The 57,671-nt window shown below is 33.9% G+C and carries 45 protein-coding genes, 1 tRNA gene and 1 riboswitch (1 of these 47 running past the window's edge); of the genes, 37 read left to right on the top strand and 9 right to left on the bottom strand.

Going from position 1 to position 57,671, the window contains the following annotated elements; all coding sequences use genetic code 11:
* Window positions 1-210: 210 nt before the first annotated feature.
* Complete coding sequence (locus tag LC076_RS20075; RefSeq protein ID WP_226670872.1) at window positions 211-534, top strand: hypothetical protein; 324 nt, start codon at window positions 211-213, stop codon at window positions 532-534.
* Window positions 535-1,109: 575 nt separating this feature from the next.
* Here LC076_RS20075 and LC076_RS20080 read toward each other — a convergent pair.
* Both LC076_RS20080 and LC076_RS20085 read right to left on the bottom strand, forming a co-directional pair.
* Window positions 1,110-1,667, bottom strand: coding sequence for a hypothetical protein (locus tag LC076_RS20080; protein ID WP_226670873.1), 558 nt, complete (start codon window positions 1,665-1,667; stop codon window positions 1,110-1,112).
* Window positions 1,603-2,058 (bottom strand): hypothetical protein, encoded by a 456-nt coding sequence (locus LC076_RS20085; protein WP_226670874.1) that lies wholly within the window; start codon window positions 2,056-2,058, stop codon window positions 1,603-1,605. The genes LC076_RS20080 and LC076_RS20085 overlap by 65 nt, the downstream gene beginning before the upstream one ends.
* A 431-nt stretch (window positions 2,059-2,489) precedes the next feature.
* On the opposite strand from LC076_RS20085, the gene LC076_RS20090 reads away from it, so the two are divergent.
* The 5 genes from LC076_RS20090 to LC076_RS20110 all read left to right on the top strand — a co-directional run bounded on the left by LC076_RS20090 (window position 2,490) and on the right by LC076_RS20110 (window position 7,888).
* Window positions 2,490-2,591 (top strand): helix-turn-helix transcriptional regulator, encoded by a 102-nt coding sequence (locus LC076_RS20090; protein WP_226670875.1) that lies wholly within the window; start codon window positions 2,490-2,492, stop codon window positions 2,589-2,591.
* A 12-nt stretch (window positions 2,592-2,603) separates the two neighbouring features.
* Window positions 2,604-2,930, top strand: a complete 327-nt coding sequence (locus LC076_RS20095) for an AbrB/MazE/SpoVT family DNA-binding domain-containing protein (RefSeq protein WP_226670876.1) — start codon at window positions 2,604-2,606, stop codon at window positions 2,928-2,930.
* A complete protein-coding gene (locus LC076_RS20100; protein ID WP_226670877.1) occupies window positions 2,927-4,102 on the top strand; it encodes a macrolide family glycosyltransferase in 1,176 nt (391 codons plus the stop codon). Before LC076_RS20095 ends, LC076_RS20100 begins: the two co-directional genes overlap by 4 nt.
* A 171-nt stretch (window positions 4,103-4,273) precedes the next feature.
* Window positions 4,274-4,353, top strand: a riboswitch (cyclic di-GMP riboswitch).
* 78 nt (window positions 4,354-4,431) lie between these two features.
* On the top strand, window positions 4,432-5,943 hold the full coding sequence (locus LC076_RS20105) for a sensor domain-containing diguanylate cyclase (RefSeq protein ID WP_226670878.1): 1,512 nt from the start codon (window positions 4,432-4,434) through the stop codon (window positions 5,941-5,943).
* Between the two features lie 346 nt (window positions 5,944-6,289).
* Window positions 6,290-7,888: a xylulokinase gene (locus LC076_RS20110; RefSeq protein WP_226670879.1), complete on the top strand. Its 1,599-nt coding sequence runs from the start codon at window positions 6,290-6,292 to the stop codon at window positions 7,886-7,888.
* 435 nt (window positions 7,889-8,323) lie between these two features.
* On the opposite strand, the gene LC076_RS20115 is transcribed toward LC076_RS20110, so the two are convergent.
* Window positions 8,324-9,484 (bottom strand): ROK family protein, encoded by a 1,161-nt coding sequence (locus tag LC076_RS20115; RefSeq protein ID WP_226670880.1) that lies wholly within the window; start codon window positions 9,482-9,484, stop codon window positions 8,324-8,326.
* A gap of 287 nt (window positions 9,485-9,771) precedes the next feature.
* Here LC076_RS20115 and LC076_RS20120 point away from each other — a divergent pair, with 287 nt between their 5' ends.
* The 18 genes from LC076_RS20120 to LC076_RS20205 all read left to right on the top strand — a co-directional run bounded on the left by LC076_RS20120 (window position 9,772) and on the right by LC076_RS20205 (window position 33,457).
* Window positions 9,772-11,886, top strand: a complete 2,115-nt coding sequence (locus LC076_RS20120) for a glycoside hydrolase family 52 protein (protein WP_226670881.1) — start codon at window positions 9,772-9,774, stop codon at window positions 11,884-11,886.
* Window positions 11,887-12,178: 292 nt separating this feature from the next.
* Window positions 12,179-13,510: a xylose isomerase gene (gene xylA / locus LC076_RS20125; protein WP_226670882.1), complete on the top strand. Its 1,332-nt coding sequence runs from the start codon at window positions 12,179-12,181 to the stop codon at window positions 13,508-13,510.
* Between the two features lie 243 nt (window positions 13,511-13,753).
* Window positions 13,754-15,253: a xylulokinase gene (gene xylB, locus LC076_RS20130; protein WP_226670883.1), complete on the top strand. Its 1,500-nt coding sequence runs from the start codon at window positions 13,754-13,756 to the stop codon at window positions 15,251-15,253.
* Window positions 15,254-15,289: 36 nt separating this feature from the next.
* On the top strand, window positions 15,290-16,444 hold the full coding sequence (locus LC076_RS20135) for a glycosyl hydrolase family 8 (RefSeq protein ID WP_226670884.1): 1,155 nt from the start codon (window positions 15,290-15,292) through the stop codon (window positions 16,442-16,444).
* Window positions 16,445-16,531: 87 nt separating this feature from the next.
* Window positions 16,532-17,185 (top strand): SGNH/GDSL hydrolase family protein, encoded by a 654-nt coding sequence (locus LC076_RS20140; protein WP_226670885.1) that lies wholly within the window; start codon window positions 16,532-16,534, stop codon window positions 17,183-17,185.
* Window positions 17,186-17,235: 50 nt separating this feature from the next.
* A complete protein-coding gene (locus tag LC076_RS20145; protein WP_226670946.1) occupies window positions 17,236-17,841 on the top strand; it encodes a polysaccharide deacetylase family protein in 606 nt (201 codons plus the stop codon).
* Between the two features lie 481 nt (window positions 17,842-18,322).
* A complete protein-coding gene (locus LC076_RS20150) occupies window positions 18,323-20,104 on the top strand; it encodes a sensor histidine kinase (RefSeq protein WP_226670886.1) in 1,782 nt (593 codons plus the stop codon).
* On the top strand, window positions 20,076-20,861 hold the full coding sequence (locus LC076_RS20155; protein WP_226670948.1) for a response regulator transcription factor: 786 nt from the start codon (window positions 20,076-20,078) through the stop codon (window positions 20,859-20,861). Before LC076_RS20150 ends, LC076_RS20155 begins: the two co-directional genes overlap by 29 nt.
* Before the next feature lie 137 nt (window positions 20,862-20,998).
* Complete coding sequence (locus LC076_RS20160; RefSeq protein ID WP_226670949.1) at window positions 20,999-22,288, top strand: extracellular solute-binding protein; 1,290 nt, start codon at window positions 20,999-21,001, stop codon at window positions 22,286-22,288.
* Window positions 22,289-22,431: 143 nt separating this feature from the next.
* Window positions 22,432-23,310: a carbohydrate ABC transporter permease gene (locus LC076_RS20165; protein WP_226670887.1), complete on the top strand. Its 879-nt coding sequence runs from the start codon at window positions 22,432-22,434 to the stop codon at window positions 23,308-23,310.
* Window positions 23,311-23,409: 99 nt separating this feature from the next.
* Entirely contained in the window at window positions 23,410-24,225 is an 816-nt protein-coding gene (locus LC076_RS20170; RefSeq protein WP_226670951.1) for a carbohydrate ABC transporter permease, read from the top strand.
* A 268-nt stretch (window positions 24,226-24,493) separates the two neighbouring features.
* Complete coding sequence (locus LC076_RS20175; protein ID WP_226670888.1) at window positions 24,494-25,165, top strand: hypothetical protein; 672 nt, start codon at window positions 24,494-24,496, stop codon at window positions 25,163-25,165.
* 137 nt (window positions 25,166-25,302) lie between these two features.
* A complete protein-coding gene (locus tag LC076_RS20180; RefSeq protein WP_226670889.1) occupies window positions 25,303-26,142 on the top strand; it encodes an STAS domain-containing protein in 840 nt (279 codons plus the stop codon).
* Window positions 26,143-26,689: 547 nt separating this feature from the next.
* A complete protein-coding gene (locus LC076_RS20185) occupies window positions 26,690-27,586 on the top strand; it encodes a carbohydrate ABC transporter permease (RefSeq protein WP_226670953.1) in 897 nt (298 codons plus the stop codon).
* Entirely contained in the window at window positions 27,586-28,413 is an 828-nt protein-coding gene (locus LC076_RS20190; RefSeq protein ID WP_226670890.1) for a carbohydrate ABC transporter permease, read from the top strand. Before LC076_RS20185 ends, LC076_RS20190 begins: the two co-directional genes overlap by 1 nt.
* Window positions 28,414-28,516: 103 nt before the next feature.
* Window positions 28,517-29,803 carry an ABC transporter substrate-binding protein gene (locus LC076_RS20195; protein ID WP_226670891.1) on the top strand — a complete coding sequence of 429 codons (1,287 nt, stop codon included), beginning with the start codon at window positions 28,517-28,519 and terminating at the stop codon, window positions 29,801-29,803.
* 272 nt (window positions 29,804-30,075) lie between these two features.
* On the top strand, window positions 30,076-31,893 hold the full coding sequence (locus LC076_RS20200; protein WP_226670892.1) for a sensor histidine kinase: 1,818 nt from the start codon (window positions 30,076-30,078) through the stop codon (window positions 31,891-31,893).
* Entirely contained in the window at window positions 31,865-33,457 is a 1,593-nt protein-coding gene (locus tag LC076_RS20205; protein ID WP_226670893.1) for a response regulator transcription factor, read from the top strand. The genes LC076_RS20200 and LC076_RS20205 overlap by 29 nt, the downstream gene beginning before the upstream one ends.
* Window positions 33,458-33,667: 210 nt before the next feature.
* Here LC076_RS20205 and LC076_RS20210 read toward each other — a convergent pair whose 3' ends face one another.
* Window positions 33,668-35,269: an MDR family MFS transporter gene (locus LC076_RS20210; protein ID WP_226670894.1), complete on the bottom strand. Its 1,602-nt coding sequence runs from the start codon at window positions 35,267-35,269 to the stop codon at window positions 33,668-33,670.
* A 3-nt stretch (window positions 35,270-35,272) separates the two neighbouring features.
* On the bottom strand, window positions 35,273-36,154 hold the full coding sequence (locus LC076_RS20215) for a TetR/AcrR family transcriptional regulator (RefSeq protein WP_226670895.1): 882 nt from the start codon (window positions 36,152-36,154) through the stop codon (window positions 35,273-35,275).
* A gap of 311 nt (window positions 36,155-36,465) precedes the next feature.
* Here LC076_RS20215 and LC076_RS20220 point away from each other — a divergent pair, with 311 nt between their 5' ends.
* Window positions 36,466-36,744, top strand: a complete 279-nt coding sequence (locus tag LC076_RS20220; RefSeq protein ID WP_226670896.1) for a hypothetical protein — start codon at window positions 36,466-36,468, stop codon at window positions 36,742-36,744.
* Window positions 36,745-37,107: 363 nt separating this feature from the next.
* Here the strand turns inward: LC076_RS20220 and LC076_RS20225 are convergent, their stop codons facing one another.
* Window positions 37,108-37,473, bottom strand: coding sequence for a hypothetical protein (locus LC076_RS20225; protein WP_226670897.1), 366 nt, complete (start codon window positions 37,471-37,473; stop codon window positions 37,108-37,110).
* A 422-nt stretch (window positions 37,474-37,895) separates the two neighbouring features.
* Between LC076_RS20225 and LC076_RS20230 the strand changes: the two genes are divergently transcribed.
* Window positions 37,896-37,969, top strand: a tRNA-Gly gene (locus LC076_RS20230).
* A gap of 152 nt (window positions 37,970-38,121) precedes the next feature.
* Here the strand turns inward: LC076_RS20230 and LC076_RS20235 are convergent.
* Window positions 38,122-38,790, bottom strand: coding sequence for a B3/4 domain-containing protein (locus tag LC076_RS20235; protein WP_226670898.1), 669 nt, complete (start codon window positions 38,788-38,790; stop codon window positions 38,122-38,124).
* Between the two features lie 102 nt (window positions 38,791-38,892).
* Here LC076_RS20235 and queG point away from each other — a divergent pair, with 102 nt between their 5' ends.
* The 4 genes from queG (at window position 38,893) to LC076_RS20255 (ending at window position 44,139) form a co-directional block, all read left to right on the top strand.
* A complete protein-coding gene (queG, locus tag LC076_RS20240) occupies window positions 38,893-40,035 on the top strand; it encodes a tRNA epoxyqueuosine(34) reductase QueG (RefSeq protein ID WP_226670899.1) in 1,143 nt (380 codons plus the stop codon).
* A gap of 177 nt (window positions 40,036-40,212) precedes the next feature.
* Window positions 40,213-41,124 (top strand): amidase domain-containing protein, encoded by a 912-nt coding sequence (locus tag LC076_RS20245; RefSeq protein WP_226670900.1) that lies wholly within the window; start codon window positions 40,213-40,215, stop codon window positions 41,122-41,124.
* A 90-nt stretch (window positions 41,125-41,214) separates the two neighbouring features.
* A complete protein-coding gene (gene trmL / locus LC076_RS20250) occupies window positions 41,215-41,697 on the top strand; it encodes a tRNA (uridine(34)/cytosine(34)/5-carboxymethylaminomethyluridine(34)-2'-O)-methyltransferase TrmL (RefSeq protein WP_226670901.1) in 483 nt (160 codons plus the stop codon).
* A 546-nt stretch (window positions 41,698-42,243) separates the two neighbouring features.
* Complete coding sequence (locus LC076_RS20255; protein ID WP_226670902.1) at window positions 42,244-44,139, top strand: PrkA family serine protein kinase; 1,896 nt, start codon at window positions 42,244-42,246, stop codon at window positions 44,137-44,139.
* Window positions 44,140-44,478: 339 nt separating this feature from the next.
* On the opposite strand, the gene yhbH is transcribed toward LC076_RS20255, so the two are convergent.
* Window positions 44,479-45,654 (bottom strand): sporulation protein YhbH, encoded by a 1,176-nt coding sequence (yhbH, locus tag LC076_RS20260; protein WP_226670903.1) that lies wholly within the window; start codon window positions 45,652-45,654, stop codon window positions 44,479-44,481.
* A 483-nt stretch (window positions 45,655-46,137) separates the two neighbouring features.
* Window positions 46,138-46,284, bottom strand: coding sequence for a hypothetical protein (locus tag LC076_RS20265; protein WP_226670904.1), 147 nt, complete (start codon window positions 46,282-46,284; stop codon window positions 46,138-46,140).
* 565 nt (window positions 46,285-46,849) lie between these two features.
* On the opposite strand from LC076_RS20265, the gene LC076_RS20270 reads away from it, so the two are divergent.
* From LC076_RS20270 to LC076_RS20300, 7 genes are all read left to right on the top strand, one after another.
* A complete protein-coding gene (locus tag LC076_RS20270) occupies window positions 46,850-48,397 on the top strand; it encodes a response regulator transcription factor (protein ID WP_226670905.1) in 1,548 nt (515 codons plus the stop codon).
* 15 nt (window positions 48,398-48,412) lie between these two features.
* Window positions 48,413-50,185 carry a sensor histidine kinase gene (locus tag LC076_RS20275; protein WP_226670906.1) on the top strand — a complete coding sequence of 591 codons (1,773 nt, stop codon included), beginning with the start codon at window positions 48,413-48,415 and terminating at the stop codon, window positions 50,183-50,185.
* Between the two features lie 306 nt (window positions 50,186-50,491).
* A complete protein-coding gene (locus tag LC076_RS20280; RefSeq protein ID WP_226670907.1) occupies window positions 50,492-51,790 on the top strand; it encodes an ABC transporter substrate-binding protein in 1,299 nt (432 codons plus the stop codon).
* Between the two features lie 219 nt (window positions 51,791-52,009).
* The gene (locus tag LC076_RS20285) at window positions 52,010-52,906 is read left to right on the top strand and encodes a carbohydrate ABC transporter permease (protein ID WP_226670954.1); all 897 of its coding nucleotides are present in this window, start codon (window positions 52,010-52,012) and stop codon (window positions 52,904-52,906) included.
* Complete coding sequence (locus LC076_RS20290) at window positions 52,899-53,723, top strand: carbohydrate ABC transporter permease (protein WP_226670908.1); 825 nt, start codon at window positions 52,899-52,901, stop codon at window positions 53,721-53,723. Before LC076_RS20285 ends, LC076_RS20290 begins: the two co-directional genes overlap by 8 nt.
* 551 nt (window positions 53,724-54,274) lie before the next feature.
* Window positions 54,275-57,322 (top strand): glycoside hydrolase family 2 TIM barrel-domain containing protein, encoded by a 3,048-nt coding sequence (locus tag LC076_RS20295; protein WP_226670957.1) that lies wholly within the window; start codon window positions 54,275-54,277, stop codon window positions 57,320-57,322.
* 110 nt (window positions 57,323-57,432) lie between these two features.
* Window positions 57,433-57,671, top strand: partial view of an alpha-galactosidase gene (locus LC076_RS20300; protein WP_226670909.1) — the start only. It continues 1,987 nt past the right edge of the window; only the first 239 of its 2,226 coding nucleotides appear in the window; the start codon lies at window positions 57,433-57,435; its stop codon lies off the right edge, out of view.

A 57,671-nucleotide genomic window follows, 5' to 3' on the forward strand; every position in this document is an offset into this window, starting at 1 on the left:
CCTGTGTATGCGGAGTCCATCATCAAAGAGATATTAACGCAGGACAAAATCTTAAAAATGAAGCGATAAGACTTCTAACCGCAGGGACTGCGGGTGTAGCCTAACCATAACTGGCGGGTACGCTGGTGTTCTTAGGAATCCCCCACTTCAAACAGCTCGAAAGAGCAGTTAAGTGGCGGGTAGTTCAAAATCATGAAAAAGGTGATCATAATGAATAGACAAACAGTAAAAACGTTAAAGTGGATATCTGGTGGACTTGAAGCTTTCCTTGGTATACCAATTATAGGAGGAAGTGTTGTATTAGGCTTTGGGTGGACGCCATTAATCATAATGTTAGCATCTCATATCCTAGTGGTGGTATTCTCGAAAAAAGTTGGAGTGAGAGCAACAGGTAATATACTCGGAATTATAACGTCAGTTATCGGATGGATTCCTATTGTCGGTATGTTTATGCATATTATATCAGCAATATTTATTCTTTTGGATGCAGCAAGTAAGGATAAAAATCCTGACATTATCGAAATGTCTAAATAAAGAAGAACACTTATTTAAAGGAAGAGCTGTATAAACCGGGAATAAGGCTGATACCCTGAATATGGAACATAGCTTAAAAAAGGAGCTTCAATTTGTCCTTAATTTAACTATAAGGAGTTTAAGCTATTGCTGACAGTATTAGTGACGCAGTGATTCAAGAATAATGGTATTTGGTGGAGTATGGAAAGTATAATTTAAATCCAATTGTATTTTCACCTAGTTAAAGACCTTATCGTTTTAATCGATAAGGTCTTTTTTAAAGGATGTTTGCTGATAGCTTGTAGCTTAATTTACTAAAATCTGTTTGGCATAAAAGCATGTCTTGAATTATTAGATTGGTTCAGCTGCTGTATTAGAGTTTGTTGTTTATTTGTCGATAAATCCTTCAACCAACGTGAATCTATATCGACGGATCAAGACAATTAATCTCAATGGTTCTCGGTGTTAGAGAGATTGGCGGTAGTTTTTCATTTTGTACTTATCAAGTACATAAAAAGTACATGCGATAACGCTTATCTTTTATGATCAAGAAAAAGAACGACCACTTTTTAAAGGATCGTTCATTTGTTACAGTATTATTCAAAATCAAAAACACCTTTTGCTTCTTGCTTCTCTTTAGCAGAAATAACATGTGGAATAAAGTAAATAGTGCCATCATCATTATATTCCTTTATTTCCATTGTGCCATTTCTAAGGAATTTTTTGATCGTTCGGTTACTCCTCCATCTTGAAAGAGGTGGCACATGAAAATCATCTTCTTTTACTATCCCTTTATTTTGAAATGCTCGTTTTAGCACAACACCCTCTAACAAACTGTCATGTTTTCGAGAATTTTTTCTTGTATAATGTGTCACGATCGTTATACTAATAGCTTCCAAAATCAATCCAATGATAAAAAGTGTTACATCAAAGGGTTCACTTGGAGAAAAGAAGCTTTCTATTGACATGGCGAGAGGAATTAGGGCAATAGTCATAGAGAAACTAATAGATAAAAATATGATAAAAAATGATTTGTAGGAGTAAGATTGACCAGCTCCAGCTTTCACAACATGTTGCTGTTGTTGTGCTTTAAAATTCTGATACGCCTTTTGCGGTTTGTTTTTCTTGTTCTGTTGTAATTCCTGTGAAGTCATATATTAATGCACCGCCTTCACTGACTTTTATGGTTACATACCCTTGGAGTGCCCATTTTTCAAGCAATGCTTTTGCTTCATCTAATGTCAGGTCTGTGTCCATTGCCAGTTCGATGGGAGTTAAGCGACCTCCTCTGTTTTCAGCTACTTTTAAAATAGTATTCTCTAATACTTCGTATTTTCTACGTTTATTTTTTCCTGCTTGAATTGCCCACTTGCATAGAAAAAAGCCTCCTAAACCTGGCATGATACATGCAAAAATATATAATAGGATATTGACCCATAAGGCTTCACTGCTTAAATCGACAGTAATCCCAATGAAAGCAAAAAAACTAAACAGACACAGTGCTATGCCTGATACTAATGCAAGCAATCTAACAACTATTTTCATATAAACCACTCCATACCTATGTAATTGTGTATTCTAATTAAGTAAACATGTTCCTCTTTTTTTATTTTATACAAATAAGTTGAAGTATATGTCGTCACGAATGCTTCAAAATACACCCTTTTTGTACTAACAATCATTTGGACAAAAGTATTTACATACTACATTTTCCATAACGTCTTGTTGAAATTATTATAAAACAAGTTGTACAAATTAAGGAAGACTTTATGGTCATTATTTGAGTTAAAGCTTTCTTTCACCTATTGAATTGTTACTATTACCTACGTTTCTTTTCATAGTATGGTTTCTAGTTAATAACTCCTATTTATGGGTTCTAATAAAATGCCACAATTCTTAACATAAAATGTACAAAAATGTTGATAGACTATATCTAATACCTTATATATATTAATTTTATAGGAGTTGATGAAGATATGATTGGCATGAATATACGTGTTTTACGGAAAAGGAATAAAATGAGTCAGGAAGTCGTTGCTGAAAAGTTAAATGTATCACGACAAACTGTAGCAAAATAGGAAAATGATGAGGTGTTGCCTGATATTCATAAATGTAAAGTGTTGGCAGGTATCTTCGAGGTGACATTAGATCAATTATCAGGGAATTTGAGTGAAGCTGAAATAGAGCGGATTGCTCCAAAAGGTAAGCAGTTTTTTGGTGTTGTAAAGGTAGGCGAGCGAGGTCAAATTGTTATTCCAAAACAGGCACGAGAAATGTATCAAATTCAAGCTGGTGATAAGCTAGTTGTTTTGGGGGAAGATGCAACAAAAGGAATGGCCATTTTAAAAAGTGATAGTTTTTTAGAGTTTGCCGATATGATTCGTAGGGCGGAACTGGCAGAAGAGGAATCAGAATGAGTAAAATTGTCTTTTTTTCAATTCCAGCACATGGTCATACAAATCCGACTCTTCCGGTGGTAGCAGAATTAGTAAGGAAAGGCCATGAAGTATGGTATTACTCCTTTAATGAGTTTCAAGAGAAAATAGAAAACATCGGTGCCAAATTTATTTCTTGTGATGAATTTCTACCGCCAATTTCACAAGAGGAATTAAATCGCAAAGTAGGAAAGGACTTTGCGGCATTGATTGAGATGATTGTGGATACAACTATTTCTTTAGATGAAAAGGTATGTAAAGAATTAAAAGAATTTAAGCCTGATTGCATCGTATCTGATTCTTTATGCTTTTGGGGGAAGTTATTTGCTAGTAAGCTAGGAATCCGCTACATTTGTTCAACAACGACTTTTGCATTTAATAAGCATACTGCAAAGCTGATGAAACGTGGGTTAAAAGAAATGGTGAAAATGATCACTGGTATGCCACGCATTAATAAAAAAATGCAGCTACTACGATCACAGGGGTATGAAGTGGATAGTTTTATCTCGATTGTTCAAAATGATAATGATACAGACACGATTGTTTATACATCAAAACAATTTCAACCAATGGCTGATACCTTTTCTGATCGCTATGCTTTTGTTGGTCCATCGATCCGTCAATCTTGTGATGGAGATAAGAAAGAAAATCTTAAAAAGCTTATTTACATTTCGTTAGGAACTGTACTTAATCAAAATCATGATTTTTACAAAAATTGCATAAAGGCTTTCTCGAACAGTGATTATATAATTATCATGTCGGTTGGTGAAAAAACAGTGATTGACAACCTTGGCCTCATACCTGAAAATTTTACAATTAAACACCATGTGGATCAGGTTGAAATATTAAAGAAAGCAGATGTATTTATTACTCATTGCGGGATGAATAGTGTGAATGAAAGCTTGTATTATAAAGTGCCTATGGTTTTATTTCCACAGCATAGTGAGCAAAGGGTAGTAGCTGATCGAGTTGAAGAGCTTGGTGCAGGAATAAAACTAAAAGGAAACAAACCAAAACATTTAGCCAAAGCAGTAGAAAGTATCTTAAGTGATAAAATATATTCTAAAAATGCACAGAAGCTTTCCGAACAATTTAAAAATGCAGGCGGTGCTGTAAAAGCAGTGAATGTTATACTGACAAAAATTTCTGAATAATTAGTGAAGTGAGACCACTGATTATCTTTCTGGTGATATTTAACACATTTCTCAAACGAAATTCTGATGTATAATAAATTATTATTTCTATTTAGTTGCATTACATACAAGAAAAGCTAGATAACAAAAGTTGTTTAAAAACTAGTAAAAATGAACTATACTAATGATAACTAAATAGTTTGGCAAACTATGTGAAAGCATAGGACGCAAAGCCACGGGTCTAAACACAGTATGACAGCCGGGTTACCTATAAATTAGTGAAAACTGCTGTGATAAGCAGTTTTTTTATTATTGTTTGATCATGAATACATAGTTGGAAGGTGAGTTTTTTGAATTTATTATTTTATTGCATCTTGTACCTGATTCCAGCGTGTATCTTTATTTATATGGCGGGGATGGTTTATAGCCGAAATCGTCATAGTGCAAAGCATATTACATGCAGTTTATTGTATGTATTCACATCAATGTGGTTTTTAGGTGTTTTTACTATTTTGATTACATATCCGAAGTATTTTGATTTACTTACAATTTATTGGGTGAACGGAGCGATCTCTATTGCCTCTTTACTCTCGCTACATCTTTGGTTAATGAATGCTAATATGTACGCTAGGAAGAATGGAAAATACCTTAAATTATTATTTGTTCCTGGTGTTGTTATGTTATTAACGTTTCCTATTGATTCATGGATGTTGAGAAGTGATAGAAATCTTTTAGATCCAACCTTCATTCCAGGACCTGGCTTATATTTGTTATGGATCGTTGATTTCGCTTATCTTACGTTTAACCTTATTTTAACTGTAATTGAAATGAAAAAGGGAAATAATGCAGCTAAATTATGGTATAAAGGGATATTATTATATTTTGTTTGGACGTTCTCTATGTTAGTAGCATCTCTAATCTTTCAAAATACTAATTTATATTTCGTTTTTTATTTTATCCCTCATGGATCTCTATTTTGGGCAGTTGCAATATTCCTTAGTATGTCAAGATTCGATTATTTATCATCCTATGAGAAGCGGTATAACATTCTATTTCAACGCTCTCCACTAGGAATACTGATTATGGATATTGAAGCGAAAGTTCTTGAGGCTAGTCCGCAAATCGCTCAATACTTGGGTGTGAAAAAAGAAGAACTTATTAACAAATCTATTATTCCGTTTTTAGGCGGGATAGACAAAGAGATGTTTATCACAAAGCACCAAAAGGTATTTATGGAAGAAACAAAAGTCGAAAACTTAGAGTTAACATTTGTTAATAAATTAATCGAAAGAAAAACTTTATTGGTTGATTATGAATTTATTTTGGTAGAAGGAAAAACACTTCAGTTTGTGATGTTAAAAGATATTACCGAAGCTAAAACAAAAGAAGAGAGAGTCCGGTATTTAGCTTATCACGATATATTAACAGGGTTATCAAATCGTGCTGCATTCGAAAAACAGATTACAGAGCTTTTGAATAAAAAAGAGAAGTTTAATCTGCTATTGATGGATTTAAATAAATTAAAGAGGATTAATGATACATTTGGCCATCAAGCTGGAGATTATGCGATAAAACATATCGCAAATATCTTACAAGAATTTGCGTCAGAGAACGATCATGCAGCACGATTAGGTGGAGATGAATTTGTTATGTTACTTAGTGCTGATGAAACAGAGAACATCATCAAAAAAATTCAGCTGCAGCTTTCGACACCGTTAACGTTATCAGATCAAAATCAACTACATCTATCTGCTAGTATTGGTGTTAGTTCTTACCCTGCCGATGGTGTAACGATGGATCAGCTGTATAGTGTAGCAGACAAACGTATGTATGCAGAGAAGCATAAAGGGAAGAACTCATAATCTCAAAAACACTTAATATCTTATTACTTGGGACTCCATTTAAAGTGTGGTAGTCTTTTTTTGTTTTTATAGAGAATAACTTAGCGCAGTTAAAGAGAGAAAATAACTAAACACGACCTTGATTGTACGTACAAATTGAAGTATTATATAGTTACAACAAGATACGTGCGTACAAATTATAAAGGTAATAGATGAGTAGTTAAATAGTTACGTACAAACGTTTCATAAGGGAGTACATAAAGTTAAGGTTCGTGAGACAGGATGTATTCATGTAATCTATACTTTTAAATCCATTATTATATTTGTAAACGGTTACGATTATTATGTTATCAGGGGGGAAAACCAAATGAGTTATGATGTAAAACATATGATTGAAAATGGTAAAACAGCACTTGGTATTGAACTTGGTTCAACTAGAATAAAAGCAGTTCTTGTTGGTGAAGATAATTCGCCTATCGCATCTGGTAGTCATGATTGGGAAAATAGCTATGAAAACAATGTATGGACATATAGTGTTGAAGATATTTGGAGAGGACTACAAGATAGTTATCAAAAAATGTCTAGTGATGTCAAACAGCAATATGATGTTACATTGAAAACAGTAGGATCAATCGGTTTTAGTGCCATGATGCATGGATATATGGCATTTGATCAAAATGGTGAGCTTCTTGTACCTTTCCGTACTTGGAGAAATAATATCACTGAACAATCTTCAAAAACTTTAACAGAGCTATTTAATTATAATATTCCACAAAGGTGGAGTATTGCTCACTTATATCAAGCAATTTTGAATCAAGAAGAACATGTTGCAAACATCCATTTTCAAACAACATTAGCTGGTTATATACATTGGAAATTAACAGGTGAAAAAGTTCTTGGAGTTGGAGAAGCATCTGGTGTATTTCCGATTGATTTAAAAACGAAGAATTATAATCAAGAAATGATAAACCAATTTAATGAGTTGGTTGAAGCTGATAAGTTACCATGGAAGCTAGAAGATATTCTTCCTCAAGTCTTAGTAGCTGGAGAAAAAGCTGGTGTTCTTACAGAAGAAGGGGCAAAGCTTCTTGATGTGTCAGGACAGCTTCAGGCTGGTATCGCACTATGTCCACCTGAGGGTGATGCAGGAACTGGTATGGTTGCAACAAATAGTGTAGCAAAACGTACTGGAAATGTATCTGCAGGTACTTCTGCATTTGCGATGGTTGTGATGGAGAAAGATTTGTCGAAAGTATATCCAGAAATTGATCTTGTTACAACTCCAACAGGTAATCTTGTTGCAATGGCACATTCTAATAATTGTTCTTCTGACTTAAATGCATGGGTAGGATTATTTGAAGAATTCACTACAGCATTGGGAATAGAAGTAGATAAAAATAAGTTGTTTGAAACGTTATTTAAGAAAGCCCTTGAAGGTGATGCTGATGCTGGCGGTCTGTTATCATATGGCTATCTTTCTGGAGAGCATATGACTCACTTTGAAGAAGGTCGTCCATTGTTTGCTCGTTCTTCAGGAAGTAATTTTAATCTAGCTAACTTCATGCGTACTCATTTATTTACGGCATTTGGTGCAATGAAGATCGGGATGGATATTCTTATTAAAGAAGAAAAAGTAGAACTAGATGAAATTCTAGGTCATGGTGGAATTTTTAAAACGGAAGGTGTAGGACAAAGCATTTTAGCTGCAGCTTTCAATACTCCTGTTTCTGTTATGACAACAGCAGGAGAAGGTGGGGCATGGGGAATTGCACTACTTGCATCGTATATGAATAACAAAGAAGATAATCAAACATTAGAAGAATACTTAAACGAAAAAGTATTCGCAGGTCAAGAAGGAAAGACTATGTCTCCTAATCCTAAGGATGTTGAAGGCTTCGAGAGATTTATGGAACGTTACAAAAAAGGACTTTCGATTGAAAGAGCGGCAGTTGAAAATCTTAACTAATGTATAGAACGCGTAATGAAAATGAGGTTGGGACATAAATATTTAAGCTCAAGATAAACCCGAAGTATTAGGTGATATGTTTATTTTACATTCGCCAAATACTTCGGGTTTTTATTTACAGTCTTCAATAGTTTTTTTGATTTTTGTAACCTATTTTTAAGAACTAGTGGAATGGAGTGGAAGACATTTGACTCCTGCGGGTGCAGAGGAAAGGCTTAGACCCCACAGGCGCTTGCGCCGAGGAGGCTTAGCTTCCTCCCCGCGGAAAGCAAATGTCTGCAGCGCAATGGAACGATCTTGTTACTTTAAACTTAACTGAATTTATTCGTCTTTTTGTATGACTGCTTTAATTATGTCCAGCTTCATTATTGCATGTCTGCATAAAAACCCCCCTGCTATTCATGAAAGCAAGGGTTTCTCTAGTACAGAACTTTGTTATATATTTTTTGCTTCTCCTTTAATAAAACTTTCAACAACAAACGCAGATACACCTAATGCAGTTGAATATTTTCCAAGCTTTGAGAAATGTAGCTGAAGTTCTTTTTGATGATGTGATAATGTATGATTTTTAATCGTTGTGATAACTGGTTGCTCTATCCAGTTTTTTGCTAATGCCAATCTGTTACCAATAATCACTTGGTCAGGATTAAACGTGTTAATGATGTTATTAATTCCGAAGCCTAAGTATTGACCGATTTTTTCAAATAGCTCTTCTGCATTTTTGTTTTGATTTTCTGCTAAATGTATTAACGACTCTAGTGAATCTGACGTATCACCAGACATCTCTAATAAAGCATTTTCTGATGCATAGGCTTCCCAGCATCCTTTACTGCCACAGTTGCAGAGCTTTCCGTTCACATCAATAATCATATGACCCATTTCACCTGAAAAGCCATCTTTGCCTTGGTATAGTTCTTTGTTTAAGATAATTCCAACACCAATTCCGATTCCAGCACTGATGTAAATAATGTTTTCAAAATCTTGACCTGCTCCAAACTGTTGTTCACCAAAGGCCCCGGCATTTGCTTCATTTTCGATGATTACTGGTACTTGAAATAAATCCTCAAGATCGTTTTTCAACAGGATGTTTTTCCAGCCTAAGTTAGGTGCAAGAAGGACTGCACCTTCTTTGTTTACAATTCCAGGAACACCAATTCCGATACCAACAATTCCATACTTGCTACTAGGCATTTCATTAATGAGAGAAGAAATCATGTTCTGAACGATAGTAATAATAGCAGGGTAAGGAGTTTCTTTCACCACTTGATTCTTCTCGATGATGATATTGCCTTTCAAATCTGTTAATACACATAATACATAATTCACTCCGATATCTATACCAACAGAATAGCCACAAGCTTTATTAAAATGGAGAATAACAGGGCGGCGTCCACCACTTGATTCTCCTGGTCCTGATTCGAATATAAGTTCTTCTTCTAATAGTTCATTAACTAAAGATGAAACGGTTGCTTTATTTAAACCAGATACTTGAGCGATGTCAGCTCTTGAAATAGGTTCTTTTTCAATAATTAATTGTAATACAAGTGCTTTATTATTTTTCTTTACAACTTGTTGATTCCAGGTAATAGATGCCACTTATAAAACTCCTCATTTATTAGTAATTATATTTTATCACAAACTTTGTTTAATGGATATACAAACTTAAAGTGTGGTGTTATAATGACAAATAGTTAGGCAGTAAGTTCATATTTCAACAAAGGAGGTAAGAAATTTTCTCCACTTTATATTGGATTGAATTCCATAACAAGGTGCTTAATAATCAAAGGAAATGAAGCCGTTTACATTATAATTATCAAATACTTTATATAGCAATAGTATTTTATATTGCTTTCTATATTAATGATAGGAGAGTAGGTATAATCATGACAAAAAACATGTTTTTCAATGCACATCATTCACCAATCGGATCATTTTCAAGTTTCACACTAGGGTTTTATGGTAATGGAGGTGGCTTGGATTTAGAGCTTGGTCGTTCACCAAGGAAAAATGTTTATGTTGGTGTTGAATCGATCGATCAGGAAGGAATGTACAATGCACTTCCTTTTTTTGAAATAGCAGATGATGAAAGCAAGCGTTATGATATTGAAAATATGGATCCGGATCAAGATAAACCAAAAATAGTTCTACCATATTCTAAGGAAGAAATAGAAAGGAATTTTCAATTAGGAACAGATTCTTGGAAAGCTGGGGATTTAACTTTCACTATTTATTCACAAGCACAATCTGTACCAGATCCAGCGTCTGCTTCAGAAGAAGAATTGAAAAAAGCATTAATACCAGCTGTTTGGGCAGAGCTTACGATTGATAACACACAAGGAACAAAAAGTCGCCGTGCTTTCTTTGGTTATCAAGGAAGTGATGACTATAGTTCGATGCGTCGTTTAGATGATACATGTGATGGAATTGCCGGTGTTGGTCAAGGGCGTTTAACGGCTATTACTTCAAATGATTCTGACGTGAAATCAGCTTTACACTTCAGTTTGGAAAATATCCTTACAACACCTTTCGACGAAAATTGGACATTTGGGCTAGGACCTGTTGGCGCCCTTATTATGGATGTTCCTGCTGGGGAAAAACGAACATATAAATTTTCAGTATGTTTCCATCGATCAGGTTTAGTAACTGCTGGTATGGATACTTCTTATTATTACACAAGATATTTTCCAAATATTGAATCTGTAGCAGCTTATGCTTTAGAGAATTTCAACGAATTTACAAGTCGAGCTGTACAAGCAAATAAATTGATAAGTGATTCAAATTTATCTGATGATCAAAAGTTCATGATGATTCATTCGATTCGCAGTTATTATGGATGTACGCAATTACTTGATGCTGATGGTGAACCTTTCTGGGTTGTTAATGAAGGGGAATACCGCATGATGAATACGTTTGATTTAACAGTTGACCAAATTTTCTTCGAGTTAAAAATGAATCCATGGACAGTTAAAAATGAATTAGATATGTTTGTTCGTCGTTTTAGCTATGAAGATAAAGTTCGCTTTCCAGGAGATGAGACTGAATATCCTGGTGGTATTAGTTTTACACATGATATGGGTGTGGCAAATACGATTTCAAGACCACAATATTCATCATATGAGCTTTATGGTTTAGATGGATGTTTTTCACATATGACTTATGAGCAGTTAGTGAACTGGGTATTATGTGCGTCAGTTTATGTGGAACAAACCGGAGATCAAGATTGGTTGAAAACAAATTTAGATATTTTTGTTCGTTGCTTTGAAAGCATGTTAAACCGAGATCATCCTGAAGCAGATAAACGTGATGGAATTATGGGCCTAGATTCATCTCGTGTCATGGGTGGAGCAGAAATTACAACATATGATAGTTTAGATGTATCTCTTGGGCAGGCAAGAAACAATATTTATCTTGCAGGAAAAACATGGGCATCATATGTAGCTTTAGAAAAGATTTTTAAAGAAAATGATTACGCTGATTTATCAGAGCAAGCTGGTCTTCAAGCGGAAAAATGTGCAGAAACGATTGTTTCAAATGTCACTTCTGATGGATATATACCAGCTGTTATTAAAGAAGGAAATGATTCGAAAATCATCCCAGCGATTGAGGGCTTAATTTTCCCTTATTATACGAATAACCGTGAAGCTTTAGATAACAATGGTCGCTATGGAGCTTATATCCAAGCATTGAGTACACATTTAAAAACTGTATTAACTGAAGGTGTGTGTTTGTTTGAAGATGGTGGCTGGAAGATTTCGTCTACAAGCAATAACTCGTGGTTAAGTAAAATTTATCTTAGTCAGTTTATTGCTCGCGAGATTTTAGATTGGAAATGGGATGAAGAAGGCGCTAAGGCAGATGCCGCACATGTTGCATGGCTAACACATCCAACATTATCTGTATGGAGCTGGAGCGATCAAATTATCTCTGGTGAAATTGCTGGAAGTAAGTATTATCCACGTGGAGTTACGAGTATTCTATGGTTAGAAGAAAGTAAGTAATTGTCTAACTTGGTTACAACTTCACAAAATAGAAAATAGAAGTGGTTATCTATGAAGATGCCTAACCTGTATTAAATCACCTCAATATGCCTAGTAAATTGAGTTAATAGAATAATTGAGTTGTGAGGGGTTAGGTAAACTTTTGTATAGAGTTTAAAGTAAAAATAAATTCACTTAGTTTATTGGATAGACAAACTAAGTGAATGGTGCTATAATTTGATTAAATAATAGTATTGTAAGCATTTACATTATCAATATGAAACTAGTAACTTACTAATAGGAGGAATAACAAATGGCTTATTTCGAAACAGTTAACACAATCAAATATGAAGGTGCATCATCTCAAAATCCTTTTGCATTTAAATATTATAATCCTGAAGAAAAAATAAATGGTAAGACGATGGAAGAGCTTTTACGCTTCTCAGTTGCTTATTGGCATACATTTACTGCAGATGGCTCTGATCCATTTGGTGCTGGTACAGCAATTCGCCCGTGGAATCACTTATCAGGTTTAGATCTAGCAAAAGCTCGCGTTGAAGCAGCATTTGAACTTTTTGAAAAATTAAATGTTCCATTCTTTGCATTTCATGATGTTGATATTGCACCAGAAGGAAGTACTTTAAAGGAAACAAATGAAAATCAAGATGTTATTGTTGGTATGATTAAAGAATACATGAAAACAAGCAAAGTGAAATTACTTTGGAATACAGCGAATATGTTCACAAATCAAAGATATGTACACGGTGCAGCAACATCTTCAAATGCAGACGTGTTTGCTTACTCTGCAGCAAAGGTTAAAAAAGCATTAGAAGTAGCAAAAGATCTTGGTGCTGAAAACTATGTATTCTGGGGTGGACGTGAAGGATATGAAACTTTACTAAACACAGATATGAAGCTTGAACAAGATAACTTAGCACGCTTTTTCCATATGGCAGTAGATTATGCGAAAGAAATTGGCTTAAATGTTCCTTTCTTAATTGAGCCAAAACCAAAAGAGCCAACAAAACACCAATATGACTTTGATGTAGCGACTGGTCTTGCTTTTCTACAAAAATATGATCTTACGGATCACTTCAAGTTCAATATTGAAGCTAACCATGCGACATTAGCTGGACATACATTTGAACATGAATTAAGAACAGCACGTATTAATGGAATGTTGGGCTCAGTTGATGCGAACCAAGGTGATACACTTCTTGGATGGGATACAGATGAATTCCCAACTGATTTATACACAAACACTTTAGCTATGTATGAAATTTTGAAAAATGGTGGCCTAGGTAAAGGTGGTTTGAATTTCGATGCAAAAGTGAGAAGAGGATCATTTGACGCAGAAGATCTTTTCCATGCTCATATTGCTGGTATGGATGCATTTGCTATCGGTTTAAAAGTAGCAAATAAATTAATTGAAGATAAAGTTCTTGATGGCTTTGTTGAAGAACGTTATAGCAGCTACACAAGCGGAATTGGCTTAGATATTGTTGAAGGAAAAACAAATTTCCGTGAGCTAGAAGCATATGCTCTTCAATTAAATGAAATCAAAAATCAATCTGGTAGAACTGAACGTCTTAAAGGATTGGTAAATCAATACTTATTAGAAACTCTTTCAGGTGCAAGAGTTTAATCACGGATCTTTTCTGAATAGTTGTTGCTAATATCCAATTAGGCAGTTGTAACCTTGTTGTTATAGCATAATAAAGTACTAATTTAAGTAGAAAAGATAGCACCATGCTTTATTGCAAGGCTGTTTACTTGGATTTGTTAAAGCAACAAAGTTTACAATAACAACCTAAATCAATTAAATAATAACAAGTATGCTGGATGTATTTTACTCCAGCATATTTTATATAGAAAAGGATGATGATAGATGAAATATGTAATTGGTGTTGATCTTGGAACGAGTGCTGTGAAATTATTACTAGTAAATCAAAATGGTGACGTTTGCAATGAAGTGTCAAAATCGTATCCTTTAATTATTGAAAAATCAGGTTATAGTGAGCAAGATCCAGAAGAATGGGTGGAAAAAACAACTGCTGGATTAGCTGAATTATTGGATGTATTTGATGGGGATGTAAATGATATCGAGGGCATTAGTTTTTCAGGACAAATGCATGGCCTAGTTTTAGTAGATCAAGAAAGTCAGGTTGTTAGAAATGCTATTTTGTGGAATGACACAAGAACAACGGCACAATGCCAGGAGATTTATGATGTTGTTGGTAAACAACGTTTATTAGAGATAACTAAAAATCCCGCGTTAGAAGGGTTTACATTACCAAAAATACTTTGGGTAAAAAAGCACGAGCCAGAATTTTTTGAGCGAGCTAGCATGTTTATGCTACCAAAAGACTATCTACGTTATCGGATAACAGGAAATATTCACATGGAATATTCTGATGCTGCTGGAACTTTGTTGTTAAACGTAGCTAAACGCGAATGGAGTAAAGAGATTCTAGATTTATTTGATCTTTCAGATAGTTTTTGTCCACCACTAGTAGAATCTCATGCATTTGTTGGGACAGTTACGAAGGAAATTTCAGAAAAAACTGGATTAACTGAAGCAACAAAAGTATTTGCAGGTGGAGCAGACAATGCATGTGGTGCCATTGGTTCTGGCATTTTAACTGAAGGAAAAACATTATGTAGCATCGGAACATCTGGTGTTGTTCTTTCCTATGAAGAAAAAAATGACCTTGATTTTGAAGGGAAGGTTCATTACTTTAATCATAGTGAAGAAAATGCTTACTATACAATGGGTGTGACTCTTGCTGCTGGTTATAGCTTAAGTTGGTTTAAAGATACATTTGCAAAGCAAGAAGAGTTTGATCAATTTTTAGCTGGGGTTGATGAAGTAGATCCAGGTAGTAATGGGTTATTATTTACCCCATACATCGTTGGAGAAAGAACACCTCATGCAGATTCAACAATTCGTGGGAGTTTTATTGGTATTGATGCTTCACATGAGCGAAAGCATTTTGCTCGTTCTGTTCTTGAGGGAATCACTTTTTCATTAAATGAATCGATTGAAGTTTTTCGAAGTAGTGGCAAGACGATTGATTCAATTATTTCAATCGGTGGTGGTGCTAAAAATGAAACATGGCTGCAAATGCAGGCAGATATTTTTAACGCAAAAGTTGAAAAGCTTACAAGTGAACAAGGACCTGGAATGGGTGCAGCAATGCTAGCAGCATATGGTAGTGGTTGGTATCCTTCATTGAAAGAATGTGCAAAGGTATTTATCCAAACATCTAAAACGTATCATCCTATTAAAGAAAATGTTGAGACATATGAAAAACTATTTAAGATATACCAACAAGTGTATACACAAACGAAAGAATTAAATGAGCAACTAAAAGAATTTAGAAAGTAAAAATCTTGCTTTGTATGTAGAATTCGGAGGTGTTCCATGGAGAAGCTAGAGAAAACCAATGAAGGTTCATTCTTTTCAGGGAATTATCAAAATCTTTTTAAAGAAATTGGCAAAACAGATGAAGAGATTGCTAGACGAATTGAGTGTAATTGGAATGAATTATTTGGCGTAAACAATAGTAACCGTATTTATCATCAAGTTGGTGATGATGTGGGGTATATGCTTGATACAGGTAATCTTGATGTTCGAACAGAAGGCATGTCCTATGGAATGATGATGGCCGTTCAAATGGATCAAAAGGATATATTTGATCGGTTATGGAACTGGACAATTCAAAACATGTATATGACAGAAGGAGAACATGCTGGTTACTTTGCTTGGTCATGTCAGCCAGATGGAACGAAAAATGCCTATGGCCCTGCACCAGATGGTGAAGAGTATTTCGCTATGGCTTTATTTTTTGCTTCACATCGTTGGGGAGATGGAATTGAGCCATTTAATTATGGAACACAAGCAAGGGAGATTCTTCGTACTTGTATTCATAATGGTGAAAATGGAATCGGTTATCCTATGTGGAATCACGAAAACAAGTTAATAAAGTTTATCCCAGATTGTGAGTTTTCAGATCCATCCTACCATTTACCACATTTTTATGAATTATTTGCTTTATGGGCTTATGAAGAAGATCGACCGTTCTGGCAGGCAGCAAGTGATGCTAGTCGAAACTATATAGAAATTTCCTGCCATCCGGTAACAGGTCTTGCACCAGAGTATGCTTATTATGATGGTACTCCAAATGATGAAAATGGCTTTGGTCACTTTTTTAGTGATTCCTATCGAGTCGCAGCAAATATTGGGCTTGATTATGAATGGTTTAGAAGAGATTCATCAGAAATTGAAGTAGCGAACAAGTTGCAAGCATTTTTTAGTGATAAAGATCCTAGTGATTATCGTCGTTATCGTATTAACGGTGAAGCATTTGATGAAAAGTCTCTTCATCCTGTAGGTTTACTTTCTACAATTGCCATGGCATCGTTAGCGGCAGATGGTCCTGATCGGTTAAAGTGGGTTGAATTATTATGGGATACTCCAGTGCGCACTGGAGAAAGACGATATTATGATAACTGTCTCTACTTTTTTAGTATACTAGCTTTAAGTGGTCATTTTAAAATTTGGATGCCAAAAGAATAATGAATGAATAGGAAGTTTATCAAGTTTTTTAACTTGGTGGCTTCCAATCTTTTATATTTAAGATGCATAGTAGGGAGGAAGAAAGAAATGAAGCTTGAGCAAGGTCAAAAACTATTGTTTATTGGAGATTCCATTACAGATTGTGAACGAGCTAAACCAGAAGGTGAGGGGTTATTTAACGCTCTTGGTAAAGGATATGTTTCATATATCGATGCCCTTTTACAAGCTGTTTATCCAGAGCTTGGTATTAGAGTTGTCAATAAGGGGATTAGTGGACATACTGTTCGAGATTTACAAAATAGATGGCAAGAAGATGTACTAGATCAGCATCCTGACTGGTTATCAATAATGATTGGTATCAATGATGTATGGCGTCAATATGATACTCCTTTCATCAAAGACTGGCATGTATTGATTGATGAATACGAAACGACCTTAAGAAAGCTTATTGATGAGACAAAGCCATTTGTGAAGGAAATTGTTTTGATGACACCATTTTATATAGAAAATAATGTAAATGATTACATGCGTAAAACAATGGATGAATATGGCCAAGTGGTTAAGAAAATAGCGGAAGAAACAAATTGTTTATTCGTTGATACACAAGCTGCTTTTAATGTTGTTTTACAAGACCTTTATTCAGCTACATTGGCATGGGATCGGGTTCACCCTTCAGCTGCGGGACACATGGTTTTAACGAGGGCGTTTTTAAAAGAAATCGACTTCAACTGGAATCGTTAATAAATGAAGCGATCATGAAAAGGAGGTATTCAGTAGTGAAGGAAATCACGATGATTAACGAAATTCCTACTGCAAACAAGTTAGTAGCATTTACCTTTGATGATGGCCCAAATCCCATCTATACAACACAAATATTAGATATTTTTAAGAAGGCAAATGGAAAAGCCACATTCTTTATGATCGGTGAGTCAATCAATAAATATCCTGAAATCGTGAAGAAAGCTATTGATCAAGGACATGAAATAGGAAATCATACAAACACACATCCAAAATTATCTCAGTTAAGTTCTGCAGAGTGTTTGATGGAAATTGAATTAAATGAAAAAAGTATTGAAGAAATTGTTGGTGAAAAACCTGTTGTCTTTCGCCCTCCTTATTTTGATTATAATGAAGAAACGATTTCTATTATAATGCAGAAGGAATACTCAGCTATTATTGGGGCATTAAATATAGAAGCTAAAGACTGGGAGCAACCAGGTGTTGATCATATTCTAGAAAAATCAAGGGAATGTGTGAGAAACGGTAGTATTTTACTCTTTCATGATGGATTTGGAGATCGATCACAAACAGTTGAAGCGGTGAGAATCCTTGTTTCTGAATTAATATCACAGGGCTATCAGCTTGTAACAGTAAGTGAATTATTAAATCAATCGTAGTAACTTTCCATTTGAACGCTTTTGAAACAGATAAACGATTTTTTAACCTCTTCAAGATTACTAAGCTTCAGAGTTTACTACTAATCTCTTTAGAATAATCCACCTTTTGTTTAGGCTCTCTATTGTAAATGTTAGAAACGTGGATGCCATAATAATACCCGCTAAAATGCTCCCACTAAAGAAAAAAATGAATCCTGGAAATACTTTCATCACAATTATAGTAGATAAAATCATAAGTAACATTATAATATTAGAGTTAGGATTAAGATGCTCGAGAAACAAACTCAGGAGGAGATAATCATCAGTTAATGAACATATCTCCTTTATTCTACTAAATAGCAACAACGGAAATTTACTATTGCTATTCGCGTGAATATAATTAAAATTATACAAAACTAATTTGCATCCATACCTATCCTGCAAAAAAAATGGCACCGTTTTCAAAGAAAAACACTTCAAAAGATAGAAGGGCGTTTCATACATGTTCACAAAACTCAAAAAATGGAACACACTAAGAAATCAAATACTTGTTGTTTTTTTAGCTGTAATGCTAGTTGTGTTATTAATCGTCAGTTTGCTAACTTTTAATAAAGTGTCTACATTGCTTAAAAACAACGCAGATAAACAAATCCATCAAACAGCAGTTGAGGCAAACGGAAGATTAGAATCTTTATATACACAAATTAGCACAGCTTCTAAACTCGTTATGACGAATTATAATATCCAAAGAATATTAACAAAGGGATATGAAGGGGAAGATGTGAGTTATGCAGAGCGGCAACAAATAGATGGTATTGTTAACACGATTCAGGCGAATACTGATGGGATATTTTCATTTGAACTATATACGAATGATTTGAGTCGTTTATTACCATTAGATAATACGAGTTTATTTTCAAGAATTGATACTAAGTGGATTCGTGAAGCTAATAGACAAAATGGTGGTTTGGTTTGGATAGGTGATGATCCGCATAACTCAGATAATATATTAGCTCTTAGAAGGGTAAATTTGATGAGTCATGGCTATGCAAATGGTGGTTATCTACTTATTAGTATCTATAGAAGTTATTTTAATTTTGCTGACGAACAAGAAATAAATAATTATAATCAATATTCTATCTTGTTGGATACTAATCAAAAGCCTATTTTATCTAATTATCCAGAATCAATTCAACCCATTATCGATCATGATTCGCCAACAATTTCATTGGATCAACAGGATTACATGATAACAAAACAAACTTCTAATGAAACTGGCTGGACATTTATGATTTTGACTCCTATAAAAGCTCTTACAGAAGGAGTTAGTGTTTTAAAGGCAGGGATTATTCTCTCAGGTGTTATTGGATTTATTATTTTTTTTATTTGTTCTCTATTTTTATCAACATTTATTACAAGTCCAATTATTAAGTTAACGAAAACGATGCAGCGAGCAAGTACAGGATCTTTAACAATGAATCCAAGTGTGACAACGATTAATGAAATAAATGAATTAAATAGTACGTATAATCAACTTGTTAAAGAAACAAATCATTTAATTCAAATGGTTTATCAAAAGGAAATTACGAGAAGTCGAAGTGAACTTAAAGCACTTCAGGCACAAATTAATCCACATTTTCTTTTCAATACATTAGATGCTCTTAAGTGGGCTTTAGATGATAAAGATGAAGAAGAATTAGCCGAGTTTGTTATTAGCATGTCTGATTTATTTCGTTACACGATTACAAAACAAAGAGATGGAGATTGGGTAACAATTAAAGAAGAAATTCACCATATCGAGAATTATATGGAGATCATGAAAATGAGGTTCGGTGATCATTTACAATGGAACCTAACTATGACACCAGAGTTAGAACAAGTCAAAATACCGAAATTATTAATTCAACCAATTGTAGAAAACGCTGTTCTTCACGGTGCAGGTAATAAGGTAAAGCCGTGTATGATTTCTGTTTCCATACAACTAACAGAAGATGAAAAGTATTTGCAAATATTAGTAGAAGATGATGGGCCAGGAATTAGCAAAGAAAAGTTAGAATTCATTAAACATTCCATCCAATTAGGTGGGGGGATTTCTGTAAAAAAAGGCAATGGAATGGCTATTTCCAATGTACACAAACGCCTAGAATTATACTATCAAGATCGTTTAAAAAATGGACTTACCATTATAAGTGAAGTAGGCAAAGGAACAGAGGTTTCTTTTGTGATACCTGTAGATGGGGAGGAAGAAAACGATGGTGAATACAAAGACGATTCTAATTGTTGATGATGAACCTAGAACACGCCAGGGGCTAAAGAAGACGTTAGATTTATGGGCAAATGGTAAATATCAAATATTCACAGCTTCTAATGGAGAAGAAGCGATTGAATTTATGCAACAACACAAAGTTCATATCCTCATCACTGACATCAGGATGCCTGAGATCACTGGTTTACAATTATTAAAAATGGCAAAAGAACAAGAAATCTATCCAGTGATCATTGTGATTTCAGCATACTCTGAATTTGAATATGCACAGGAAGCTCTCAGACTGGGAGTGACTAATTATTTATTAAAACCAATTAGTAAAAAAGTTTTAATTGAAGCAGTAGAGGCTGCAGAACAGTCGGTTGTGAAACTAGAGCAGGCAGGGATGATTGAAAAGGTCGTTGATAAAAAACTTGTTCATTTATACTCTCAAAACCCTTCCAACCCTGAACCAATAAGAGAGGCAATTCAATATATCAATGATCATATAAAGAATGAGCTCACTCAAAAAGAAGTGGCAGAGCATGTCCATTTAAATCCAAGTTATTTAAGTGTCTTATTTAAAGAACATGTTAAATTAACCTTTAGTGAATATGTAACAAGACGGAGAATTCAACGGGCGAAGGAATTGTTGATTTCTACGAATCTCCCTATTAATGATATATCAGAAGAATCTGGGTATAAAACGGCTAAATATTTCATTAAAATATTCAAAGAAATGGAGGGAGTAACTCCAAGTGCATACAGAAAAAACAACAATGAAAGGGCTTTCTAAAAATAGTAGTATTTCTCCTAATCGCAGTGACCTATTTTAAGAACGTTCATGATGCTAAACTATAAATGTAGTAAGGAAATAAAAAAAGGTCATAGGGGGTAATTAATTTGTTTAAAAAGAAAGCGGTTGCAGCATTTATGTCTTTACTTATGCTAGTATCTTTGGCACTTGTAGGTTGTTCATCTTCTTCTACAGGTAACTCTGATGAAGGTAGCACAGAGGATGAAAAAGTAATTAAATTCATGCATTTGTGGCCTGAAGGAAGTTCAAATGCTCAGTTCTCTATTGTAAAAGACATCATTGGTGAATATGAGAAAGAAAATGAAGGAATTAAAATTGAGACAGAAATTTTAAGTCCTGATCAGTACAGAGAAAAGCTTAAAATCTTAGCTTCTTCAAATGAACTACCTGATATTGGAATGACTTGGTCAGATGGATTCATTAAGCCATATGTTGAAGGTGATATGTTAGCTCCATTAGACGATATTGTAGATGAAAATCTTAAGGATGCATTTATCCCTGGTGTAAAAGAATCATATGCTGTTGATGGAAAAACATATGGTCTACCACTAGAATTAAACATTTCATACGTTTTCTATAACAAAGAAATTTTTGAAAAATATAATCTTGAAGTACCAAAAACATTCGAGGAATATAAAAATGTAGTGAAAACGTTAGCAGATAATGGTGTTATACCTGCTACTGTTGGTGCAAAAGATGGTTGGCCAGCATCATTCTGGTTTATGTATATGGCAGACCGCATTGGTGGATCTACTATTTTAACAGATGTTATTCAAGGCAAAGCAAAAATGGATGATCCATCTATTGTTAAAGCAGCAGAAGAAATTCAAAACCTTGCAGATATGGGTGGCTTTGTAAAAGGTGCTAGTGCTTTATCAAATGAAGATGCAAAAGGTTATTTTATGAATGAACAAGCTGCAATGTTCCTTACAGCTACATGGGAATTACCAAACTACACAACAAGCCCTGATGTAACTCAGGAATTTAAAGACAAGATCGGTTATTTCAAGTTCCCAACATATGAAGGTGGAAAAGGTACGGAAATTAACAGTTATGTAGGTGGTCCTGGTGTTGGACTATTCGTAGCGAAAGACTCTAAAGTTCAAGAAGAATCAAAAGATTTCGTTGCATTCCTTGTTGAGAAATGGGGAGAAAAATCAGTAACAGATGCTGGAGTTATCCCAGCAACTAAAGTAGATACATCTAGCTTAGATCTTGCTCCAATGTATATTGATATTTTAAAAGATTTGAGTGAAGCATCTAATGTTACAACTTATTTTGATACACAATCAAGCCCTGCTGTATCAGAGCTTCACCATAATTTAATGACTGCTTTATTTGGAAAACAAGTAACTCCAGAAGAATTCGTCAAACAACATGTTGATGAACTGGCAAAAGAGGAATAGTCGTCAAACAGTGAATTAGTTTCACTTACTGGAGAGGTTGAATAATAAGTACCAGACCTCACACATCCTACCCAAATAGGGTTGTGGGGTTTGGTACTTTAATTTTGCAAAAATCTTCATATATTTTGAAGGGAGTATAGAAAATGAAAAGTGTAATGTCAAATAAATTAGTAATCACCCTTTATGTACTTCCTGCTTTAATTCTCATTCTACTATTAATTTATATCCCTATTGTGTTAACAGGTTATTACGGTTTAATGGATTGGAACGGAATTGGTGCGATGAAGTTTATCGGTTTGGACAATTACATTGAACTCGTTCAGGATAAACTATTTTGGAAAAGTACATGGCACTCTATATTACTTGGGATCTTTTCAACTGCTAGCTTAGTAGGATATTTAATTTTATCTCTTATCTTAGCAAGCAAAATAAAAGGAGCTAATTTTTTACGGAAAATATATTTAATTCCAATGTTATTATCATCAGTTGCTATTGGTCAGCTGTGGGCGAAGATTTTTGACCCTACGAATGGAATGCTCAATAGATTATTAGTCATGATAGGTGTTGAGAATCCACCACTATGGTTAGCTGATTCAAACATCGTATTATTCGCAATCTTTTTACCGATTATTTGGCAATATGCAGGATTTTATATCATTATTTTCTATGCTGCATTAAAAAATGTTCCAGAGGAACTAATAGAAGCAGCAAAAATCGATGGTGCTACACCCATTCAAATTGCTTATAAAATAAAGGTACCACTTATCTCAGATGTTATAAAAGTAATGGTCATTTTAGCTATTGTTGGTTCTTTAAAGTATTTTGATTTAATTTTCGTATTAACTGGTGGTGGACCTAACCATTCAAGTGAGGTTATGGCATCTTATATGTATTCTGAAGCATTTAGTAAATATAATTTTGGATATGGTAGTGCGATTGGATTCGGTTTATTGGTTATCTGTCTGGCTATGACTTGGCTTATTCAAAAATTGCTTTCTTCTAAAGAAGAAGTTGGACATTAATAAAGGGGAGTGAATGAGTTGACAAAGGTTGAATATGAAACACAAAAAAATACGACCCTACCACCTTCTCAAAAAACGAGTAAATCACTTAGCACAAGAATTGGATTCGGAATTCTATATTTTATACTAAGTGTTATTGCGATTATTCAGGTTTATCCGTTGGTATGGTTATTTCTATTTTCTTTAAAAACCAATCAAGAAGTTTTCGGTATGTCCCCGTTCTCACTTCCGCAAGATCCTCAATGGGGTAACTATGTGAAAGCATGGACAAAAGGTAATATTGATGTTTACTTCTTTAACAGTGTGTTGTACACAGTTGTCTCTGTTGTACTAACAGTTATCCTTGCAAGCTTTGTAACATTTGCAATTACAAGAATGTATTGGAAGTTAAGTGGAGTTGTTCTTGGATTGTTTATGGCAGGGTATATGATACCACTTCATTCAACATTAATTCCTTTATTCAATTTCTTCAAATCGGTGAATTTAATTGATAATCCGATTTCGATCATTTTATCTTATGTAGCATTTAATTTGCCGATAACCATTATGATTTTAAGCGGATTTTATAGGTCATTACCAAGGGAAGTTGAAGAAGCTGCTGTTATGGATGGATGTTCGATTCATACAATTTTCTTTCGTATAACACTTCCGATGACAGTACCTGTGCTTTCAACAACTGTTATTATCAACATGATTTATAATTGGAATGAATTTGTATTTGTTAATACTTTCATGAGTTCTGATAAGTGGAAAACGATCACTGTTGGTGTTAATAACTTTGTTGGTCAATATCTAACTGATTGGGGAGCTATTGGTGCAACACTTATGATTAGTATTATTCCGGTATTAATTGCTTACTTTCTTCTTAGTGATAAGATCGTTGAAGGAATTGCCGCTGGATCTGTTAAAGGTTAAATATTTGAAAAGAGCTGACGTATGGGGTTAGCTCTTTTTTTGTGTTATTGAATTAATTCGTATACATAATAAGTAAATTGCAGACCCACTTTGATGTTTTCTCCTGTATAATTAGATGCATACTGTAAATTAATATCCTACTTATGAACAGAGATACAATCAGCTAGTTTCATATTATTTTAGGGTAGTATGAAGTTTAGGTGTATCTGTATCTTTTTTCACTTTAGATTCTTTAATTAAGATATGAAATAAAGGAAGGAAGTCAACAGTGAAGAAGAAGATTCTTATCAGTGTATCAGCTATTGTCATAATATTTGTTTCTTTAACAGTCGTGAATTTTTTATCAAATGAAAAAGTAGATCAAGAAGCAATCAATAGATCTTTATCATCAAAAACTGTCAATTCTAATCAAGTTGATGAAAAGGAGCAACGTTTGAAGAAAGAGTTTGAGGAAGATATGAAACAACTTGTTGCAAGTCAGTTTGATTATTTTGATTCTATTATAAATGGTGATTTTTTCTATCAATCTAGAAACAATCAGTCCGTTGACAATTTTTCTGATGCTTGGTTAACAGAAAATGTGAAAGAAGAGCTACATGAACATGCTCTTGAAATACATCAATTACTTCCAGAGGAATTGGATGAAAATGATCCCAATTCACAAAAATTGTTGCAAGTGTTGATTGGGATTAACTTAGCAACAAGTGCTAAAGAAAGTCAAAAAAACATATATTCCATTTATAAGACACTATATGAATTAAATGTACAGCTAAATGATTATGAACTTAATGAGTTTGATTCTAATGGCAGAGAAAGATTTAATCCTGAAGATGATTGGATGACTGTATTTGGTGAACAAGAAGATCAAAGTGTTAAAACAGAAGCAGAATTAAAAGAAAAACTTTCTGATGATCCTGAAGTTTTAGGTGAAAATGAATAGTAGTTATTAAAGTAAAAGGTGGATTATTTAATATAATAGTAATATTTATAGAAAAATGAAAATGCTACAATTTAAAAAGTAGATTAAGTTTTCTAGCTTCGTAAACTTGAAATAACATGTCAAGGAGATATTCTTTTATGAAGGATGAATTAAGATATATAGGAAAGAAGATTGTAGACAATAATTTAGCGCTTGCTAAAAAGGTAGTATTCAATAAGGATTCTTCACTAAATATGCAAATTAACCGTTCTCATATGCCACTTACTGATAGAATAGAATATCGTGCTAAATTGATTGGTTATTTTGGGGAAGCATTGTATGAAGATTTAGATATGATCACAGATAAAGTGACCACTTGGGCAATAAGAGCTGCAGAGATTGCTATAAATGATCATATATCTTTAAGTAGCACGTTAAGAGGTGTTTATACATACCGCACGGTTATTTGGGATGTATTCACAGAGGAAGTAGATAAAAGAGAGTTTGCACCTATTACAATGCTAGATGTAACAAAAATTATTGATCCTTTATTAGATCTTGTTGGAAATATTATAGGTGAAGAATTTGAGAAGCATAACCACAAATTAATGCAGGTTGCTTATACTGCGCTTGAAGAATTATCAGTTCCTGTCGTACCTATCGTTGAAGGAGTATCAGTCGTTCCACTTGTCGGAGGTATAGATACTCATCGTGCTAAGTTAATTATGGATGTCACCCTTCATGAAACAGTTAAATCTCAATTAACAGATCTTATTTTTGATGTTTCAGGAGTACCGATAATTGATACGATGGTTGCAAATCAATTGTTCCAAATCGTGCAAGCTTTAAGACTAACAGGTGTTGATGTTATGGTTACGGGAATAAGACCTGAAATTGCTCAAACAATTGTAAGTCTAGGATTGGATTTTGAGGGAATTAAAACTCAAGCAAATTTGAAACAGGCATTAACAGAATTAGGTGTTCAACATATAAGGTAAATAATTAATTTAGTTGTGACATAAAAAACGTTCCTGATTAGGAGCGTTTTTTTTATGCTTTTCTTATCTTAACACTCATTAATAAATATGATACTGGGGTGAATAAAAAGGAAATTTTATACTCGTGAATAGGATGTGAATGAAAAGGAAATTATACAAGCGACGAAGAAGCTTCCGAGTTAATGCCCTGTAGCAATCAAACTTAAGTAAAAAAATTAAAGGAATTTAGCGGAATCCGACAAGAATGCAAAGATTAGATAATGATAAAGGTATTTTACATTAGAACTTAGAAAGAGGGGTCGTTGAGTACCGAGTAATGTAGTGATCAGCTTGATGTTGGTGCAAATATTTTTATGAAAAGGTCACTATTTTTGACCCTTTCCCAAATTGATAAGGTCACAAAAGTGCACCTTATTAGTCAATTTTGTTGATCGTAATAGCTAAGGTTAAGATCTATAATATGTATTAGAAAGCGTTTACAATATTGTTAGTAAGGCGGTGAGGGACAGTGAGTAAAAATTCAGGTTCAATAGAAGAAACTTCTAATGTGCACACAAAGGCTAAGAAAAGAGCAAAACGAAATAGGTTTTTATCGTATGCAGCTTTCGTTGGTCCAGCACTTTTATTCTTTATCTTAATTCAAATAATCCCTTTCTTTATGGGAGTTTATTATTCCTTTACATCATGGAACGGAGTAAGTTCTGTTGTAGAATGGGTAGGCTTAGATAATTATATTAAGATCTTTACGAATGATGAGAAATTCTTTAACTCATTCATGTTCACAACAAAATTTATGCTTGCAGCAGTGTTGATTAGTAATATTATCGGTTTCGGTCTTGCACTATTACTAAATGCAGCATTAAAAACAAAGAATATCTTACGTACAGTATTCTTTATACCAAATGTAATTGGTGGTTTATTACTAGGATTCATTTGGCAGTTCATTTTCGTAAAAGGATTCGCTTCATTAGGTAATTTAACAGGGATCGGATTTTTTAAACAACCTTGGTTAGGTGATGAAACAACAGCATTTTGGGGAATTGTTATTGTGTTTGCATGGCAAATTAGTGGTTATATGATGGTCATTTATGTAGCAGCACTTCAAGGACTTGATACATCTTTATTAGAAGCAGCTAGAATGGATGGAGCTTCAAGCTTAGATATGTTGTGGAAGATTATTGTTCCATTAATTTTACCAGCATTTACAATTTGTTTCTTCTTAACAATTTCAATGGCATTTAAGATATTTGATCTTAATATTTCACTTACTGGTGGAGGGCCGTTTAATTCAACAGAATCTGTAGCAATAAATATTTATCAAGAAGCATTCATGAATAATAGATATGGTTTAGGAACAGCAAAATCAATATTATTCTTCTTAGTTGTAGCAATATTTACAACATGTCAGGTTATGTTTACGAAGAGTAAGGAGGTCGAAGCATAATGAGAAAAGGATATACATTAAGTACCTTTGTGCTTGAGATCATTGGGATTCTGTTAGGTCTAATTTTCCTTATTCCCTTTTACTTTGTTTTCATAAATTCAGTTAAAGGATTTTCTGAAATACTCATAGATGCAGCAGCTTTACCGAAAGAAATTCTATTTAGCAATTATGCAAAAGTTTGGGAAATCATAAGTTTCCAGGATGCTTTTCTTAACTCATTAATTATTACTGTTTTCAGTATTGCAGGTATTGTTGTGATAAGTTCAATGGCTGCATGGAAAATGGTGAGAACACCTACTAAGCTTAGTAAGTTTCTATTTATCTTCTTTGTATCAGCAATGGTTATCCCATTCCAAACAGTGATGATTCCACTTATGAAGTTGGGCGGAACACTTGGAATAACAAATAGTATTCCAGGTATTATCATTATGTACTTTGGGTTTGGGGTTTCATTATCACTCTTTCTTTTCCATGGTTTTGTTAAAACAATTCCAGCAGAAATTGAGGAATCAGCTAGAGTGGATGGTTGCAGTCAGTTTGGAGTATTTTGGAGAATTGTCTTTCCGTTATTAAAACCCATCACTGTAACCGTTATTATCTTGAATACATTATGGATTTGGAATGATTACTTATTACCACTTCTTGTGTTACAGGATGCAGAGCTAAGAACCATTCCTTTAGCAACAAGTTCATTCTTTGCTCAATATACAAAGCAATGGGATATGGGGCTAGCTGCACTAGTGCTTGGTATTGCTCCAGTAATTATCTTTTTCTTATTCCTGCAAAAGCATATCATTAAAGGAATTGCTGCAGGGTCAATCAAATAGGTTTTATTTTAAAAAATTCGCTATATAATCATTTGCAGCTGAAAAAACTAGTTGCAAATGATTTATATAATAAAAAACAAAGAATCTAGGGGGTAAATTAGCAATGAAAAAATTATTACTATTGTGTGTATCAATGCTATTGGTTCTAGGTATTATTGCTGGCTGTGCAGGCAATAAAGATGAAGGAACAAAGGATGGAGATACAGGTAAAACAGGAGATTCAGATGAAGTAGTAACCTTAAATATGTTCCAATTTAAGGTAGAGATTGCTGATCAGCTTCAAGAAATGATAAAAGAATTCGAAGCTGAACATCCAAATATTAAAGTTAAGTTAGAAACTGTTGGTGGTGGAGCAGATTACGGTGCTGCATTAAAAGCAAAATTTGCATCAGGTGAAGAGCCAGACATTTTTAACAACGGTGGATTCAAAGAACTTGAGCTTTGGAAAGAGCATTTAGCAGATCTTTCAAATGAGCCATGGGCTGAACATGTTCTTCCTATCGGTAAAGTACCAACTACTGATGAAGATGGTAAATTATACGGTATGCCTGTAAACCTTGAGGGATATGGTTTTATCTATAACAAAGATTTATTTGAAAAAGCAGGTATTACAGAGGCACCAAAAACAATGACAGAATTAAAAGCTGCTGCACAAAAACTAAAAGACAATGATATTACTCCGTTCGCAGCTGGTTATGCTGAGTGGTGGGTTATTGGACAGCATTTATTAAATATTCCTTTTGCTCAACAAGATGATCCAGAAGCATTTATTGCAGGATTATATGACGGATCTTCTTCAATCGTAGATAATGAGCAATTCAAGCAATTTAAAGATGTTATTGATACTGAAATAAAGTTTGCTAATGAAAATCCAATCACAACTGATTACAACACACAAGTTACATTATTTGCTTCAGGTGAAACAGCTATGCTTCAACAAGGTAACTGGACTGAAAACATGATTTATGAAATCAATCCTGATATGAACATGGGCTTCTTACCAATTCCATTAAATGATGAAGCTGATGCAGATGTATTACCAGTTGGTGTTCCTAATAACTGGGTACTAAATCAAGGTTCTGAGAATTTAGAAGAAGCAAAAACATTCTTAAACTGGATGGTTTCTTCAGAAACAGGAAAACGTTACATTACAGAAGAATTTGCATTTATCCCAGCATTTGATAACATTGATGCTGCAGGATTAGGTGACTTAGGTCAATCAATTCTTGAGTACTCTAAAGCAGAAAAAACGATTCCTTGGACTTGGTTCAGATGGCCAGATGGAGCAAACAAAGAGTTTGCAGCTTCAATTCAAGCATATTCAGTTGGTAAAATTGACTATGACACAATGTTAAAGCAAATCCAAGCTACTTGGGAAAACATGAAATAAAGAAATAACATTTTAGAAAACAGACCAAATCAACTAATGATTTGGTCTGTTTTTATAACCTCTATAACTATAACATTACATTGAATGGAAATTTTTAAAACGACTACGCACTATATCATATGTGATTTACTTCTTAATTTTTATTTGATAAATTAGGTTGCAAGTACTTACCCTTTCTATTCAAAATAAAAAGTCTAAAAATATTTCAATTAAGAATTTCCCTACCGTTGAAAAAATTCCAGTATACTAAACTTATTAAAGGAGGTTCCATTATGAGGGTGAAGATGAGTATAAGAAATAAGTTAATAGTATTGTTACTACTTATCACAATTGTTCCATTTGGAACTTCCATTGTTGTTACATACTTATACACAAAAGAATCATTAAAAGATCAATTTGTTGAAGAAAATGTAAACCTCTTATATCAAGGAAAAGTGAACATTGAAGAATATATTGATGAATTAAAAAATCTAACATTGCCTTTTTATAATAATATTGATTTTATGAATTTCTTAAGGTATTCATATTTGAATGAAGATTATATGACAAAGGGAACAGTTAATGATGTTATCCAAACCATTTTATATTCAGAAGAGAATATAAAGAAAGTAAACATTGCCTTAGTTGATGGAAATAGAAATATATCCGTATCTAAACGTACAATCGTTTTGTATTCAACAATTCCTGACAACCTTAACAGATATTATTATCAAAAAGCCAGGAATAGTCCTTATAATATTTATATAGAACCGATGTATAGCCAAAATATAAATAACAATATGGTACTAAAAAAGCGTCCAAGAGATGTTTTTACTATTCATCGGACAATCTTAGATATCCCATCAGACCGAGTTTTGGGGTTTATTTCACTAGACTTCACACCTGATAAAATTCAAAACATCAGTAGAAAACTATATGATAATGAACGAGAAGAGTTTTTTATCCTTTCTCCTGAAGGAGAACTCATTTTTCAATCCAAGGAAATGTCCATTGAAGAAGAAGATTGGGTTTCAACTTTATTAAGTACAGAAAATCAAAGAGGAACAATCGAAATCAAATCTTATTCTTTTAATGGATTAATGATCTACGAAAAAGTCGCTGATTCTTCTGGTGGTTGGATATTAGCAAAAAGAATTCCATATATTACTGTATTTGAAAGTGCACTAGGAGTAGCAAAAATTAATATTGTCTTCGGAATTATCGGCTTAATATTGGTGGTTTTAGCAACTCTGTTCGTGTCATTTAAGATCACTTCACCTATAAGAGTTTTATTACAAAATATTAAACAAATAGAAAAAGGAAACATGAATGTTGATTTTGATTCATTAGGAAATGATGAAATAGGTGTATTGGGGGACCGATTTAAAGACATGGTCGGAAAAATTAATCTATTGATTAATAGAGAATATAAGCTGGAGATTGAGAATAAAACAAATCAATTAAAAGTATTACAATCTCAGGTTAATCCACATTTCTTATATAATGCTTTACAATCAATTGGAACATTAGCACTTAAAAATAATGTTCCACAAGTATATACACTTGTTACACATTTATCAAAAATTATGAGATATAGTATGAATATGAATGAAGATATGGTTCCATTAATGAAGGAACTTGACTATACAAAAGCCTTTTTATTGTTACAGAAAGAAAGGTTTGGAGATCAATTTGATTACACATTGAGGTTTGATGAAGACACACTATATATTCCGGTACCTAAAATGATCATACAACCAATTATTGAAAATTATTTTAAGCATGGGTTTGAAAGTGACTATGGGTCAATGGGTCAACTTACGATTATTGGGAAGAAAGAAAATGATCAGCTACTGATAACAATTAAGGATAACGGGAAAGGGATTAGTGAAGAAAGATTAAAAGAAATCAAAGAAACTTTTACATTGAATAAAAATGAAAGTGCACCTGGAGATGCTAATATTGGATTGAAAAATATCTATTTAAGATTAAAGCTCTACTATGGTGAACGTGCTAGTTTCATGTTAGAAAACAATGAAGATAGAGGAATATATGTAACCATTACACTACCATTAACAGGGGGTGAAGAATCTGAAAGCGATCATAATTGATGATGAAAAACATGTCAGAGAAGGAATTATGCTTTTAGCTAAGTGGGAACAATTTGGTATTACAGATATTTTTGAAGCAAAAGATGGGGAAGAAGCGCAATCAATAATTATGGAGCATCGTCCAGAGATTATATTTACAGATATGAACATGCCGAGGATTGATGGAATTGAGCTGTTAAAATGGATCCATCTTTCAGATCTTACGAGCAAAACGATTGTTGTGAGTGGTTATGATGATTTTCAATATATGAGAAATGCGATTGCATATGGAAGCTTTGATTATATATTAAAACCAATTGAACCAGAGATTTTAAATGAAACATTAGCGAGAGCTGTGACAGACTGGAAGAAACAAGCAACAAAAAGAGAATCCTCTATGGAAAATAACAAAACGATGAACGAAGCTAAATCAGTGTATTGGGATCATCTGTTTACAGGATTATTAGATAAGTCATTTATTTCAAATGATGTGAAGGGCAAAATTCATAAGGAATTTAAAGTGGATTTAACATTAAGACAACAATATACGATATCATTGTTTTCTTTGAAATCGATGATGTCAAAATTATTTAAAGGTGATAGAGAGTTAGCTTTCTTTACAGTTCTCAATATTTGTAACGAAATAACCCTCTTGAATCAAACTGGCGTGTGTTTTAGAAATAGTAATAAAGATGATGAAATTGTCATCCTTTTATGGAATGAAAAAGAAGTAGTTGCTATAAATGAAAAAATTAAGAAAGCGCTTCAAAATTTTTCTGAATTAACTATTATGATTGCTGTTGGAAAGACCTCTCAACAAATCGATATAACCTACCATACAGCATTACAAACAATGGTAACATACGATTTAATGAGCAAGAATCAAAATCAGTTAATTCTATACAAAGAAACAACTGCTAGTCCACTTTTTCATCTATTGGATTATATGGAGGATATTATGTGGGCGTTACAAAGTGGTAGTATAGATAAATTAGATGAAATACTTGATGGGATATTTAACAAACTAAAATCTGATTATTGTCTTTCATACGAGCAGATATTTTTATGGGAAGATCACTTTAAGATATTAAGGAAAAATTGGCTAAAGGAATATAATATAAGCAAACAACTATCCTTTTATATCGGCGGAGATTATTGGGAAAATGACGGCATGTTTTCTTTCACTAAGTTTATCAGTGAAAAGAGAAAGGAATTTCATGAATTAATCCAGATTCTCTGTGCTGCAAAATATCAAAAAGAGAAGAGTAGTATTCAAGAAATTGAAAGCTATATTAGAAAAAATTACGACAAAGATATTACTCTCCAGGAAATAGCGGATCGCTTTTATTTAAGTAGAGAATATATTTCAAGGCGCTTTAAGCAAGAGTATCATGAAACAGTCACAAACTATTTAACAGCGATTAGAATAGAGAAAGCGAAAGAATTATTGAAAAATCCACATTTGAAAGTGTATGAAATTTCCTTTAAGGTCGGCTACCAAAATGAAAAATACTTTAGTAAAGTATTTAAAAAAACGGTGGGGCTTACACCAAATGAATACAGAACATTAAGTTCAGGTGTATAAAAAAAGGCAGGGACATAGGTATTTTAACAAAATAGAAACCGAACAATGGTTTTAGGTGTAGGTACGTCGCTTCTGAAATATACTCCACCTAGCTATTACCTTTGTTCGGCATTTTTGTTAATTCACTACGTTATGTTCCAGCCTCTTTGTGTATGCTAAATATCTTTTTTACGCGGTTAGCTTAGTTAACTTAGATTTAAAGAAAGGAGATCAATGACTTACAATTTGAACTTTTTCTCCTTCTTCATCTTCATGATCGTTCGTCGTTCTTAAAGGAATTTCTTTTAAGAACAATGTTACGATGAAGGCAAGAGCAACAATACCAGCACTAACTAAGAAAACAGTTGTTAATGACGTATTTAGTGCTTCTTTAAGAGTTTGAATAAATTGCTCAAACATTGGTGACATCTCAGCTGGAAGATCGGAACGAATGGCTTCAAGCTGTTCAGTATCCATTAATACTTGTGGATTTTGTAGTTTCTCCAATGTACCTGCCATCTCTGCTGGGGGCTCAGGAACATTTGTCCCTTGGCTTTCAGCCAATTCATTCATCATTTTATTTCCCATCACAGATCCAAGTAATGCAACACCGATTGTTCCACCTATTTGTCTAAAGGTTTGCATAGCAGATGTGGCAACACCTAAGTACTTATGACTTACAGCATTTTGTACGGTAATATTAAAGACAGGCATATTCACACCAAGACCAATTCCAACTACAACTAACTGAAGAATCAATCTAGTTAAAGATGATTCCACTTCTAATGTTGAATTTAGGATAAGTCCTACAGCCATAATGATTAAACCTAGCAATGCAAAAATTTTATATTTTCCTGTTTTTGTTATTAAATTTCCGACAATGATACTTGATGTGACCATAGAGATCGTCATAACCATCTCAACTAATCCAGAAACAGTAGCTGATTCTCCTTGAACTCCTTGAACATAGAACGGTACATACATAATTGTCCCAAACATACCCATACCCATGAGCATTCCAGCAATGTTCGAAACAGAGAATACACTGTTTTTAAATAGGAAAAGTGGTAATACTGGACTTTTTACTTTAAGTTCAATAAAGATAAAGCTAATAATTGATAAAACGGTTAGAGAAAACAAGCCAATGACTGGAAAAGAGAGCCAATCGTATTTATCTCCAGCCCAAGTAAATCCTAATAATAGAGAGATGATCGCAATAGTTAATGTGATCGAACCAAGAAAATCAATAGGCTCTTTCTCTTTTGCTTTTTGAGAAGGATATAATCGTAAAATTAAAGCGAAAGCAAAGAATCCTATCGGTAGGAATACCCAGAAAATCCAATGCCAGTCAAAGTTATCAACAATATATCCTCCAAGAGTAGGACCAAATAAACTAGATAATCCAAATACTGCCCCTAGCAAGCCCTGCCATCTACCACGCTCACGTGGAGTAAATAAATCTCCCACCGTCGTGAAGGCACAGGACATGATCATCCCACCTCCAAAGCCTTGAAGACCACGATACAAAATTAACTGGATGATATCATTAGATGTTCCACTTAAAAATGCACCAAGCATAAATACCCCAATACCAATGAGGATAAAGATTTTTCTGCCATATATATCAGATAATTTACCAACTAACATCGCAGTGATTGTAGATGTTAGCATGTAGACGGTGAAGACCCAATCAAAGTATTCCATGCCACCAATTGTAGAAACAATTTTAGGTAATGCTGTTCCGACAATTGTCATGTTAACCGCTGCGAAGAACATCGCAGACATGATCGCGATCATGATCAGGATTTTTTGTTTATGTTCTAAATGGTTCATTTTTTAGCCTCCTAATATAAGTAACCGAAGCTTATCGGTAGTTGATGCTAATTGATCTTCTTTCTTAAAATAATGTAAAAGAGCTTCGATAAGAAATACTCTTCGATGTGGGGACTTTAACTCTTCTTTTAACATGGCCAAAGAGTGGGCTAATTTTTCACGATGTGTTTTATTATCTAATGTGAGTATATATTTTTCTATACTTCTAAGATGATCATGGATCATATCAGGTGAATGTTTGGAACTACCCATATTAAAATCAGATAGTAACATTTCTTTCGTGAATAAGGGTGTAGGTTTTTTAGTTAATAAATCCCCAGTGATGGTGTCTATGCGATCTACCAGATAAGTAGCAATTTCTTCGATATTTTTCACATTCAGATGTTTATATTCACTGGCTTGTGAGATATATTCTTTTACGATCCCTTGAAGGGTGATCGTAATATCCCAGATATAAGGTTTAATTTCTTCTCCATAAGCTTGAATAAGCATATTTGTTTGCCATAACAGAATACGAGTTTTTAATCTTTTCATGATATTTTTTTGCTTGTTCGTTTCTGTTAAGGGAATCTCTTTTAATTGCATCAAAATAAAATCTCTTCGTTCAACGAAGTCTTCTATCTGGATACAAAGTTGTTTAATGAAAAGCTCTTTCGGTGATAACGAAGGATCAAAAGAATATGTAGCAACTTTTTCAAACATTGTGTTTTGATGGTATTCAAATACTTCAATAAATAATTCTTCTTTTGAAGAAAAAAACTTATATAAAGAAGCTTTAGACATGGAGCATTGTTCAGCGATTTCCTGTACAGAAGTTGAATGATAGCCCTTTTCTGCAAAGAAAATAGTGGCTTTTTCAATGATAAGCCTTTTTTTTGTATCCAAAAAGATCGTCACATCCTTACGAGTAAAACTCATTAGTTACGTTGGGAACTGACTAGTAACACAAACGCTATTTTAGTTTATACGATGAGATTAGTCAATAAAGTTGCACCTGAAATTTCATGAAAAAGAGGTTAGGACATAAGGAGGTTTAGCTGAGGGCTAAATCACCATTAGGATGTCAGCTTACAAAGAAACAATCGTTAAATAGATCTAAATATGTAAGGTAAGTGTACTTTTTCATATACAAGTTTAATCACATAGTAAGACTAATGAATAAGATAGAGTATAGACAGATAAAGGGGGCAAATTTTATGAAGGAAAAGGAAATAGTAGAAAGCCTCAAGGACTTAGAGCTTACGGTAAGGGAGTTAGAATATCAGCTTGAAAACTTTGAAGATATTCATGAAAATCATTTAGAAGATAATGATGTGAGAGCACTTGTTGATAAAATTTTAACAGAAAAAGAATATGTAACAAAAAAAGAAATGGATAAAAATATCTACGAATCTCAATTGCAATTAACAAAATGGATTGTTGGAACAGGAATCAGTGTAACAACGCTTGTCGTAGGGATACTGCGGTTTTTCTAATGTAGAGGCAAAGAGCTAATTAAGGAAGTCATACAAAGACGAATAAATCTAAATTCAATTAAGTTGAAAGAAACAAGTTCGTTCCATTGTGCTGCAGACACTCCATTCTCCGGGGAGGAAGCTAAGCCTCCTCGGCAAGCCTGCGGGGTCTCAGCCTTTCCTCAATTCCCGTAGGTGCCCTAGTGTCTTCCGCTCCATTCCACTAGTTCTTAAAATTAGTTACAAAATCAAAAAATCTATTGATGACAACAAATAAAAACCCGAAATATTAGGCGAATAATTATTGAAATATCTCCTAATATTTCGGGTTTGTCACTAGCTTAAATACTTAAGTCATAGCCTCATTTTATCAGTTTTTATCGTTTAATAATATCCACGGTTAAAAGGGCCATCATCTAATGCTGCTCCACCAAGTAATCCTGCACCTAAACCTAATAATCCTGTTGTAAGTGGGCTAACTCCACCAAAGCCATATTCACCATAACCTGGGGAACCGTACCCCGGTCCATATCCGCCACCAAATCCAGTTCCTGGGTAGCCATAACCTCCGCCGTAACCAGCACCTGGATAACCATAGCCACCACCATAACCACTTCCAGGAAAGCCTCCGTATCCGCCGCCATAACCTGCGCCAGGATAACCGTATCCACCACTACCATAACCAGCACCTGGATAACCTCCAAATCCACCGCCAAAACCGTATGGTCTTCTCATTGATCTATCTATCATAGGTATCCATCCTCCCAAATGTTAATGTTACTCTGTACTATATGTGTTTACCTATAAAAATGGGAATGAGTTTTTGGAGAATGGGCTTTTGCCTGTAAAGCAGGGTTTAATTAATATGTATTTTCCTTTCATTTCTGTATTTAGTTTCTACCAATCAAATTTCACTTCAATTAAATGACAGATGTGCGTTTTCTTCAAAAGATATGTAGGATCAACTTGCAGTTTAAATAATAATATTTAGAAAACAACAAATATTCTTATTTATTTTATAATAAAATGTATGAAACCTATTGATTATCCCAAAGAAGAAGAATATACTAAGAAAGTACGTTTTTTGAGGTAAGTCGACAATAAACGACAAAATTCTATTTTTTTTCTTGCTTCTTTGTTAAAGCCTTGTTATAATCAAATACATATCCTAGGCGGGTGTAGTTTAGTGGTAAAACCTCAGCCTTCCAAGCTGATGATGAGGGTTCGATTCCCTTCACCCGCTCCATACATATGGTTACAACGCAGTGTTTCGTTTCTTAGATAAACGAGGCATTGCGTTTTTTAATGTATCTTTTCTTATTTACTGCTTTGTTTAAACTCTATAATTAATTAGATCTGCTAAAAAGCAAATGATAGTCATTGATGATCAAAGCTTTTTTAACTAATTACCTTGTATGTTGCATCTCCTCCATGGATTTGAGTGAACATTTTTGATAAAGTTTGTAATAATTGATTAGCATCATTGTTATGCAGGGAAGGCTGAAAATAAATGAGATGTATCGCATTTACTGTGCTTGAAGTGACGGCTGAACGCTTAGAATCTACAAAAGGACTACCAAAAGGTCCTTGTTGATCTTGCGAAAGGATTTTATTAGTTAAAACGATATCTCGCTCATTAAGTGCCACATATGTGTCACTGCTTGTCCCAATTTTTATTGAAATATTTTCACCTACTAAATGGTCATAATCATAAATCCCTAATGGTATCTGATATTGAAGCGATAAAAAATTATTCATATCTACCGCAGAATTGACATTAGTAAGAAAGTGTTGTTTTTGTACACGACGATATAGTGCTTCATTTGATGGACGATAACGATTAGGATCTGTTCCTACTAACTTAAACAATTTCCTCCATTCATTTATTGCTGGTATTTCAGTTACTTTTTTATCTAGATAGTCAAAATATAGTGATTCTTGGAATAATTGAAGTCTTCCTTTAAGCATTTGCGGTGAGTCAGATACATGAATATTTTCATAAGTGACAACACCTATCTTAAAATCAGGACATAATTCCTTAAGTGTATGATCAATCATAATTTCCATTATTTAAACCTCCACAACTGTAGTGAGGTTATTTTAACATATTAGTAGTGATGTTTCGTAAATATGAGCTTCGGCATTTAAATATGAAAGGAGGTACTAAATTTGAATTTTGAACAATTTAAACAAGAAGTGATTGACTATAGTAAAGAAATTGGAATAGATAAGATTGGATTTACAAGTGCAGGCTTGTTTGAAGAACTAAAGCAACGGCTCATTACACAGCAGCAACTTGGTTATCAATCAGGTTTTGAAGAATCAGATATTGAAAAACGAGTAACTCCTGTAAAACTATTACCAAAAGCGAGTTCCATTATTTCCATTGCACTTGCTTATCCTTCAAAGCTTAAAGACGCACCTAAAAGTACAAAGGAAGATCGCCGTGGAATCTTTTGTCGTGCTTCATGGGGAGAAGATTATCATACGGTTTTGCGAGATCGGCTAACAAAGCTAGAAAATTTTCTCAAACAACGAATCCCTGATATACAGACAAAATCAATGGTTGATACAGGAGAATTATCTGATCGTGCTGTTGCAGAGCGTGCTGGAATTGGATGGAGTGGCAAAAACTGTTCAATTATCACACCAGAGTTTGGTTCTTATGTCTATTTAGGTGAAATGATTACAAACTTTCCCTTTCCACCTGATCAACCTATGGAGGATCAATGTGGTAGCTGTCGCAAATGCTTGGATGTTTGTCCAACAGGAGCTTTAGTGCAACCTGGACAGCTGGATTCCTCTAAATGTATTGCTTTTTTGACCCAAACCAAGGGATTTTTAGCTGATGAATATCGAACAAAAATAGGCAACCGAATTTATGGTTGTGATACCTGTCAAACCGTTTGTCCGGTTAATAAGGGGAAAGATTTCCATTTTCATCCTGAGATGGAACCAGACCCTGAAATTGCTAAGCCAAAGCTAAAACCATTGTTGAATATAAGTAATCGTGAATTCAAAGAAAAGTATGGACATATTTCTGGATCTTGGCGAGGGAAAAAGCCTCTTCAACGAAATGCTATTTTAGCTTTAGCTCATTTTAAAGATAAAACGGCTGTTGATGATTTGATACAATTAGTCCATCAAGATCCAAGACCTGTTATTCGTGGAACAGCGGCATGGGCTCTTGGTAAAATTGGGGTAACTTCAGTAGAAGCAGAGCTACTAGAAGCTTATGAAAAAGAAAAAGATGAACAGGTGAAAGAGGAAATTCAAAAAGGTTTAGAATTACTTCATAATAATTTAACTTAGGTAGCTTTCTTTATAAATAGGAAGCTGCCTTTTTGTATGAATAAACATTTTTATTTTACTTTGTTTTAATTATCTCATTTAAGATGTATTAAAAGGGTCATGAGTGTAATCACTTTTAAGACTATTTTTCTTCTAAAATCATATATCTTGTAGTAATACATGATGGTGGTGAAATGAATGAAGCAAATTCTGTCAGAATTAAATCAAGCAAAACTAGAAATGCTTGTAAATAAGAAGCTCATTAAAAATACACGTCAAAATAAAGAATTACATGCACTTGAAAGAAGATTTCTTTCAAATGAGAAGCGTAAAGCGGAGGTTGTAAAAGGCAGTGCAGAAGTGAAGATTTCTCGAGTGAATGCTAAGTCAGAGGAATTAAAAGAAGCTGTGTATATTTGCCATTATAAATGGTTAAACAAACAAAAAGATTACTTTTATCTAGAGGAAAGAATTGATCATCGAAAGGCGACCTTCTATCGAGATGAGCTTGTAGAAGATGATCTTATTGAAATGTACGATAAAAACGAGGGAACTCAAAATCAGACTTCTATAATAGAAGTGAATGATCAGGATATAAGAAATAAAGGAGATTTTAGTTATGATCGTCTTGCAGCAGTTCAATATGCTGAGAGATGGTGGAATGATGAAAACCCTAAATATAAAAACTTCGAAGTGAATTGTACAAATTTTGTTTCTCAGTGCTTACATGCAGGTAATGCACAAATGCGCGGATATCCAAATCGATCTTCTGGATGGTGGATGCAAAACAACAACTGGAGTTATAGCTGGTCGGTTGCTAATGCGATGACAAGCTTTCTAAAAAATTCAAAAACGGGTTTGCAAGCTGAAAAAGTTGAGCATGCCGAGCAGTTAAAGCCTGGAGATGTAATTTGCTATGATTTTCAAGGTGATGGCAGGTTTGATCACACAACATTTGTCGTTGCGAAAGACCCAGAGAATATGCCTTTAGTTAATGCACAAACTTATAATAGTCGAATGAGATATTGGGCCTACGAGGATTCAACAGCTTATACTCCAAATATAAAGTATGCATTTTTTCGAATCATAGATGGTACTAGTTCAAAATAAGAATGGTATAATGTTTGTTAGAAACGAGGGTTACTAACCCAAAATAAATGGTGGGGTTTTTCACTCCGCTTTTTTACAGAAATAGATGAGGTGACTAATTTGGCATTACATGTAGTTTTATATCAACCAGAAATTCCTGCAAATACTGGGAATATTGCACGTTCTTGTGCAGCAACAAATACAACTCTTCACTTAATACGTCCGTTAGGCTTCTCTACAGATGACAAAATGTTAAAAAGAGCAGGCTTAGATTATTGGGAGCATGTAAATGTTGTTTATCATGATTCATTAGATGAATTATTTGAAACATACTCCTCTGGAGAGTTTTTCTATTTAACAAAATTCGGTCAACAACCACATACTACTTTTGACTACAGTGATGTTGATAAGGATTACTTTTTTGTTTTCGGTCGTGAAACGACAGGTCTTCCAAAGGATTTGATTCAAGAGAATATGGATAAGTGTTTACGTCTACCAATGACAGAGCATGTTCGCTCATTAAATTTATCAAATACCGCAGCCATATTAATTTATGAAGCGTTAAGACAGCAAAATTATCCGGGGTTAACATAAAAAAGGGTCAATCATTGTTTTGATACAATGATTGACCCTTTTTCGCAAGGTTTAGATTACCCTTTGTTTTGGGGCGTAGCTCTAGCACCTTTTTCAAATTTGTTATCGAATTATTTTTTTACACCAGGCTTGCTTTCGTAACCTGCAGTGAAGATTGCTGTTATGAATGCTAAACTCACACCTAAAATTAATAAAAAGTTCATTGCTGTACCTCCTCAAAAATGGATCTATTCAAGTACACGTGGGAGCTATGCTTTAAGACAGTGTACCAAATACCTCTTGCTATGACATCACCTGCGTAAAGTTTTGATAAGCGGGACAATTGATTAAATCACCACTCATCGTATGTATAGCATCCCTTTTCAACTACTTTTATTATACCTTAAACCATATGTGATGTGAATGTGCAACATATTTTTTTGAAGAATATTTTTGTTGTTTATCTGCTTTTTCACATGTAAAACGAATGTTAAAGGACATCCTCGCATAAAGTGTATTAATCTGCAGGTGCAGTTAATAGTTCGACCAATGATGAAGGAGGTCCTTATGGATATCTTAAAAAAGATTGAAAAGTATAGGGAAGATGAACAGCGCTTAAAGTGGGAAGGTACCTTCGTAGAGTATTTGGATATAGTTAAGGAAAAACCTTGGGTTGCTCAATCAGCCCATTCGCGGGTTTACAATATGATTAAAGATGCTGGGATTGAAGAGGTAGATGGTAAAAGACGATATAAGTTTTTTGATCACCAACTTTATGGTTTAGAGGATGCATTAGAAAGGCTAGTAGAAGAGTATTTTCATCCTGCTGCTAAACGATTAGATGTAAGAAAACGTATTTTATTATTGATGGGGCCAGTAAGTGGTGGTAAATCCACTCTTGTTACAATGTTGAAAAGAGGACTTGAGTCTTATTCATTAACAGATCGGGGTGCAGTTTACGCGATTAAAGGTTGCCCGATGCATGAAGATCCACTACATTTAATTCCACACCATCTTAGAAATGATTTTTATGATGAATATGGAATTCGAATTGAAGGAAATCTTTCTCCACTAAATGTAATGAGATTAGAGCAAGAATATGGTGGGCGAATAGAGGATGTTCGAGTCGAAAGAATTTTCCTATCAGAAGATAAACGAGCTGGTATTGGAACATTTAGCCCATCTGATCCTAAGTCACAAGATATTGCCGACCTAACAGGAAGTATAGATTTCTCAACCATTGCAGAATATGGATCAGAGTCAGATCCACGTGCCTATCGCTTTGATGGAGAATTAAATAAAGCAAATCGAGGAATGATGGAGTTCCAAGAAATGCTAAAATGTGATGAGAAATTTCTATGGCACTTACTTTCATTAACACAAGAAGGTAATTTTAAAGCTGGACGATTCGCTTTAATTTCAGCTGATGAGCTAATTGTTGCACATACGAATGAAACAGAGTATCGTTCATTTATTTCTAATAAGAAAAATGAAGCCCTCCATTCTCGAATTATTGTGATGCCTGTGCCTTATAACCTGAAAGTAACAGAAGAAGAACGAATTTATGAAAAAATGATCGGTGAAAGCGATGTTTCAGATGTTCATATTGCTCCACATACACTAAAAGTAGCGGCCATGTTCACGATCTTAACTCGTCTGAAAGAACCAAAACGCGGTGATATTGATCTTGTGAAAAAAATGAGATTATATGATGGTGAAAGTGTTGAAGGCTTTAACTCTGTTGATGTGAATGAACTACAAAAAGAGTATAACGATGAAGGAATGGCAGGTATTGATCCTCGTTATGTGATAAATCGTATTTCATCAACAATTATCCGTAAGGAAATACCTTCAATCAATGCACTAGATGTGTTACGTGCATTAAAAGAAGGATTAGATCAGCATGCTTCGATCTCAAATGAAGACCGTGAAAAATACTTAAACTTCATTTCTGTTGCACGTAAGCTTTATGATGATATGGCAAAGAAAGAAGTTCAAAAAGCATTTGTATACTCCTACGAGGAATCTGCAAAAACACTTATGGATAATTACCTTGATAATGTTGAAGCTTATTGTAATAAAAACAAGCTTCGTGATCCTTTAACAGGTGAAGAAATGAATCCAGATGAAAAATTAATGCGCTCAATTGAAGAACAAATTGGCATTTCTGAAAATGCGAAAAAAGCATTCCGTGAAGAAATCTTAATTCGTATTTCTGCTTATGCACGTAAAGGAAAGCGATTTGATTACAATTCACACGAACGTCTTCGTGAGGCTATCCAGAAAAAACTTTTTGCAGATCTGAAGGATGTTGTGAAAATTACCACATCTTCAAAAACACCAGACGAGCAGCAACTTAAGAAAGTGAATGAAGTTGTCGCACGATTAATTGATGAACATGGTTATAACTCAACATCTGCTAATGACTTATTAAGATATGTGGGTAGCTTGTTAAATAGATAATAGATGTGTAGGGAATGGAGCTGGCGATTGTTTGTCAGCTTTTTTTGTTGTGGTTGGGAAATGAGTGGTGGATGTTCGGATACCGTGGCGAGTGGTGTGAAAAGAGCGGAGAATGGTCGATAAAAGAGCGAGCATGACGCGCAAAGATGAGAAGGTGGAGTGGAAAGTGAGAGTGATGGTCGATCCCGTGGCGAGTGGCGTGAAAATATCAGAGAATGGTCGATAAAAAAGAAAACATGACGCGCAAAGATGAGAAGATGGAACGTAATCGAAGTTAAATGGTAATAAAGCGAAAATGAAACACAAATGTAAAAGAGAGGGAATCATTCCCTCTCGTAATTAAGCATACATCTTATTTTCTTCTTCTTTTCTAAAGAAACTTTTCATTGCATGGAAAACGTCTGATTTTTGCTTGAGGATATAGTGACGGAATTTTTCATCATTGATATTTTTATATGCGGACATTAAGGTTGAGTGCCTATTATACTGGTTAACTTCGCCATATCCAAAGATATTTGAAACCTTCATTAGCTCATCAACCAATTTTACACATCTTGGATTGTCTGAAGTTAAATTATCACCGTCTGAGAAATGAAACGGATAAATATTGAATCGAGATGGATTGTATTTTTCATCGATGACTTCTAAGGCTTTGCGGTAGGCTGAAGAGCAAATTGTTCCGCCGCTTTCTCCTTTTGAGAAAAAGTCTTCTTCAGTGACAATTTTGGCTTCTGTGTGGTGAGCAATGAATTCAATTTCCACTTTTTCGTATTTTGTTCTTAGAAATCTTGTCATCCAAAAGAAAAAGCTCCGTGCCATATATTTTTCCCAAAGACCCATTGAGCCACTAGTATCCATCATTGCGATTACCACTGCTTTAGAATCAGGTTTAACCGTATCATTCCAAGTTTTAAATTTTAAATCCTCAGGATAGATAGGGTGAAATTTCGATTTGCCTGCCATTGCATTTCGTTTATAAGCTGAAAGCATCGTTCTCTTTTTGTCAACATTCCCCATAAGTCCTGTGCGTCTAATATCATTGAATTCAATATGATCAATAACAATATCATCGCGTTCTTTTTGCTTTAAATTAGGTAGTTCTAATTCTTTGAAAAGTGCTGCTTCAAGTTCTAAAATGGAGACTTCTGCTTCATAATAATCTTCACCTGCTTGATCTCCAGCTCCTTGACCTTTGCCTGGACCTTTTGCATCAGCTTGTGAACCATCTCTGGCAACAACATCTCCGACCTGACTTTCCCCATCACCTTGGCCAACATGTTTGTTTTTATCATAGTTATAGCGAATTTTGTATTCGTCAAGTGAACGAATTGGAATTTTCACAACATCTTTTCCATTTGACATAACGATACTTTCCTCTGTTATAAGATCTGGAAGATTGTTGCGAATCGCTTCCTGAACTTTTTCTTGGTGTCTTGTTTGATCATCCTGGCCTTTACGATGGAGGGTCCAATCTTCTTGTGAAATAACAAAATTTGTTTGTTCTTTACCCGTCATATTAAAATTCCCCCTCCAGATTTTAGTTAGTTTCAGAAGCTTTATCATTCAAAACAAAAAAATAATTCCTAAAAGAAAAAAAACTGTCACATTTCATGACTTTCACGCATACATTAACGTGGATGAATAAATTGGGATCAAAGACTGTTTGAAATTCTGTGGATTACTTTATCCTATGCGGCAGTTTTGTTTTATTGACAAATAATTTAGAAAATTATTGTGGAATTGTTAAAAATGAGACAAGTTCCTTGTAGTTTTCTTTGATGGTAAAAAAATGAATTTTCAGCTAAGTATTAGAAAGAGAGAGCAAATCGGAGAATGAGGCCTTTATTTAGGAAAGTAACTTTTATTGTTATATTGCAGAGCAAATCAGGTTATGATTTGCTCTGTTTAAATTTTAGTGCTATTTTGTAATCTATAACTTGAAGTGAATATGCAATGAATAATGTTTAGCTTTTCAACTAATGCAGATAAAAACACATATTAGTTTGTAGTATTTTTATATTGAATTGGATCGGGTTTCTTCCCACTTTGCTTTACTTGTTTATTTGTTTTCATATTGTCCATTTCCTTAGATTGCTTTTTTAAGTCATTCATATTACGTATCATCGTATTTTGCTTTTTACTCATGTGCCCACCTCGTTTTTTATTCACAAACTTTGTTACTTTTAGTAAATTGAAGAAAACTATACTGTGTAAAGTCTAGTGGCTTCTTTTATTCTTAGGCTCTGTTAAACTTTGTGGTTGATTTCCGTTACAGGCATTCGCTTTCCCAGGAAAAAATGCAGTTCGTTTTTTCCTAGGGAAGAATAAGAGCAATTCTTCCTAGGTCCGGAAGCCTCCCTCGGCGCAAGCGCCTGTGGGTCTCCCTTCGACACGCTTCTCTAAGCAGGAGTCTCATATATTCACCTACAATCAACAAAGTTAAAAATCAACCTTAAGCTTTAACATAGCCTATTCTTATAATAGTATGAGAAAACATCATTACTACCAGGCAATTGTGTTCATTAGCAACAAACCTTTCAGAAAAGAGCCTTATGTAATTAATTCCCTCAATCCTATTAGTCAAACACAAAGAAAAATAAATTAACTATACTAGATAATAAATTTAACTGTTTATTTGACAATTGATGTGTATAATGAAATATAATTTTAACAATTGATAGTTTAATCTACACACCTAGGGGGGATTTCTTTGAAAACTGGTGAATTATGTAGAATACTAATAGTGGATGATGAGCAATTAATTAGGCAAGGTATTAAGCATTACCTTCAGTGGGAGCAGGTGGGATTTCAGATAGTTGGTGAAGCATCTAATGGTATAGAAGCTCTCGAGATGGTTGAAAAAACAAAGCCACATATTATTCTTACTGACATTGTTATGCCGATTATGGATGGTGAGGAATTAACAAGGGTTGTAAAAAGTAAATATCCTCACATTGAAATTATAATTTTAAGTAGCTATGGAGAGTTTGATTATGTTAGATCCACTTTTCAAAGTGGTGCTGTTGATTATATATTAAAACCGAAGCTCGATTCAGAAACACTTCTGAAAGTATTAACAACTGCTGCAAATCGAATTCCATCACTAAAATCGGTGGAGAAAGAGGATAGCGTTGCATTAAATATAGGAAATATCATCGATAAATTAATAGCAGGATATGAAATCGAAACAGATTATGATAGTAAAGTTCTTTCACAAGCTTTTCCATATCCTTATTTTTATTTGTTAATAGTAGATACTAGAAATCTCAAGAATACAGAAAATATAACACAAATAAAAAGTAAAGTAGATAAAGAACTGGGATCAAAAGCATTGATTTATCATAGTTTTACAGAGGGAAAAAATGTAAGCGGATACCTTCTGAATATAAAGGAAGATGAACTAAATTTAGGAAAAGAGTTCACCGATGAGTTATTAAAAGGAGAATCCAATCTGGGTATCCTTATAACCAATCCATTTAATGATTTGTCCATTTTAGGTGCAATATTTAATGATGTTATAAAGAAGATGCTACAATATCGTTTTTATTTCCCCGAATTGCAATTATTGACTGAAAAAGAATTGCCTACGAACGTATGTGAACCTATTTCATTCAATCTAGATAAATTTACAAATGACTTTAAACATGAAAGATTTGATTTAGCGTTTAGTTATTTAGAGGATCATGTAAAAGCATTATCCAACAACTATACAACCGATATGTTTGAGTATAAGTCGTTTTTTGGAAATATCATCTTTAATATAACAATTCTTTTAGGAAATATGGACTTCGAAGTGAATGAATTAGAAAATCAAAAGTTTATGTATTTTAACTATATTGATGAAGCAACTTCTGCTAACCAGGTTGTAGAGCAATTGAATATTTTTATACAAGAAGCAAAGAAATGTATCTCAGCAAAGTCCAGTCAAACAGGTCATTCAAATATAACGATGATTTTGGAATATATTGAGGAACATTTTGCCGAACCTCTTAGTCTAACAGGAGTGGCACATCATTTTCATTTTAATCCTACGTATTTATCCAGTTACTTTGCTTCTCATAATAGAGAAGGATTTAATGAATACTTAAATAAGATTCGGATTGAAGAAGCTGCTAAGTTATTAATAAATAAAGCTACACCCATTTCAGAAATAAGTGGCTTTGTGGGATATTCTGATCACAGTTATTTTTGTAAAGTCTTTAAAAAACTCAAAGGTGTGTCACCAAGTCAATACAGAAGAAGTCAAAAATTGAAGTAAGTGATGTGATACAGCATGAAATTTTTGCAAAAACATTTTAGATATAATGGATTGTTTACGATTATGTTTCTTATAAGTGTAATAAGTATTGTTTCTGTATCAGTTATTATTACTTGGACAACCTTTCGTATGTCAGAAGAATTTTTTATTGATAAATTTAGCATTACAAATGGACGAGTCATGACCCAGGTGAAAGATAGTATTGAAACTTATCATTATTCTCTTGTACTAGCATCAAATAATATTCTTCAAAGTGGGACAATCCGAAAAAATCTAACTGAAGAGCAATCTAATCCTCAGCAGATGCGAGCATTTTTTGAGATGAATCAACAAATGAAGCGGGTTAAGTCAAATGTAGATGCATATGAAACAGAAATTGTTATCACCGGGATTAATGGAATGAATTATGCAACGAATCGATCGTATTGGCCAATCCTTGAAGATGAACTAATTCAGCACAGTATTACAAAGAATACGTTAGCTGATCCAAAGAAACTAATGTATCAATTCGATCAACGTAAAAATCAAATTGGTGATAATCATTTTATTGTTGCATCTAAAGCTTTAATGGAGCGGCGGATTTCTGGTGAGATTTATGGAGCAATGTATTTTCCTATTCAAGAAAAGGAATTCCGAAAATTTTATAGCAGCTATACAAGCGAAGGAAATAATGTATATATTCTAGATAATAATGGATTGATTGTTTCTAGCAATCAAACAAAAATGATAGGTCAAAAAGCTGATGAGCTTTTAACATATGCTTTAGAAAATGAAGAAAATCGACGCGATTATCTTGTTGAAAAATTCATGGGTACAGATCAGATTATTTTTGTGGAGTATCTTCCTTCCCTTGATATGTACTTATTTAATCTTATTGATAGAAAAACAGCTATTGGGGATTTGATCAATAAAAAACAAATTGTTCTCATTTCTATGGGAATTGTAGTCATAGCACTTATTATTGTATTTTTCATTTCGAGAAGAATCACTAATTCATTATCACATCTCGTAAAGCAAATAGCTGATGCTTCAAAGTTTGATTTCGATAAATACGTTTCAGTTACGGGTACTTATGAAACAAGGAGAATTGGTGAAGCATTCAATTCTATGTTAGATGAATTACATGATTATCTTGAGAAGCTTGTTTTATATCAAAAGCAAAAACGAAATGCAGAGCTTGCTGCACTTCAACAGCAGATTAATCCACATTTCTTATACAACACATTAACGTCGATTAAATTTATGGTTCAGCAGGGAAGTAAGGATGAAGCGGAAGAAATTATTAATTCCTTGATTGCTCTATTGCAAAATACGATTGGTAATGTGAGTGAAACAATTTCTGTTGAACAAGAAATTAATAACTTGAAAAATTATGTGCTTATTAATCAAAAACGCTATGGAGATAGAATTAAGGTGAATTATTTAATCGGACCAGGGTGTATGGAATATCATGTGCCAAAATTAATTCTACAACCATTTATCGAAAATTCCTTTTTTCATGGTTTTAACCATAAAAATGAAGGATTCATTAATGTTCTTGTATGGCAGGAAAATAATACGTTAATTTGTGAAGTGATGGATAATGGTGATGGTATGGAGATGTCACCTGCTAGTGAGCTTCCTAAAATTAAAAGTAAAAGACAGCATTTTACAGGCATTGGTGTGAAAAATGTTCATGAACGTATTCAGTTAATTTATGGAAATCAGTATGGAGTTACAATTAATAGTAGTAAAGGTGAGGGAACAAGAGTGAAGATCACCCTACCTATTTCTAATAAACAAACATAACTTTTCGAACTATGAAACATACAAATCAACACAAGTAGAAGACCAAATCATTTAAGATTTGGTCTTCTGTTATTGAATTTCGTTCATAATAGTAAAAAAACACTAATTTGTACGATTGAAAACTTAAATAAATCATATTTTCTAAAAAAAGTACAAATTCAAGGAAAAGAAAGCGTATACATCATGCAAAAAAAACACAAGTTTATGAAAATATCGTCATAACAGCACCTGCATTTGAGATGCTATCATAGAACTTGTAAGAGAGATAACGCTTACAAAAAACAAAAAACAAATGGGGGTTTACGTATGAAAAAGCTTTTAGTGTTGTTTTTAGCAAGCATTATGCTGTTGGCTGCATGTTCATCTGGTGCAGATAAGAAAGAAACTGGAGATAACAGCAACAGTTCATCTGATTCAGATTCAATTACAATTTGGGCATGGGATCCAAACTTTAATATTAAAGCAATGAACATGGCAAAGGATTTATATCAAGCTGAAAATCCAGATGCAGAAATTAAAATAGTAGAAAATGCACAAGCTGATATTATTCAAAAATTAAATACAAGTTTAAGCTCTGGTACAACAAAAGGGCTACCAAATATCGTATTAATTGAAGATTATAGAGCACAAAGTTTTCTTCAAGCTTATCCAGATTCTTTTGAAAAATTAACAGGTTCTTTTAACACAGAAGATTTTGCATCATACAAAATTGCTCCAACTAGTTTAGATGGAGAAAACTATGGTTTACCGTTTGATACTGGTGTAACAGGTTTATATGTAAGAACAGATTATTTAGAAGAAGCTGGGTATTCAGTGGAAGATCTAAACAATGCTGATTGGGATAAATATATTGAGATTGGTAAAAAAGTAAAAGAAGTAACTGGTAAACAAATGTTATCACTTGATCCTAACGATCTTGGAATTATTCGTATGATGATTCAATCAAGTGGTTCTTGGTACTTGAAAGAAGATGGTGTAACACCAAATATCGCTGGAAATGAAGCTCTTAAAAAGGCTTTTGAAGTATACAAAGAAATGTTAGAGGCAGATATTATCAAACCAAACTCTGATTGGAGTCAATATTTAGAAGCGTTTAATAGTGGAGATGTAGCAACAGTTCCTACTGGAAACTGGATTACTCCTTCTGTTAAAGCTGAAGCTTCTCAATCTGGTAAATGGGCAGTTGTTTCACAACCAACACTTCCAGGAATCGAGAATTCAGTTAATGCATCAAACTTAGGTGGTAGTTCTTGGTATGTATTAAATGTTCCAGGGAAAGAATTAGCTGTTGATTTCTTAGCAAAAACTTTTGGATCTAACGCTGATTTTTATCAAGATTTAGTAACGGAAATTGGAGCAATTGGTACTTATATTCCTGCTGCTGATGGTGAAGCTTATAAAGCTGCTGATGAATTCTTTGGTGGTCAAACAATCATTTCTGACTTCTCAAAATGGACTGAAGAAATACCTCAAGTAAATTATGGTCTACACACGTACGCAGTTGAAGATATTTTAGTAGTTGAAATGCAGAACTATCTTCAAGGTAAGGAAATTGATCAAGTTCTAGAAGATGCACAAACGCAAGCAGAAGCACAAATTAAATAAGATCTTCCAATTATACTTTTCATAAATTTTCGAAACTCAAAAAAAATTTCATGAGAGCTTATAGAAAATGACGTGAAAAATAAAAGCCTCGGAAACTCTCCTGCTTCTGTTATAAGGATTCTTTATCCGAAGCAAAGGGGAGGTTTTCTGAGGCTCTTACATTATATTGACAAGTTAAGGAGTTGACTTGATTTGATCCAGGAAAAAACAAATGATCATATACCGCTACAAAAGCCAAAAAGAAAGAAAATCAATACAACCGTTATTATTGGTTGGTCATTTATTACAATCGCAACGATCATGATCTGCTTATTCTATTTCTACCCAATGATTCAGGCACTTATCATGTCCTTTCAATCAGGTACTGGAACAAACTTAACATTTACTGGACTTGATAACTACGCTCGCTTATTTAAAGATCCAACATTTCTTACAGCCGTTAAAAATACGGTCATCTATCTGATGATTCAAGTTCCAGTTATGATTCTACTTGCCCTATTTTTATCGGTTTTACTAAATGATAAACGATTAAAATTTAAAGGCTTTTTCCGTACAGCTATCTTTTTACCATGTGTCACATCGTTAGTTGCTTATTCTGTCATATTCAAATATTTATTTGGAACAGATGGAATTGTGAATATGATGTTAATGAAATTCGCATTTATTGCAGAGCCAATTCAATGGTTAACAGATCCATTTTGGGCAAAAATGACGATTGTTATTGCTATTACATGGCGCTGGACTGGTTATAATATGATTTTCTATTTATCTTCTCTTCAAAATATTGATCACTCTATATATGAAGCTGCGAAAATTGATGGGGCATCTGCTTTTCAACAATTCTTTAAAATTACAATTCCAATGTTAAAACCTATCATCCTTTTTACTTCGATTACTTCAACAATTGGAACACTACAGTTATTTGACGAAGTAATGAATATCACCAAAGGTGGTCCAGGTAATTCAACAATGACGATTTCGCAATATATTTATAATCTTTCATTTAAATACACACCAGACTTTGGATATGCTGCAACAGTTTCGTATGCAATCGTCATCATGATTGTTATTTTCTCTATTATTCAGTTTAAAGTGGCAGGTGATAAAAATGCTTAAAATGAAACGAATATTTGCTTATAGTGTATTAATAATTGCTAGTATTATTTCAATCTTTCCGTTTTTATGGATGATTATATCGGCAACGAATAAATCTGTAGATGTAACGAAGGGTCGATTGTTACCAGGAAGTCACTTTTTAGAGAACTTTAATAATCTTTTAGATACTGTTGACATCATACCAGCATTAATCAATTCAGCAAAAATATCTATATCTACAACCGTACTATCATTATTAATTGCATCTTTAGCAGGCTATGGATTTGAAGTGTTTAAAAGTAAAGCAAAAGATGTTGTATTTAATATCTTATTAATTTCAATGATGATTCCTTTTGCAGCACTTATGGTCCCTTTATTCCGTATGTTTGGGAAGATATCAGCAGTAGCTCCTTTTATTGGAATCGATACATTAACGGCAGCGGTTTTACCAACATTAACAACAGCATTTCTTATCTTCTTCTTCCGTCAAAGCACCAAAATGTTTCCAAAGGATATTCTTGAAGCAGGTCGAATTGATGGATTAAGTGAATTAGGAGTATTTTTTAGAATTTATGTACCAACAATGAAAACAACGTATGCAGCAGCAGCTATTATTACATTTATGGCTAGCTGGAACAATTACTTATGGCCTTTAGTTGTGTTACAGTCTCCAGAAAATCAAACGATTCCATTGCTTATTTCAAATCTAGGATCTAGCTATGCACCTGATTTTGGTGTGATCATGACTGCGATTGTCATTGCTACTTTACCAGCGGCTATTATTTTCTTCATTATGCAAAAGCATTTCGTTGCAGGAATGATGGGATCAGTGAAGTAATTAATATAGTAGTCTTAGAAAATAGTAAAACCATTATCTGAGGATCAAGAGCGTGAAAAGGACTGGAACAAAGGTATATTAACAAAATAGAAACCGAATAATGGTTCTAGGTATAGTTACGTCGCTCCTGAAATATACTTCGCTTTCCGCGGGAAGCTGGCAAGCCTCCTCGTGCTTCGCACTGTGGGGTCTAGCCGTTGCTTTTCATCCCGCAGGAGTCTACGTATATTTCATCCGCTCAGCTATTACTTTTTTCATAATTTTTGTTAATCACTATAGTTATGTCCCAGCCTCTAAATACTGTAGGTCCTCGTTTCTTTAATTAAGGTTGATTTCGTAAACTTTGTTGCTTTTAAGATTGGAAGGAAACAGCACTTTATATAGTCTAGTGGCATCTTTTCTTCTTAGATAAAATACATTTTATGCGATAAAACACAGATAGTAGTATCATTTAGCAACAATCTTTCAGAAAAGAGCCTTAATTAATAAGTAAGCATGAAATTGATTTTTAAAATAATTAATCTAGAACAATGAGAGGAAGCGTGATCTTGATGACAACTAACCTTAATCCTACTACTAATTGGCTAACAGATGTGAATGTGTTTGCAGTTAACCGTCTTCCAGCACATTCAGATCACTTTTATTATGAAACATTAGCAGAGGCAAAGTCAGCTTCTTCTATGAAAATGCGATATGACTTGAATGGACAATGGAAATTTCATTATGCGATTAATCCTGTCAATCGACCAGAGTCTTTTTATCAAGAAAGCTTTGATTGTGCTGGTTGGGGTGATATTCGTGTTCCTGGACATATTCAATTACAAGGTCATGGCAAACCACAATATGCGAATACAATGTATCCTTGGGATGGGCATAATGATATTCGTCCACCTGAAATTCCTACTGATCATAATCCTGTTGGGAGTTATGTAAAGTATTTTAATGTTCCTGAAAATATGCAGGAAAAGCCTCTTTTTATATCTTTTCAAGGTGTTGAATCAGCATTTTATGTTTGGCTAAATGGTCAATTTATTGGCTATAGTGAGGATAGCTTTACACCTGCAGAGTTTGAGCTAACTCCTTTTTTAAAGCAAGGAGAAAATAAGTTAGCGGTGGAAGTGTATCAACGAAGCACTGGCAGCTGGCTTGAAGATCAAGATTTCTGGCGTTTTTCTGGAATTTTTAGAGATGTTTACCTATATACTGTTCCAGAGATTCACGTATATGATGCAAATGTAAAAGCAACATTAGATGAAACATTTACGAATGGAACACTTAAAGCTGATCTGAAACTATTGTCTGCAAATAGTGGGTCTAAAGTTGTTGCTGAATTATTTGATCATAGAGGGAATTTGATAGAATCTGCAACAGCTTCAATTGAAGGAGAAGAATCTAGCTTCTCTATGACAGTTAACAAACCAAAGCTTTGGAGTGCAGAAGAGCCTACACTTTATCAATTGTATATCCAATTATTCAATGAATCTGGTGAATTGGTAGAGGTGATTCCACAAAAGGTTGGTTTTAGAAGATTTGAAATGGTAGATAAGATCATGAAATTAAATGGTGAACGTATTGTTTTCAAAGGTGTTAATCGTCATGAATTCAATTGCCGAAGCGGACGTACGATTACTAAAGAAGATATGTTATGGGATATTAAAACATTGAAGCAAAACAATATTAATGCTGTTCGTACTTCTCATTATCCAAATCAAAGCTATTGGTATGAATTATGTGATGAATATGGCATTTATGTGATAGATGAAATGAACCTAGAAACACATGGTTCATGGCAGAAAATGGGTGCAGTTGAGCCTTCTTGGAATATTCCAGGTAATAAGCCAGAGTGGCAGGATATTGTTTTAGATCGTGCTATATCTATGTTTGAAAGAGATAAAAACCATCCATCAATTTTGATTTGGTCTTGTGGAAATGAATCATATGCAGGAGAAGTTATTTTGAATGTGACAAAATACTTTAAATCAGTTGATGATAGTCGTCTTGTGCATTATGAAGGAGTGTTTTATGACCGAAACTATAATGACACAAGTGATATGGAAAGTAGAATGTATGCCAAGCCTGCTGATATAGAAAAGTATTTAAATGATGATCCTGAAAAGCCTTATTTAAGTTGTGAATATATGCATGCAATGGGAAATTCTTTAGGTGGTATGAATTATTACACAGAACTTGAAGATAAGTATCCAATGTATCAAGGTGGATTTATTTGGGATTATATTGATCAATCATTAATAAAAGAAGATCGTTATGGTAAAGAGTTTTTAGCATATGGTGGAGATTTTGAAGATCGACCAACAGATTATGGCTTCTGTACAAATGGAATTGTTTATGCAAATCGAGAGGTTTCGCCAAAAATGCAGGAAGTGAAGTTCTTATATCAAAATGTAAAACTTAATGTAGATCAATCTGGTGTAACGATTACCAATGATAATCTCTTTATTGATACATCAGATTATTACTTAGAGTATAAATTGTTACTTGATGGGAAAGAAATTTATCAAAATAGAAGTAATGTAGTTGTTCAGCCTCAAAGTAAAGAAGTAGTTGAGTTTGTGTTACCAGAAAAGGTATTACAAAACTCTGGTGAATTTTGCTTACATGCTGCACTTAAATTGCAGGAAAATACGCTTTGGGCACAATCAGGACATGAAGTTGCTTTTGGGCAGTATATTATGGAAAAACAAAAAGTAGAAAATCCAATCGCTCCATCTAGTGAACAATTTAGAGTTGTTGAAGGTGATGTGAATATTGGAGTACATGGTAGAGATTTCACGATTATGTTTTCAAAGCAAGTAGGTAGTTTAGTTTCTGTTAACTATTCAGGCAAAGAAATGATCGCCTATCCACCTGCACCACTATTTTGGAGAGCAACAACTGATAATGATCGTGGCTTTGCTCAAACATTTAACTCCGGAAGCTGGTATGCTGCAAGTTTAGCGAGAAAATGTACAAATATTGAGTTAAAGCAAGAAGCTAATCAAGTACAGGTTATATTTACGTATAAATTTTCTGTTTCTGAAAAATTAGAAGTGAAAACGAATTATTCCGTGACCTCTGATGGAAGCATCCATGTTAAATCATCTTATTATGGTGCAGAAGAGTTACCACAATTACCGATCTTTGCGTTATCCTTTAAAGTTCCAGCAAAATATGATCAGCTAGAGTGGTATGCAATGGGGCCTGAAGAAAATTATTCTGATCGTTCGATGGGAGCGCGTCTTGGTATCTTTAAGAATACTGCTACAGATAATCTATCGGGTTACTTGAATCCACAAGAATCAGGAAATCGTACAGGTGTCCGTCAATTAAGTGTGACAAGCAAGTATGGAGATGGAATAAAAGTATCATCTGTTGGAGATCCAGTTGAGTGTAATGTTTCACCTTACACAGCTTTTGAATTAGAAAATGCTACTCATCATTATGAGTTACCGAATGTTCATTACACAGTAATAACTGTTGCAGGAAAGCAAATGGGTGTTGGTGGCGACGATAGCTGGGGTGCTCCAGTACATGACGAGCATTTGCTTAAAGCAAATGAAGATATTGAATTCGAGTTTTTAATCCAGCGAGTAAATTGTTGATTAGTAGAACGATACAGAAGGATTAAAAAAACAATAGAAAAGAGCTTGGTTTGTTCAAGCTCTTTATTTTTTGTTAGTAGAATATAAAAATCACAAAGGAGTTGGATAAAGTGTATTTACATATTAATGAAGAGAAACAACAATTTCATTTAACAAATGGAGAAATCAGTTATCTGTTTCATGTTTTGAAAAATGGCAGCTTAGGTCAGTTATATTATGGTAAGGCAATTAGACATCGAGAGGATTTTTCTCATTTTCAGGTTAATTCTATTCCAACTCCAGCTAGCTGTCATTATTACAAAGAAGATCCGGCATTTTCACTAGAAACAACAAGACAAGAGTTTCCTGT

Origin of the sequence: Metabacillus litoralis (genome assembly GCF_020524045.1) — a bacterium.
Taxonomy (GTDB): Bacteria; Bacillota; Bacilli; order Bacillales; family Bacillaceae; genus Metabacillus; species Metabacillus litoralis_C.

Coding starts and splice junctions, on each gene's coding strand:
- LC076_RS20085 (WP_226670874.1), bottom strand. CDS start 2,058: ATGAAAATAGTTGTTAGATTGCTTGCATTAGTATCAGGCATAGCACTG.
- LC076_RS20220 (WP_226670896.1), top strand. CDS start 36,466: ATGAAGGAAAAGGAAATAGTAGAAAGCCTCAAGGACTTAGAGCTTACG.
- LC076_RS20075 (WP_226670872.1), top strand. CDS start 211: ATGAATAGACAAACAGTAAAAACGTTAAAGTGGATATCTGGTGGACTT.
- LC076_RS20160 (WP_226670949.1), top strand. CDS start 20,999: ATGTCTTTACTTATGCTAGTATCTTTGGCACTTGTAGGTTGTTCATCT.
- LC076_RS20245 (WP_226670900.1), top strand. CDS start 40,213: ATGAAGCAAATTCTGTCAGAATTAAATCAAGCAAAACTAGAAATGCTT.
- LC076_RS20165 (WP_226670887.1), top strand. CDS start 22,432: ATGAAAAGTGTAATGTCAAATAAATTAGTAATCACCCTTTATGTACTT.
- LC076_RS20280 (WP_226670907.1), top strand. CDS start 50,492: ATGAAAAAGCTTTTAGTGTTGTTTTTAGCAAGCATTATGCTGTTGGCT.
- LC076_RS20210 (WP_226670894.1), bottom strand. CDS start 35,269: ATGAACCATTTAGAACATAAACAAAAAATCCTGATCATGATCGCGATC.
- LC076_RS20090 (WP_226670875.1), top strand. CDS start 2,490: ATGATTGGCATGAATATACGTGTTTTACGGAAAAGGAATAAAATGAGT.
- xylA (WP_226670882.1), top strand. CDS start 12,179: ATGGCTTATTTCGAAACAGTTAACACAATCAAATATGAAGGTGCATCA.
- LC076_RS20150 (WP_226670886.1), top strand. CDS start 18,323: ATGTTCACAAAACTCAAAAAATGGAACACACTAAGAAATCAAATACTT.
- LC076_RS20225 (WP_226670897.1), bottom strand. CDS start 37,473: ATGATAGATAGATCAATGAGAAGACCATACGGTTTTGGCGGTGGATTT.
- LC076_RS20180 (WP_226670889.1), top strand. CDS start 25,303: ATGAAGGATGAATTAAGATATATAGGAAAGAAGATTGTAGACAATAAT.
- yhbH (WP_226670903.1), bottom strand. CDS start 45,654: ATGACGGGTAAAGAACAAACAAATTTTGTTATTTCACAAGAAGATTGG.
- LC076_RS20120 (WP_226670881.1), top strand. CDS start 9,772: ATGACAAAAAACATGTTTTTCAATGCACATCATTCACCAATCGGATCA.
- LC076_RS20265 (WP_226670904.1), bottom strand. CDS start 46,284: ATGAGTAAAAAGCAAAATACGATGATACGTAATATGAATGACTTAAAA.
- LC076_RS20290 (WP_226670908.1), top strand. CDS start 52,899: ATGCTTAAAATGAAACGAATATTTGCTTATAGTGTATTAATAATTGCT.
- LC076_RS20200 (WP_226670892.1), top strand. CDS start 30,076: ATGAGGGTGAAGATGAGTATAAGAAATAAGTTAATAGTATTGTTACTA.
- LC076_RS20190 (WP_226670890.1), top strand. CDS start 27,586: ATGAGAAAAGGATATACATTAAGTACCTTTGTGCTTGAGATCATTGGG.
- LC076_RS20080 (WP_226670873.1), bottom strand. CDS start 1,667: ATGACTTCACAGGAATTACAACAGAACAAGAAAAACAAACCGCAAAAG.
- LC076_RS20235 (WP_226670898.1), bottom strand. CDS start 38,790: ATGGAAATTATGATTGATCATACACTTAAGGAATTATGTCCTGATTTT.
- LC076_RS20145 (WP_226670946.1), top strand. CDS start 17,236: ATGATTAACGAAATTCCTACTGCAAACAAGTTAGTAGCATTTACCTTT.
- LC076_RS20255 (WP_226670902.1), top strand. CDS start 42,244: ATGGATATCTTAAAAAAGATTGAAAAGTATAGGGAAGATGAACAGCGC.
- xylB (WP_226670883.1), top strand. CDS start 13,754: ATGAAATATGTAATTGGTGTTGATCTTGGAACGAGTGCTGTGAAATTA.
- LC076_RS20275 (WP_226670906.1), top strand. CDS start 48,413: ATGAAATTTTTGCAAAAACATTTTAGATATAATGGATTGTTTACGATT.
- LC076_RS20295 (WP_226670957.1), top strand. CDS start 54,275: ATGACAACTAACCTTAATCCTACTACTAATTGGCTAACAGATGTGAAT.
- LC076_RS20100 (WP_226670877.1), top strand. CDS start 2,927: ATGAGTAAAATTGTCTTTTTTTCAATTCCAGCACATGGTCATACAAAT.
- LC076_RS20135 (WP_226670884.1), top strand. CDS start 15,290: ATGGAGAAGCTAGAGAAAACCAATGAAGGTTCATTCTTTTCAGGGAAT.
- LC076_RS20110 (WP_226670879.1), top strand. CDS start 6,290: ATGAGTTATGATGTAAAACATATGATTGAAAATGGTAAAACAGCACTT.
- LC076_RS20195 (WP_226670891.1), top strand. CDS start 28,517: ATGAAAAAATTATTACTATTGTGTGTATCAATGCTATTGGTTCTAGGT.
- LC076_RS20140 (WP_226670885.1), top strand. CDS start 16,532: ATGAAGCTTGAGCAAGGTCAAAAACTATTGTTTATTGGAGATTCCATT.